The sequence below is a fragment of the Rhodococcus sp. IEGM 1409 genome, from assembly GCF_030056735.1.
Classification (GTDB): Bacteria; Actinomycetota; Actinomycetes; order Mycobacteriales; family Mycobacteriaceae; genus Rhodococcus_F.
In genome coordinates this window covers 56662-102839 of the sequence record NZ_JASHKN010000016.1, presented here as the reverse complement: position 1 = coordinate 102839, position 46178 = coordinate 56662, and the positions used below count along the sequence as shown (strand labels likewise).

At 62.1% G+C, this 46178-nt stretch carries 46 protein-coding genes and 1 pseudogene (1 of these 47 running past the window's edge); 13 read left to right on the top strand and 34 right to left on the bottom strand.

Annotation, left to right across the window (positions count from 1 at the left end; translation table 11 throughout):
* Positions 1 to 84: 84 nt before the first annotated feature.
* Complete coding sequence (locus QM716_RS28640; RefSeq protein WP_283307628.1) at positions 85 to 936, bottom strand: SDR family oxidoreductase; 852 nt, start codon at positions 934 to 936, stop codon at positions 85 to 87.
* Positions 937 to 1054: 118 nt separating this feature from the next.
* Between QM716_RS28640 and QM716_RS28635 the strand changes: the two genes are divergently transcribed.
* The gene (locus QM716_RS28635) at positions 1055 to 1504 is read left to right on the top strand and encodes a winged helix-turn-helix transcriptional regulator (protein ID WP_283307627.1); all 450 of its coding nucleotides are present in this window, start codon (positions 1055 to 1057) and stop codon (positions 1502 to 1504) included.
* On the opposite strand, the gene QM716_RS28630 is transcribed toward QM716_RS28635, so the two are convergent.
* The 3 genes from QM716_RS28630 to QM716_RS28620 form a co-directional block, all read right to left on the bottom strand.
* Positions 1480 to 2472 carry an iron-siderophore ABC transporter substrate-binding protein gene (locus QM716_RS28630; protein WP_283307626.1) on the bottom strand — a complete coding sequence of 331 codons (993 nt, stop codon included), beginning with the start codon at positions 2470 to 2472 and terminating at the stop codon, positions 1480 to 1482. The two genes, QM716_RS28635 and QM716_RS28630, sit on opposite strands and share 25 nt — an antisense overlap.
* A gap of 182 nt (positions 2473 to 2654) precedes the next feature.
* Entirely contained in the window at positions 2655 to 4058 is a 1404-nt protein-coding gene (lpdA, locus tag QM716_RS28625) for a dihydrolipoyl dehydrogenase (protein ID WP_003941477.1), read from the bottom strand.
* A gap of 49 nt (positions 4059 to 4107) precedes the next feature.
* Positions 4108 to 4983, bottom strand: a complete 876-nt coding sequence (locus tag QM716_RS28620) for a dipeptidase (RefSeq protein WP_502942171.1) — start codon at positions 4981 to 4983, stop codon at positions 4108 to 4110.
* A 344-nt stretch (positions 4984 to 5327) separates the two neighbouring features.
* Here QM716_RS28620 and QM716_RS28615 point away from each other — a divergent pair, with 344 nt between their 5' ends.
* From QM716_RS28615 to QM716_RS28605, 3 genes are all read left to right on the top strand, one after another.
* A complete protein-coding gene (locus tag QM716_RS28615; RefSeq protein ID WP_283307624.1) occupies positions 5328 to 6377 on the top strand; it encodes an alpha/beta hydrolase in 1050 nt (349 codons plus the stop codon).
* A gap of 242 nt (positions 6378 to 6619) precedes the next feature.
* Positions 6620 to 7636, top strand: coding sequence for an alpha/beta hydrolase (locus QM716_RS28610; RefSeq protein ID WP_283307623.1), 1017 nt, complete (start codon positions 6620 to 6622; stop codon positions 7634 to 7636).
* Positions 7637 to 7720: 84 nt separating this feature from the next.
* Positions 7721 to 9772 carry a prolyl oligopeptidase family serine peptidase gene (locus QM716_RS28605; protein WP_283307622.1) on the top strand — a complete coding sequence of 684 codons (2052 nt, stop codon included), beginning with the start codon at positions 7721 to 7723 and terminating at the stop codon, positions 9770 to 9772.
* Between the two features lie 4 nt (positions 9773 to 9776).
* Here the strand turns inward: QM716_RS28605 and QM716_RS28600 are convergent, their stop codons facing one another.
* A complete protein-coding gene (locus QM716_RS28600; RefSeq protein ID WP_283307621.1) occupies positions 9777 to 10610 on the bottom strand; it encodes an alpha/beta hydrolase family protein in 834 nt (277 codons plus the stop codon).
* Between the two features lie 265 nt (positions 10611 to 10875).
* Here QM716_RS28600 and QM716_RS28595 point away from each other — a divergent pair, with 265 nt between their 5' ends.
* The gene (locus QM716_RS28595) at positions 10876 to 12357 is read left to right on the top strand and encodes an amino acid permease (RefSeq protein ID WP_283307620.1); all 1482 of its coding nucleotides are present in this window, start codon (positions 10876 to 10878) and stop codon (positions 12355 to 12357) included.
* 6 nt (positions 12358 to 12363) lie between these two features.
* Here QM716_RS28595 and QM716_RS28590 read toward each other — a convergent pair whose 3' ends face one another.
* On the bottom strand, positions 12364 to 13281 hold the full coding sequence (locus tag QM716_RS28590) for a serine/threonine-protein kinase (protein ID WP_283307619.1): 918 nt from the start codon (positions 13279 to 13281) through the stop codon (positions 12364 to 12366).
* Positions 13282 to 13336: 55 nt separating this feature from the next.
* Entirely contained in the window at positions 13337 to 14251 is a 915-nt protein-coding gene (gene ppk2 / locus QM716_RS28585) for a polyphosphate kinase 2 (protein ID WP_283307618.1), read from the bottom strand.
* Positions 14252 to 14395: 144 nt separating this feature from the next.
* On the opposite strand from ppk2, the gene QM716_RS28580 reads away from it, so the two are divergent.
* Positions 14396 to 14599: a PspC domain-containing protein gene (locus QM716_RS28580; protein ID WP_003941534.1), complete on the top strand. Its 204-nt coding sequence runs from the start codon at positions 14396 to 14398 to the stop codon at positions 14597 to 14599.
* Positions 14600 to 14940: 341 nt separating this feature from the next.
* On the opposite strand, the gene QM716_RS28575 is transcribed toward QM716_RS28580, so the two are convergent.
* Entirely contained in the window at positions 14941 to 16386 is a 1446-nt protein-coding gene (locus tag QM716_RS28575; RefSeq protein WP_283307617.1) for a wax ester/triacylglycerol synthase domain-containing protein, read from the bottom strand.
* 463 nt (positions 16387 to 16849) lie between these two features.
* On the opposite strand from QM716_RS28575, the gene QM716_RS28570 reads away from it, so the two are divergent.
* Entirely contained in the window at positions 16850 to 17032 is a 183-nt protein-coding gene (locus tag QM716_RS28570; RefSeq protein ID WP_283307616.1) for a putative endonuclease domain-containing protein, read from the top strand.
* A gap of 93 nt (positions 17033 to 17125) precedes the next feature.
* Here QM716_RS28570 and groL read toward each other — a convergent pair whose 3' ends face one another.
* The 3 genes from groL to QM716_RS28555 all read right to left on the bottom strand — a co-directional run bounded on the left by groL (position 17126) and on the right by QM716_RS28555 (position 20449).
* Entirely contained in the window at positions 17126 to 18751 is a 1626-nt protein-coding gene (gene groL, locus QM716_RS28565; RefSeq protein WP_283307615.1) for a chaperonin GroEL, read from the bottom strand.
* 273 nt (positions 18752 to 19024) lie between these two features.
* Positions 19025 to 19582: a DUF6764 family protein gene (locus QM716_RS28560; RefSeq protein ID WP_349307372.1), complete on the bottom strand. Its 558-nt coding sequence runs from the start codon at positions 19580 to 19582 to the stop codon at positions 19025 to 19027.
* 81 nt (positions 19583 to 19663) lie between these two features.
* Positions 19664 to 20449 carry an HAD-IIA family hydrolase gene (locus QM716_RS28555; RefSeq protein WP_283307613.1) on the bottom strand — a complete coding sequence of 262 codons (786 nt, stop codon included), beginning with the start codon at positions 20447 to 20449 and terminating at the stop codon, positions 19664 to 19666.
* 82 nt (positions 20450 to 20531) lie between these two features.
* Here QM716_RS28555 and QM716_RS28550 point away from each other — a divergent pair, with 82 nt between their 5' ends.
* Positions 20532 to 21677 carry a PucR family transcriptional regulator gene (locus QM716_RS28550; RefSeq protein WP_283307612.1) on the top strand — a complete coding sequence of 382 codons (1146 nt, stop codon included), beginning with the start codon at positions 20532 to 20534 and terminating at the stop codon, positions 21675 to 21677.
* A gap of 156 nt (positions 21678 to 21833) precedes the next feature.
* Positions 21834 to 23087, top strand: a complete 1254-nt coding sequence (locus QM716_RS28545) for an NAD(P)/FAD-dependent oxidoreductase (RefSeq protein WP_283307611.1) — start codon at positions 21834 to 21836, stop codon at positions 23085 to 23087.
* On the opposite strand, the pseudogene QM716_RS28540 reads toward QM716_RS28545, so the two are convergent.
* Positions 23059 to 24150, bottom strand: a pseudogene (locus tag QM716_RS28540) (amino acid permease); the annotation flags it as partial. The gene QM716_RS28545 and the pseudogene QM716_RS28540 overlap by 29 nt on opposite strands.
* A gap of 135 nt (positions 24151 to 24285) precedes the next feature.
* Here QM716_RS28540 and QM716_RS28535 point away from each other — a divergent pair.
* Genes QM716_RS28535 through QM716_RS28520 form a run of 4 tightly spaced genes read left to right on the top strand, consistent with a single transcriptional unit; the run spans position 24286 to position 26626 of the window.
* Positions 24286 to 25194, top strand: coding sequence for a helix-turn-helix domain-containing protein (locus QM716_RS28535; protein WP_283307610.1), 909 nt, complete (start codon positions 24286 to 24288; stop codon positions 25192 to 25194).
* Entirely contained in the window at positions 25191 to 25904 is a 714-nt protein-coding gene (locus QM716_RS28530; RefSeq protein ID WP_283307609.1) for a DUF2637 domain-containing protein, read from the top strand. Before QM716_RS28535 ends, QM716_RS28530 begins: the two co-directional genes overlap by 4 nt.
* A 48-nt stretch (positions 25905 to 25952) precedes the next feature.
* On the top strand, positions 25953 to 26390 hold the full coding sequence (locus QM716_RS28525; protein WP_283307608.1) for a hypothetical protein: 438 nt from the start codon (positions 25953 to 25955) through the stop codon (positions 26388 to 26390).
* Positions 26391 to 26404: 14 nt separating this feature from the next.
* The gene (locus QM716_RS28520; RefSeq protein WP_283307607.1) at positions 26405 to 26626 is read left to right on the top strand and encodes a hypothetical protein; all 222 of its coding nucleotides are present in this window, start codon (positions 26405 to 26407) and stop codon (positions 26624 to 26626) included.
* Positions 26627 to 26769: 143 nt separating this feature from the next.
* Here QM716_RS28520 and QM716_RS28515 read toward each other — a convergent pair whose 3' ends face one another.
* The 22 genes from QM716_RS28515 to QM716_RS28410 all read right to left on the bottom strand — a co-directional run.
* Complete coding sequence (locus QM716_RS28515) at positions 26770 to 29646, bottom strand: GDSL-type esterase/lipase family protein (protein ID WP_283307606.1); 2877 nt, start codon at positions 29644 to 29646, stop codon at positions 26770 to 26772.
* Positions 29647 to 29649: 3 nt separating this feature from the next.
* Entirely contained in the window at positions 29650 to 29994 is a 345-nt protein-coding gene (locus QM716_RS28510; protein WP_283307605.1) for a hypothetical protein, read from the bottom strand.
* Positions 29982 to 30386 carry a hypothetical protein gene (locus QM716_RS28505; RefSeq protein WP_283307604.1) on the bottom strand — a complete coding sequence of 135 codons (405 nt, stop codon included), beginning with the start codon at positions 30384 to 30386 and terminating at the stop codon, positions 29982 to 29984. Before QM716_RS28505 ends, QM716_RS28510 begins: the two co-directional genes overlap by 13 nt.
* Before the next feature lie 27 nt (positions 30387 to 30413).
* Positions 30414 to 31157 carry a holin gene (locus QM716_RS28500; RefSeq protein ID WP_283307603.1) on the bottom strand — a complete coding sequence of 248 codons (744 nt, stop codon included), beginning with the start codon at positions 31155 to 31157 and terminating at the stop codon, positions 30414 to 30416.
* 2 nt (positions 31158 to 31159) lie between these two features.
* A complete protein-coding gene (locus QM716_RS28495; RefSeq protein WP_283307602.1) occupies positions 31160 to 31504 on the bottom strand; it encodes a RyR domain-containing protein in 345 nt (114 codons plus the stop codon).
* Between the two features lie 127 nt (positions 31505 to 31631).
* Entirely contained in the window at positions 31632 to 32405 is a 774-nt protein-coding gene (locus tag QM716_RS28490; RefSeq protein WP_283307601.1) for a peptidoglycan-binding protein, read from the bottom strand.
* A gap of 25 nt (positions 32406 to 32430) precedes the next feature.
* Positions 32431 to 33288 carry a hypothetical protein gene (locus QM716_RS28485; RefSeq protein ID WP_283307600.1) on the bottom strand — a complete coding sequence of 286 codons (858 nt, stop codon included), beginning with the start codon at positions 33286 to 33288 and terminating at the stop codon, positions 32431 to 32433.
* On the bottom strand, positions 33288 to 33731 hold the full coding sequence (locus QM716_RS28480) for a phage gene 29 protein family protein (RefSeq protein WP_283307599.1): 444 nt from the start codon (positions 33729 to 33731) through the stop codon (positions 33288 to 33290). Before QM716_RS28480 ends, QM716_RS28485 begins: the two co-directional genes overlap by 1 nt.
* Position 33732: 1 nt before the next feature.
* Positions 33733 to 35415, bottom strand: coding sequence for a Gp37-like protein (locus tag QM716_RS28475; RefSeq protein ID WP_283307598.1), 1683 nt, complete (start codon positions 35413 to 35415; stop codon positions 33733 to 33735).
* Positions 35412 to 36293, bottom strand: a complete 882-nt coding sequence (locus QM716_RS28470) for a phage tail protein (protein WP_283307597.1) — start codon at positions 36291 to 36293, stop codon at positions 35412 to 35414. The genes QM716_RS28475 and QM716_RS28470 overlap by 4 nt, the downstream gene beginning before the upstream one ends.
* Complete coding sequence (locus QM716_RS28465; protein ID WP_283307596.1) at positions 36290 to 41194, bottom strand: tape measure protein; 4905 nt, start codon at positions 41192 to 41194, stop codon at positions 36290 to 36292. Before QM716_RS28465 ends, QM716_RS28470 begins: the two co-directional genes overlap by 4 nt.
* 76 nt (positions 41195 to 41270) lie before the next feature.
* Positions 41271 to 41771 (bottom strand): hypothetical protein, encoded by a 501-nt coding sequence (locus tag QM716_RS28460; RefSeq protein WP_283307595.1) that lies wholly within the window; start codon positions 41769 to 41771, stop codon positions 41271 to 41273.
* Positions 41699 to 42109 (bottom strand): hypothetical protein, encoded by a 411-nt coding sequence (locus tag QM716_RS28455; RefSeq protein ID WP_283307594.1) that lies wholly within the window; start codon positions 42107 to 42109, stop codon positions 41699 to 41701. Before QM716_RS28455 ends, QM716_RS28460 begins: the two co-directional genes overlap by 73 nt.
* Positions 42110 to 42224: 115 nt before the next feature.
* Positions 42225 to 43088 (bottom strand): Ig domain-containing protein, encoded by an 864-nt coding sequence (locus QM716_RS28450; RefSeq protein ID WP_283307593.1) that lies wholly within the window; start codon positions 43086 to 43088, stop codon positions 42225 to 42227.
* Between the two features lie 63 nt (positions 43089 to 43151).
* Positions 43152 to 43562 carry a hypothetical protein gene (locus QM716_RS28445; protein WP_283307592.1) on the bottom strand — a complete coding sequence of 137 codons (411 nt, stop codon included), beginning with the start codon at positions 43560 to 43562 and terminating at the stop codon, positions 43152 to 43154.
* Positions 43562 to 43816 carry a hypothetical protein gene (locus tag QM716_RS28440; RefSeq protein WP_283307591.1) on the bottom strand — a complete coding sequence of 85 codons (255 nt, stop codon included), beginning with the start codon at positions 43814 to 43816 and terminating at the stop codon, positions 43562 to 43564. The genes QM716_RS28445 and QM716_RS28440 overlap by 1 nt, the downstream gene beginning before the upstream one ends.
* The gene (locus QM716_RS28435; protein ID WP_283307590.1) at positions 43773 to 44006 is read right to left on the bottom strand and encodes a hypothetical protein; all 234 of its coding nucleotides are present in this window, start codon (positions 44004 to 44006) and stop codon (positions 43773 to 43775) included. The genes QM716_RS28440 and QM716_RS28435 overlap by 44 nt, the downstream gene beginning before the upstream one ends.
* Positions 44003 to 44347: a hypothetical protein gene (locus QM716_RS28430; protein WP_283307589.1), complete on the bottom strand. Its 345-nt coding sequence runs from the start codon at positions 44345 to 44347 to the stop codon at positions 44003 to 44005. Before QM716_RS28430 ends, QM716_RS28435 begins: the two co-directional genes overlap by 4 nt.
* A complete protein-coding gene (locus QM716_RS28425; protein WP_230817888.1) occupies positions 44347 to 44733 on the bottom strand; it encodes a hypothetical protein in 387 nt (128 codons plus the stop codon). The genes QM716_RS28430 and QM716_RS28425 overlap by 1 nt, the downstream gene beginning before the upstream one ends.
* Positions 44734 to 44742: 9 nt before the next feature.
* Positions 44743 to 45051: a hypothetical protein gene (locus QM716_RS28420; RefSeq protein ID WP_283307588.1), complete on the bottom strand. Its 309-nt coding sequence runs from the start codon at positions 45049 to 45051 to the stop codon at positions 44743 to 44745.
* Entirely contained in the window at positions 45051 to 46004 is a 954-nt protein-coding gene (locus tag QM716_RS28415; protein ID WP_283307587.1) for an SU10 major capsid protein, read from the bottom strand. The genes QM716_RS28420 and QM716_RS28415 overlap by 1 nt, the downstream gene beginning before the upstream one ends.
* Positions 46005 to 46046: 42 nt before the next feature.
* A protein-coding gene (locus QM716_RS28410) for a hypothetical protein (protein WP_283307586.1) crosses the window boundary here: on the bottom strand, positions 46047 to 46178 show its 3' end. The gene runs 660 nt beyond the window's last position; the window shows 132 of its 792 coding nt (coding positions 661-792); its start codon lies beyond the right edge, outside the window — the gene reads right to left on this strand; the stop codon is at positions 46047 to 46049.

Below are 46178 nucleotides of genomic sequence, written 5' to 3'. Positions count from 1 at the left end.
GTCCACGATGTCCTGACACATATGTGTCCACTACGTCATGACACATCACAGGTAGTTCCCACTACTGGAAAGGCGCACGGGCGGTTACGCCTCCTTCAAGACCTCAGCCACCGGAGTGCTGCTGCGTCCGATCAACTTCTGCAGGTCACCCGACTCGGTGTCCAACGCACCCTTGGCAATTGCAGCATCGGAATCGGCGAAAATTTGTGCAACCGGTGCCGGCAGTCCGACACTCTCGAGAATGCCTTCGTATGCCCGCTCGTCCACGAACTGATACACGACGGGCTTACCTGCGAATTCGCTGATCTTCTCGGCCAATTCGGCGTAGGTGAGCCTCTCGTCACCGCCCAACTCGTACACTGCGCCCTCGTGACCATCGGTGGTCGCGACTACTGCGGCGGCGTCGGCGTAATCCGCACGCGCCGCAGCGGCGATCTTTCCGTCGGCTCCCGCGCCGACGAGTGCGCCGCGTTCGATCACACCGGCAAGGTCGTTGGTGAAGTTCTCCCAGTACCAACCGTTGCGCAACAGTGCGAACGGAACACCGCTCCGAGTGAGCACGTCCTCGGTCGCCTTGTGCTCGGCAGCAAGCTTCATCGGAGTGTCCTGAGCATTCAAGATGCTCGTGTAGGCAATGAATCCGACACCGGCAGCCTTCGCCGCGTCGATGATGTTGATGTGTTGCCCAAGTCGTGACCCCACTTCACTTCCCGAGACCAGCACCAGCTTGTCGACGCCCGCAAATGCGGTATCCAATGCCGAGGCATCGGCGTAGTCCGCTTGGCGTACGACTACTCCGCGGGCCGCGAGGCTTTCCGCCTTCTGCGGATTGCGGACCACTGCGACGATGTCGGACGCGGCGGTACCCCGCTCGATCAGCGACTCGACCACAAGTCGTCCGAGGTTTCCGGTTGCGCCGGTGACTGCAATGCTCATGCGAACTCCCGATCCAGGTTGAAATGTAAATACGTTCTGCAACCATCATGCACTTATTTTTCGTAAGTGCAACACTTCGAGTTAGCGCTATGGGATCGTGCAGTAGTAACCTGGGTACATGACCAGCACCGACTCACCTTCACGTGCTGCCCGGACTCCTGATCCGAAAGCCGACGTCGTGGACCCCACGCTCGAGGCTGACGTATTCGCTCGCGGATGCAACTCTCGGGCGGCGCTGCAGAATGCAACCGGACGCTGGGGTGCGCTGGCACTGGCAGCGTTGAACGAAGGTCCGTACCGGTTCAGTGCCCTGCGCCGACGCGTCGACGGAGTCAGCGAGCGCATGCTCTCGCAGACCCTGCAAACACTCGAGCGGGATGGCCTCGTGCACCGTGAGGTACTCGAAACCATCCCGCCCAAAGTGGAATACAGCCTGACCGAACTCGGCGCCGACGTCGCCGCCAAGATCACGGCCCTGATCGAATTACTCGAATCGCAGGTGCCGAAAATCGTTGCGTCACAAGCGTCGTACGACGCCCGGAATCAGCTCAGCTTGTCCGAGAGCTGAGCGATGAACTCGTCGAATGCGTAGGGAACGCTCAGCACCGTCGGAGCGGAAGTAGCCATCGCGTAGTCCATCCCGACCAGTCGAACCAGACGGCCCTTCGACACCGAGGTCATGTTCGCGAACGGACCGAAGGACATGAGCTTGTCCAGGTTGGTGCCGTCGGCGTCGACGAGAATGAAGACGTCGGCGTCGAGTGTGTCTATGGATTCCATGCCCACGGAGACCGAACTGTCGCCGGAAGTGCACACTGCGTCGACACCGGGCGAGGTCTTCAGTCCGAGCTGGCCGAGAAGACGGATCCGCGGGTCGGTGCCGCAGAAGGCGATCAAGCCCTCATCGGTGCGCATCGCATACGTCGAGGTTTTGCCCGCGAACTGCGGGTGATCCGCGGCCTGCTTCTCGAAGTACGCCCCGGTCTCGTCGATCAGAGTCTGCGCCTGCGCCGGCTGTCCGAGCGCAGCGCCGATCATGCTCATCTGCTTGTCCCACGCCGTATCCCACGGCTGGTCGGGGAACGCGACGGTCGGCGCGATGTCGCTGAGGCGCTTGTACTCACCCTCGTCGATGCCGGAGTAGACGGCGAGGATCACGTCGGGATCGAGCCCGAGGATCTGCTCGAACGGGATGTCGGGATTTGTCGTCAGGAGAACAGGCTTGGCGCCGTTCAAACGCGGAGCGTCCCAGGGCAGGATGTTGTTCTCGATGCCGTCACCGGAGAAGCTCTCCATTGCGACCGGGACCTTGTTCAGTGCGATCACCGAATCCTGACCACTCCATCCGATGGTCACGATGCGCATCGGCTCCGCGTCGATCGTCGTCGAGCCGTAAGCGTGGTCGACGGTCACGGGGAACGCCCCCGCCTCGGCGGCGCCCGAAGCTTCGGTGTCCGATCCGGAATCACCGGAGGATCCACAGGCGGAGAGCGTCAGCGCGACGCAAGCCGCGAGCAGTACGGAACGAGTTTTCATGAGTGGTCCTTCGAAAGCCGGATTGTCGACTCGGGACGCTAATGCGTTACGCGCCTACACCCCGACTCGAAGGCCTCAGATGGCGGTTTCGCAACACAACTCGACACAAAAGACGAAAAACCCCGTGTGCCTTCCGGTAGTGCGAACTACCAAAAAGGCGCACGGGGCCGAAGGCCCTGCCGTCAGAAGTTGATCATGTGGCCGGCGAGGCCGTGGATCGCTTCCTGGAGTGCCTCACTGAGTGTGGGGTGAGTGTGGACGTTGCGTGCCAACTCGTTGACCGTGAGGTCCCACTTCTGGGCCAAGGTCAGCTCGGGCAGCAGTTCCGAAACGTCCGGTCCGATGAGGTGTCCACCAAGCAGTTCGCCGTACTTCTTGTCGGCGATCAGCTTGACGAAACCGGTCGGGTCACCGAGACCGTGTGCCTTGCCGTTGGCGGCGAACGGGAAGTTTGCGACCTTGACGTCGTAGCCCTCGGCCTTGGCCTGCTCCTCGGTCAAACCGAACGAGGCGACCTGCGGCTGGCAGAACGTCGCACGCGGCATCATCCGGTAGTCACCGAGCGTCTGCGTCTCCGCGCCGCCGATGGTCTCGGCAGCGACGACAGCCTGCGCTTCCGCGACGTGCGCGAGCTGCAGCTTGGCGGTGACGTCACCGATGGCGAAGATGTGCGGGACGTTGGTGCGCATGTAATCGTCGATCGCGATGGCGCCGCGATCGGTCAACGCGACACCGGTGTTCTCGAGACCGAAGCCCTCCACCCGCGGCGCGAAGCCGACGGACTGCAGAACCTTGTCGACGACCACGGTCTCGATCTCGCCGGACTTGTTGTCCTTGATCGAGACGGTGACCTTGCTGCCGTCGTCGCTGATCGACTGCACAGCGGCACCGGTCTTGATGGTGACGCCGAGCTTCTTGTACTGCTTGGCGATTTCCTTCGAGACGTCGGCGTCCTCGTTGGGCAGTGCCCGATCGAGGAACTCGACGATCGTGACGTCGACGCCGTAGTTCTTGAGGACGTAACCGAACTCCATGCCGATCGCGCCGGCACCGACGATGAGGATCGAACCCGGGAGGTCACGGGTGAGGATCTGCTCTTCGTAGGTCACGACGTTCTCGCTCAGCGAGGTGCCGGGCAGCAGCTTGGTGTACGAACCCGTCGCGATGATCGCGTTGTCGAACGTGATCGTCTCGGTGCCACCCTTGCTCAGCTCCACGCTGATGGTGTTGGCGTCGACGAACGTGCCCTTGCCGTCGTACTCCGGGATCTTGTTCTTCTTCATCAAGAAGTGAATGCCCTTGACTCGCCCGTCCGCGACCTTGCGGCTGCGATCGAAAGCGGAGCCGAAATCGAAGGACACGTCTCCGGACATGCCGAACGTCTTCGCTTCTTTCGTGAAGATGTGCGCGAGTTCGGCGTTACGGAGAAGCGCCTTGGACGGAATGCAGCCGACATTCAGGCATACACCGCCCCAGTACTTCTGCTCGATGATGGCGGTGCTCAGGCCCAGTTGTGCCGCGCGGATAGCAGCGACGTACCCACCGGGGCCGGCTCCGAGGACAACGACGTCATAGTGTGAGGTCACGATTCACCAGGGTAGTCCTGCATCGTTTCGCTGTCCCCAGATGGTCGCATTACCCGTCGGTAGCCCACACTTCTCGGGCAACTCGGGCAAAATTTCCGCCGTACACAGCCGCGACCGACGGCTCGTCGAACCCCCGGTCACGCAATACCCGATCAAGAGTCAGCACGTCCTCCGGAGGAGTCCACTGCAATGGCCCCCACGCGGTGTACGCCTCGGAGAACGACGACGGGTTTTGTTCGATCTCTTCGCGGAAGTCCTCCGCGTCGAACGAGAAGTCGGAGCCGATCCCGACATGATCGATGCCGACGAGTCCGACAGCCTCTTCGATGTGGTCGGCCATCGCGGACAGCCGAGCCCGGTCGTCATCCGGTCCGTTGACCCCGAGGAAAATGCCAACGCCGTTGATCCCGATTACGCCCCCGGTCTCCGCGCACGCTCGCGCCTGATCGTCGGTGATGTTGCGCGGATGCTCCCACAACCTCCGGAGGTTCGAGTGGCTGTAGATCATTGCTCGCTGGGTGATAGCTGAGATGTCCAAACCTGTCTGCACCGAACAATGTGAGCCGTCGACCGTCATTCCGACGCGATTCATCTCGGCAACCAGGTCACGGCCGTAGCCGCTCAACCCCGTGTCAGCCAGGTCCAGGCAGCCACAACCAGCGGCGTTCATGTAGTTGTAGGTCGGCAGCAGCGAGCGAACCCCGAGGTCGTAGAAGTACGAGACGTTGCCCGGATCCCCCTCGAGCGGATTCGAGTCCTCCAGGTCGAAGGCCAGGGCAATTCCACCGGACTCCTGCACCTCGACGACGTCGTCGACGGTAAAGACCGGGGTTATCTCCGGAAACTCGACCCGCGCCTGCCACCCGAAACTCTTGGCCATTGTCGTCGAGTCCGCGCGAGTCTGCGGTGAGTATCCGACGTTCACCGAAACGTAGCTCCCCGCTGGGCGCTGATATCGAAGAAGATCATCGATGGACGCGTTCGACTGCAGAGGTAGGCAACAGTGCTGTTCCCATAGTGGATATGTCCGGTTCACTCACTAATCCCGTCGATGATCAGGGAAGTTCACCTGAAACTGGTCGTACGTTCAGCAAATCTCTGGTTCACTGGCGGATAACGCACCGATGAGGTAGAACTTACAAGACTCACAGGCCTTGTATCTATCGGCACGGCATGTAAACAGCATCACGTCCCGCACGGGAACAGCAACAAAGGACCGTTCACTCCTGGGCGGATTCGAAGGAATTTTAGGTGGAGGTTTCTGAACGTATGCGTGCTCGCACATTCAAGCGCGGCCGTCTGGTCGCCGCTGTAGCAGCAGTATCCGTGCTGCCGATGCTGATCAGCCCGGCAGTAGCTTCGGCCGGTGGCGACACCTCCGCTGCCCGCACGGCTCCCGCTTCGGACGCCTCCGGCGCCCATCTCGTCAGCAAGGCCAACACCACCGATCGCAAGGTCACCATCTCGGTCTTCTCCCCGTCGATGGATCGCAACATCCCGCTCGAGGTCATCCTCCCCGCGGACAACAGCGAACCCCGCCCCACGCTCTACCTCCTCAACGGTGCAGGCGGCGGCGAAGACAGGGCGACCTGGCAGCGTCAGACCGACGTCAACGAGTTCTTCAATGACAAGAACGTCAACGTCGTCACCCCGCTCGAAGGCGCATTCAGCTACTACACCGACTGGGTGAACGACGACCCGTCTCTTGGCCGTCAGAAGTGGCAGACGTTCCTGACCAAGGAACTCCCGCCCGTCATCGACGCCGAGTTCAACACCAACAAGGTGCAGTCGATCTCCGCGATCTCCATGACCGCGACCTCGGTTCTCAACCTCGCCATCGCAGCACCGGGCCTCTACAAGGGCGTCGGCGCGTACAGCGGATGCGCCGAGACCAGCACCCCCGTCGGCCAGTCCTCCATCGAACTGGTTGTGGGCATGCGCGGCGACGCTGACGTGACCAACATGTGGGGCCCCCTCGACGGCCAGGGCTGGATCGACAACGACCCCGTCGTCAACGCCGAGAAGCTCCGCGGCACCGAACTCTTCATCTCCACCGGCTCCGGACTCCCCGGCCCGCACGACACCCTCAACAACGAGGCGATCAACGGTGAAGTTGGCACCCTCGCCAACCAGGTCATCGTCGGCGGCATCATCGAGGCAGCAGTCAACTACTGCACCCACAACCTCGCCTACCGCCTGAACGACCTGAAGATCCCGGCCACCTTCGACTTCAAGCCGACCGGCACCCACTCGTGGGGCTACTGGCAGGACGATCTCCACAACTCCTGGCCGATGCTCGCTCGATCGATGGGCGTCTGACCCGATTCGTTCCAGCTCGACCCCGCTCCCAGCACTTCCGGGAGCGGGGCCGAGTCCTTTTCAGGGCTAGTTCGAGGGTTAATTCGAGGGCCAATTCAATTGTCAGGCAATCGAATCGCGTCACTTTCTGCTGCTGCTCTGCTTTACTGACAGACAACAAAAGTGAACCTGTTCCAGTAAGGGCTCACAGGCACTTCGATCCGTTCCGGATCCGAAGACATTCAGGTGGAGGATCCGAACGTATGCGTGCTCGAATTTTCAAGCGTGGCAGTGTGATCGCAGCTCTCGCAGTGGCCACGGTGCTGCCGATGTCGATCAGTCCGGCGACGGCTTCCGCAGGCGGTGACACGTCGGGGTCGCGCATCGTCAGCAACACCAAGACCGCCGATCGCAAGGTCACCATCTCGGTCTTCTCCGCAGCGATGGATCGCAACATCCCGCTCGAGGTGATCCTCCCCGCGGACAACAGTGAACCTCGCCCGACGCTCTACCTGCTCAACGGTGCAGGCGGCGGCGAAGACTCGGCGACCTGGCAACGCAAGACCGACGTCATGAACTTCTTCCAGGACAAGAACGTCAACGTCGTCACTCCGCTCGAAGGCGCATTCAGCTACTACACCGACTGGGTGAACGACGATCCGGTTCTCGGTCGCCAGAAGTGGCAAACGTTCCTGACCAAGGAACTCCCGCCCGTCATCGACGCCGAGTTCAACACCAACAAGGTCCAGTCCATCTCCGCGATCTCCATGACCGCCACCTCGGTCCTCAACCTCGCCATCGCGGCTCCCGGCCTCTACAAGGGCGTCGGCGCGTACAGCGGATGCGCCGAGACCAGTACCCCCGTCGGTCAGAGTGCGATCGAACTTGTCACAGGTACTCGCGGTGGAGCTGACATCACCAACATGTGGGGCCCCCTCGACGGCCAGGGTTGGAAGGACAACGACCCCGTCCTCAATGCCGAGAAGCTCCGCGGCACCGAACTCTTCATCTCCACCGGCTCCGGACTCCCCGGCCCACACGACACGCTCGCCAACCCCGCGATCAACGGTCAGGTCGGTGCGCTCGCCAACCAGGCGATCGTCGGCGGCATCATCGAGGCAGCAGTCAACTACTGCACCCACAATCTCGCCTACCGCCTGGGCGACCTGAAGATCCCGGCCACCTTCGACTTCAAGCCGACCGGCACCCACTCGTGGGGCTACTGGCAGGACGATCTCCACAACTCCTGGCCGATGCTCGCTCGCTCCCTGGGCGTCTGACCCGATTCGTCCCCACTCGACCCCGCTCCAGTGTTTCGGGAGCGGGGTCGAGTGGTGTCGGGAGCGAGCAGTCAGAATGGACGTATGACTTCCGATCAGCAGCCCACCACCGGCGACGACCCCTACCTCTGGCTCGAAGACGTGACTGGTGAGTCTGCACTCGATTGGGTCCGTCAACACAATGCCGACACCGAGGAGCAGCTCACCGACAACGAGCGCTTCGATCGACTGCAAAGCGACGTGCGCGAGATCCTCGATACCGACGCACGAATCCCCTACGTTCGCCGCCGCGGTGAGTTCCTCTACAACTTTTGGCGAGACAGCACCCACATTCGCGGATTGTGGCGACGCACGACGTTCGATCAGTACGCCACCGACGACCCGGAATGGGATGTCCTCGTCGACCTCGATGCCCTGGCCGAGGCCGAGGGCGAGAACTGGGTCTGGAAGGGCACACAACTTCTACGCCCACACCGCAACCGTGCATTGATCAGCCTCTCCCGCGGCGGGGCAGACGCTGCGGTGGTCCGCGAGTTCGACATCGAGAAGCGCGAATTCATCGCTCCCGAGGGGGAGAATCCCGGCTTCTACCTTCCCGAAGCCAAGACCGACATCGACTGGATCGACATCGATACCGTCTACGTCGGAACGGATATCGGCCCGGGGTCGCTCACCGATTCCGGATATCCCCGCCTGGCTCAGCGCTGGAAGCGCGGCACTCCCCTCTCCAGCGCAGAGACGGTGTACGAAGGCAATGCCACAGACGTGGCCATCTCGGCTTCGCACGATCCGACGCCCGGGTTCGAACGGGACTTCGTCACTTGCTCAGTCGATTTCTACAACTCTCAGCACTTCGAAGTACGCCCCGACGGTGAACTGGTGCTTGTGGACGTGCCCGCGGACGCCGGTATCTCGATTCACCGCGAGTGGTTGTTGATCCGCACCAAATCCGTGTGGACCGTCGACAACACCGAATATCCCACCGGCGCACTGCTTGCCATCCGCTACGACGATTTTCTTGCCGGCTCGCGAGCGCTGACATCGATCTTCGAACCCGACGCCCATTCCTCGCTCGAGCACTACACCTGGACACGCGATCACCTGATTCTCGTGGTACTGACCGACGTCCGCACCACGCTGCGCATCCTGACGCCCGGCGAAAAAGACTGGGAAGATCGACCTTTCGAGGGTCTTCCTGAACTGACCAGTATCGAAATTCTCGACACCGATCCTGATGTCAGCAACGAGTATTTCGTCAACTCGAGTGGATACACCTCCTCTGCAACTCTTCTGCACGGTGTGATCGGCGAAACCGAACCCACTGCGCTCAAGCAAGCTCCCGCGTTCTTCGACGCCGAGGGCATCAGCACGGAGCAGTTCTTCGCCACCTCTGCCGACGGCACCCAGGTTCCGTACTTCGTGGTGCGCAATCCGCGTAGCGGGCCCGGCCCCACCCTGCTCTACGGGTACGGCGGATTCGAGATCTCGCTGACGCCGTCGTACAGCGGTTCACTCGGACGTGCTTGGCTGACGCAGGGCGGCACCTACGTGGTCGCGAACATTCGTGGTGGCGGCGAGTACGGGCCCGGTTGGCACACACAGGTTCTCAAGGCCGGACGCCACAAGGTGCACGAAGACTTCGCGGCCGTCGCGAGGGATCTCGTCGATCGCGGAATCACGACCCCAGATCTTCTGGCAGCTCAGGGCGGAAGCAACGGCGGCCTGCTGATGGGCATCATGCTGACCAAGTACCCCGAACTCTTCGGCGCCATCGTCTGCCAGGTTCCGCTGCTGGATATGCGCCGATTCCACCTGCTCCTGGCCGGCGCTTCATGGATGGCCGAATACGGTGACCCCGATGTTCCCGAGGAGTGGGCATTCATCTCGGAATACTCGCCGTATCAGAACATCGACGCCGCCGCGTCGTACCCACCGATCCTGATCGCGACGTCCACCCGCGACGACCGCGTCCACCCGGCGCACGCCCGCAAGATGGCCGCACGACTGGAAGAGCTGGGCAAGCCGGTGCTGTATTTCGAGAACATCGAGGGTGGCCACGGCGGCGCAGCCGACAATGCGCAGCTGGCCTTCAAGACCGCACTGACGTACGAGTTCCTCTGGCAGAAACTCGGCTGATCTTTCAGCGGTCGCGTAACCACGCGACGACGCGCTCGCTCACAGCGGTGGGAGTGCGTATCCAACCGTTGTGACCGAGCGGTTCGTCGACGTGCGTCATCGTCACCTGGGCCCCAGAGAGCTTGTCCACCAAGTTCTTTGCCGACCGACGTGGAGCGAGATCGTCCCCTTCGATCGTGATCGACAGAACCGGCAAGGTCAGACGCGCGATCCGCTCCTCGTAGTCGATATCCGCCCCGACAGGTTCCATGCGACCGGTCCTGGCGAACCGGGCCCAATCGGTGATCAGTACTTTCGACTGTCGACCGAAGCCGCCCACATTGACCCGATCTCCCGGCCAGAAACCGGCGATGTTGGCCGTCACCGACATCGCGGACGACCCCAGATAGAGTCCAGGCGCGCGGATTCCGGGGAATCCACGGTGATACGGCGATCCGGATGCAACCAGGATCAGGCCGCCGAGCCGGCCCCGAATCCTCGACGCGTACATCACCCCGATCTGGCCGCCCATGCTGTGCCCCATCAGAAATGGTGTGCTGGCCGGGAACCGCTCGCGCACCACCTCGAACGTCGCCGGACAATCGATCGAAACCAGTTCCTGATACCCGAAAGCGCTCGACGCGCTCGGGCGCGGTTTGCTGTCACCTTGGCCACGCAATTCACCGATGGCCGCGTTGAAGCCGGCATCGACCAGGGCTTCCGCCACCGGATCGTAGAACCCAGCTGGGACTCCGAGCCCGGGCAACATCACCACCACGGGCGCGTCGTCGTTCGGCCCGGGAAACAGACGGATCGGGGTCACGGTGCCGTCGGGGAGTTGGATCGGTACGGTCTCCATTCAACTCACACTAACCATCCCGGCCGAAAATGGGCAGGGTATCCCGGACCGCCATACATTTCTCGCCAAGCAGTCCCCTTCATCCCAAATGTCGACTATGGGTTCGCCGTCATCAAGAGTTAACACATTTTCCCGCTCCTCGGCGCGACGCACTCCCCTGTTCGGGCCAAACTTGAGAAAGTCCCGCGGTCACTGGGCCCGAACAACTTTCGACGACGATCGAGTCGACCCTCGCCGTAATCGTTTCCGACAGTAAGGACGACGCATGAGTCAGACTGCCGAAACCCCGTACGACAATTCAGCTCTCGCCCACGAGGAAGAGGGCTACAGCAAGGGGCTCAAACCGCGCCAACTGCAAATGATCGCCATCGGCGGCGCGATCGGTACCGGGTTGTTCCTGGGTGCAGGCGGAAGGCTCGCCAGCGCCGGTCCCGGCCTGTTCATCGTCTACGGTGTGTGCGGATTCTTCGTATTCCTGATTCTGCGCGCTCTCGGTGAGCTGGTTCTTCATCGGCCGTCCTCGGGCTCGTTCGTCTCGTATGCGCGTGAATTCTTCGGCGAGAAAGCAGCTTTCGTCGCCGGTTGGATGTACTTCCTCAACTGGGCGATGACGGCCATCGTCGATACCACCGCTGTCGCCACCTACATGCACTACTGGGGCGCGTTCAAGGGGATCCCGCAGTGGACCATCGCATTGATCGCTCTAGCCATCGTCATGACTGTGAACCTCATTTCAGTGAAACTGTTCGGAGAGATGGAATTCTGGGCAGCGATGATCAAGGTTGTCGCCCTGGTCACCTTCCTGATCGTAGGTACCGTCTTCCTTGCCGGACGCTTCGACGTGGACGGCGAAAGCACCGGACTGAGCGTAATCACCGACAGCGGCGGGCTTTTCCCCACGGGAGTGTTCCCTCTCGTGATCGTCACCTCGGGTGTTGTGTTCGCCTACGCTGCAGTTGAATTGGTCGGAACAGCGGCCGGCGAAACCGAGAACCCTGCCAAGATCATGCCCCGTGCGATCAACTCCGTCATCGTCAGAATCGCACTCTTCTACGTGGGATCACTTGCGCTCCTTGCGCTTCTGCTGCCCTACACGTCGTACAAGTCGGGCGAGAGTCCGTTCGTGACGTTCTTCTCGAAGATCGGTCTCGAGGGCGCCGGAACGATCATGAACATCGTCGTGGTCACAGCCGCTTTGTCCAGTCTCAACGCGGGCCTGTACTCTACCGGCCGAATCCTGCGATCGATGGCGATGAACGGTAGCGCACCCAAGTTCACGGCCAAGATGTCCCGCAACGGTGTGCCTTTCGGCGGAATTCTGCTGACCGGTGTGATCACGCTGTTCGGTGTTGCACTCAACGCCTTCAAACCAGGCGAGGCGTTCGAGATCGTGCTCAACATGTCCGCACTCGGAATCATCGCGTCGTGGGCCACGATCGTCCTGTGTCAAATTCAGCTCTATCGCTGGTCGAAGAAGGGCATCGTCTCGCGCCCCAGTTTCCAACTCATCGGATCGCCGTACACCGGATACGCCACCCTCGCATTCCTCGTCCTCGTACTGGTGCTCATGGCATTCGATCATCCGATCGGTACCTGGACCATCGGCACGCTTGTGGTCATCATCCCAGCGCTGATCGGCGGCTGGTATCTGGTGCGAGCCAAGGTCATGGCCGTCGCCGAGGAACGTCTCGGCTATACCGGTCAGTATCCGGTGATCGCCAACCTGCCGGTACCCGACGACAAGTAGTTTCGCCTACCGTCTCTTCAGCCAGCGAAATCTCGGTCCGCTCGTATCGGAGACTCGAGCAGCAAACGGTGATGTCCGCGTCGGCCATTCGGCCAGCGCGGACATCACCGCGTCGGCGAGTGCTACACATCGCGAGTACCGGTCGGCGGGGTCCTTGGCCAGCGCTGTCGCGACAACAGCATCGAGTGCGGCAGGAAGTTCACGGCGACGCTCGGATACGGACGGCGGCGGCGTGTGGAGTTGAGCGTCGGCGATCGCCAAGGGGTTCGACAGCGGGAACGGTGTTGCACCCGTAAGTAATTCCACCACAGTGCAACCCAGGCCGTACACGTCCACACGGGTGGTCAGCGGCTCCGCACGAAGCAATTCCGGCGGTGCATATTGGATGGAAGCCAACACCGAACCACTGCGCGCCACCGGAGCAGAATCGTCAACGAGTCGAGCAATCCCCCAGTCGGACAACATAACCTGCTCATGACCGTCCACGGTCGCCTGCGTCGAGATCAAGATGTTGGCCGGCTTGACGTCGCGGTGCACGATCCCGCGACTGTGCGCGTAGTCCAAGCCCCTGGCGACCGAATCCACGATCCGAGCAGCGCGGAACGGATCCAGCGGAATCTGACCGCGCGCCACCAATCGGGCCGCACTGTACCCCTCGACGTATTGCATCGCCATCCACAGCTGACCACCCTCGTCACCAAATGCCTTGACTGAGACGATATTGGGATGATCCAGGCCACTTGCCAATTCAGCTTCGGCGACAAAGCGCGCACGCAACCGAGGGTCGGCGGAGCACTCCTCGTTCAACAATTTCAGCGTCGAACGCTGCCCCTCGCGAATCGCGAGGTAGGCCTCGCTCATGCCACCCCGGCCTAGCAGCCGCTCGATCCGGTACCCGGCGAAGACCGATCCACACTGCAACATCACGGAACTCCCTCCGCAGCGGCGACTCGGTGAACCTTGAGGGTAGCCGAAATGACTACTCGAGGCTGCCCACGATCAGCGGATCCGGAGTACCCACGATCTCGTAATCCTTGTTGTCGTAATCGAACTGACTGAGCACGTGACGCATCGCGTTTATCCGGGCTCGCTTCTTGTCGTTGCTCTTGATCACGGTCCACGGAGCGGTGTCGGTATCGGTGAACCGGATCATCTCTTCCTTCGCCGCCGTGTACGCATCCCATTTGTCCAGAGAAGCGATGTCCATCGGGGAAAGCTTCCACTGCCGCACCGGATCGACCTGCCTGATCGCGAACCGCGTGCGCTGCTCCAGCGGTGAAACCGAGAACCAGAACTTGATCAAGCTGATGCCGTCGTCGACGAGCATCTGCTCGAACAACGGCACTTGACGCAGAAAACGCTCGTGCTCTTCGTCGGTGCAGAAGCCCATGACTCGCTCGACCCCGGCCCGGTTGTACCAAGACCGATCGAACATCACCAGTTCCCCGGCAGCGGGGAGGTGCTGCACATAGCGCTGGAAGTACCACTGTGTCGACTCGCGGGCCGACGGCTTCTCCAACGCAACGACCCGTGCGCCACGAGGATTGAGGTGCTCCATGAATCGTTTGATCGTTCCGCCCTTGCCTGCAGCGTCGCGTCCTTCGAACACGATGGCGTGCCGTGCGCCGGTTTCTTTCGACCAGTTCTGCAGCTTGAGGAGTTCGATCTGCAGCAGACGCTTGGACATTTCGTACTCGGCCCGGGGCATCCGTGCGTCGTACGGGTACCCCTCACGCCAGGTGTCGACTTCGAAACCGTCCGGCGCGGTCAGCAGCACCGGATCGTCGTCGTCATTGTCGTCGACGGTGAAGGCTGCGGTGTCGGTCAGGTCGACGGCGGTCGACAGGTCCGCAAAAGCGCTGAGGAACGGGCGGCGTTCTGCTAAATCGGTCACCGCCGACAAGGTAGTCCCCCGCAGCAACCGTTCGGTGAAGCTGCGATGAACTACCGGGGTATGACGCAGCGGGGAAAAAGATCAGGGTGCAGATGGGGGTCGTCCCCGATGGTGCCTGACGAAATCTCGCTTCAGAATTGAAACATGACATTCGAAAGCAACACACCTCGCCCCTTCACCCGTTCCAATGACAAGAAAATGTTCGCCGGAGTGTGCGGCGGAATTGCAGATTACTTCGGCGCCGACGTCAATCTTGTCCGTCTACTCGCCGTTATCGCCGCTATTTGCACGGGCGGAACCGCGGCATTGGTATATCTCGCCGCCTGGATGCTCATGCCGTTAGGTTGAGAATTTCGGCAATTGACATGGCGAGAATCACGCGCCGACAAAAGGTATTTCGGGGCCTACGCGCCAATACGAGAAGGCCCCGAAATCGACAATCTACTTGGCGGCCTTCAACTCTCCACCGCTGAGCGCAGCGAGGGCCTCGAGGCCCTTGACGGCCAGGCCACTGACGCTGCCCAACCCCTGACCGATGATCGCACCGACAGAACCGGCAGCGTCCTGACAGATCCTTCAAGCATGACGTTCTCCTTGAGATGTTCAGTGGTTCACTTGGGACGAACAAATGACGCCGATCAGAAAACCAAGGGAACGACAGGCGGCGTAAAGCTGAGGGTGTCCAGAGATTATCGTTCGACCAACTCACGATTTTGGTCGGAAACTGCCTGCAGAAGCCCCGTGAACCCCACCCGCAATAGTTCGACGTAGTGCTCGATATCCGGCATCGTCTCTCGCGAGACGATGACATTGAGCGTCAGCGAACCTCCGCGCGCGGCAATCAAGAAGTGGCGCAGAATGTCTCCGTCGACCGGGGCCTGCCCGCCGAGAACTGCCACCGCCGGCGCACCTACGAAGACATTGCCCTCGACCGACACGGGGACATTGCTGATAGTCGTGTTCTGGATGACCTTGTGCGAAGGGTCCAGCTTGTTGAGCCGACGCGAGAGACCGGTGAGTCTGAGCAGAACCGCGGGCGACGTTTCGATGCGAGTGCCGTATCGACGGACGGCCGGGTGCGAACTGCGCCCCTTCGCCTTCGACGCGGAATCCCTGATTCGTGTCAGCCGCTCGACCGGATCTTCGACGTCCGTGTGCAGATCGACCGTCAACAGCGCCAGTTGATTGGCCGATTCCCATTCGGCGATCTGCCGCATCGATCGGGGAACCATCGCCGCCAACCCACTGGCCGACTTCTCGTCCTTCTCCGACAGGTATACGTCGAGAGCACCGGCGACGACGGTCAGGAAGATGTCGTTGACCGTCACGCCCGGAACGGCCGCTCGAATCGCTTTGATGTCTGCGCCGTCCAGCGTCAGGAAATCGATCGTGATGTCTCCCCCCAGCACGCCGTTGAATCGGGTCGGAAGGCGGTCGGCCGAATACGTAGGTAGCTCTCCGGCCTCTTCCGCCTCCCGAACCGTCTCGGCCGCAACCTTTGTGACGGACAGACCCCGGCCGAAGCGGATCGCCTGGCCGGGCAAACCCACTACAGTGCGCCCGATCAAATCCAGCGACGAAAGCCCCGAACCGGCACGCTTCGTCTCCGGCTTCGGCGGACCCGAGAACAGAAGGTTGGTCAGATCGCGGATCGCCAGACCGTCACCGGCCCCGTGGTGGGTCTTGAGCATGATCAGCGTCAGATTGCCCGGCAGCTCGTCGATGCCGTGCACGCCGGTCATGACGTGCAACTCCCATGGCGGCCGGGACAGGTCCATCGGCTCCCCGAGCGAGCGCCCGAGCAACTCACGAACCGGCGCCCACCCGGCAACAGGGGCACGATGGACGTGCACGTGATCATCGACGTCGAAATCGGCCGGCACCCAATAGGGATAGTCCAGATCCAGCGGAACTCGCTGGAGTCGACTCGTGAACAGTGGCCAGTACCCGAATCGTTCGGTGATCCACCGAACGGCGTCGTCGTGCGTCATCTCTGCGAGCGGATGGTCCGTCGTGTCGAAGAAGTAGGCGCAGACCATGTGGCTCAGATGTCCGCCGGACTCGTTGTAGACGAACTCCGCGTCTCGCGGCCCCATCTGAGATACCGCGGCTGGCAACGAGTTCCGAAAGATCATGCATGCCCCTATGACTGATTTGGGAAGTTAGCGGTGAGTCTAACTTTCAGGACCCACACCCACTGAATTTCCGTCCAATCGAGTCAGCGCGGGTTGTCCACACCCGCGCGGCCATCCACAGAGTTGTTTCTGCGTCCGCGTCCCCATACGGTTGCCACGCGGTCACGGCGACTCCATCGAATCCTGCCGTCGGTGTACTCCACCGATAAACCTGGATACTTCGAGCGTTGCGTCCGAGCAGGCAGTCCGCAGTGGGTACGGCTTCACCGTCGAACAGGAATCTCGTCGGATGAGTGCATGGGTTTACCGATCGTGCCGATCGAGCAGTGCTTCATCGACGTCGCGACCACGTTGCCACGGCCGGAACTCGAGGCCTTCTTCGACGCGGTGGTATCAACGCCGGTGCGTGGAAGTCGATCGCCCGACCGTGCGATGCGAGCCGCGGCAGGCACGGGCCCCCGCCGTGCGCGAATTCCATACCGACCCCGCAACATTCAACATCGATCGACGGCGTCAGAACGCACTCGTTCTCGATGAATGGATGGTGTTGCGATACCCCGCCGCCACCGCGATGGCTCATCTCGACGCTGTGGCGTTAGCGCACACAGCATCGAGCGTGCGACGGGAAACCGCGATCGCGTCGTAGTAGTGGACGAAAATGCCCGCAATACCTCCGCGCAAGCAAAAGCCCGGCCCACCGAATGGTGGGCCGGGCTCTAGGAGCTAGGTGGAGATGGACTCAGAAGTCCATGCCGCCCATGCCGCCGGTCGGATCGCCTGCAGGCGATCCGGCCTTCTCCGGCTTGTCAGCGACAACGGCTTCGGTCGTCAGGAACAGAGCCGCGATGGACGCTGCGTTCTGCAGTGCCGAGCGGGTGACCTTGACCGGGTCGTTGATGCCTGCAGCGAGCAGGTCGCCGTACTCGTTGGTCGCAGCGTTGAGGCCGTGACCTGCGGGCAGGTTGGAGACCTTGTCCGCAACAACACCGGGCTCGAGGCCTGCGTTGAATGCGATCTGCTTGAGCGGAGCGGACAGTGCAACGCGAACGATGTTCGCGCCGGTTGCCTCGTCACCTTCGAGCTTGAGGTCGTCCAGTGCGGGAGCAGCCTGGAGAAGTGCAACGCCACCACCGGCGACGATGCCCTCTTCGACGGCTGCCTTTGCGTTACGCACTGCATCTTCGATGCGGTGCTTGCGCTCCTTGAGCTCGACCTCGGTAGCAGCGCCGGCCTTGATGACTGCAACGCCGCCGGCCAGCTTGGCCAGACGTTCCTGCAGCTTCTCACGGTCGTAATCCGAGTCGCTGTTCTCGATCTCGGCGCGGATCTGGCTGACACGACCGGCGATTGCGTCGGCGTCGCCGGCACCCTCGACGATGGTGGTCTCGTCCTTGGTGATGACGACCTTGCGTGCCTGGCCGAGGAGCTCGAGGCCTGCGGTCTCCAAGGAGAGTCCGACCTCTTCGCTGATGACCTCGCCACCGGTGAGGATGGCGATGTCGGCGAGCTGAGCCTTACGACGGTCACCGAAGCCGGGAGCCTTGACGGCAACAGACTTGAAGGTGCCACGGATCTTGTTGACCACGAGGGTGGAGAGAGCTTCGCCCTCGACGTCCTCGGCGATGATCAGGAGCGGCTTGCCGGACTGGATGACCTTCTCCAGCAGGGGCAGCAGGTCCTTGACCGTGGAGATCTTCGAGCTGACGAGCAGGATGTACGCGTCTTCGAGGACGGCTTCCTGACGCTCTGCATCGGTGGCGAAGTACGCCGAGATGTAGCCCTTGTCGAAGCGCATGCCCTCGGTGAGCTCGAGCTGCAGGCCGAAGGTGTTGGACTCCTCGACCGTGATGACGCCTTCCTTGCCGACCTTGTCCATAGCCTCGGCGATGAGCTCACCGATGGACGGGTCGCCGGCGGAAATACCGGCGGTAGCAGCGATCTGCTCCTTGGTGTCGATCTCCTTGGCGGTCTCGAGCAGGCGAGCTGTAACAGCCTCGACAGCCTTCTCGATGCCGCGCTTGAGGCCGAGCGGGTTCGCGCCGGCTGCGACGTTGCGCAGGCCTTCACGGACCAGTGCCTGTGCGAGAACGGTAGCGGTGGTGGTGCCGTCGCCAGCGACGTCGTCAGTCTTCTTGGCGACCTCCTTGACGAGCTCGGCGCCGATCTTCTCGTACGGGTCGTCGAGTTCGATCTCCTTGGCGATGGAAACACCATCGTTGGTGATCGTGGGGGCGCCCCACTTCTTTTCGAGAACAACGTTGCGACCCTTGGGGCCCAACGTCACCTTGACAGCGTCGGCGAGGGCGTTGAGGCCTCGCTCGAGGCCACGACGTGCCTCTTCGTCGAACGCGATGATCTTTGCCATTGCGAAGTGATCCTCCGGATAGGGGGTGACACACAAGGTGACCGCTCGTCGGGTCACCTCATCGGCACAAGGTGACCGTTTGACGAGTCACCTCATTACACGGGCGACCGATTTGCCTGGTCACCCATCTACGCCTGTGGTCTAGTCAGTGCCCGCGACGGACGACCGGGGGTGTCTATGGTTCCCGGTCTCACTGCCTCGACCTGGCACTCACGGTTCGCGAGTGCCAACTGCATTTTTAGCACTCGAGCGTGCCGAGTGCAAGGTTGAGCCTCAGCCCGCGATGCAGAACTGTCCGTTACTCAAATTGACCGCAAACGAGAGCACTCCGACGCAGTCGACGCCGTTGGCATCAGCCGTCGCACCCGCTCCGTAACCGGCGATGGCGAAGGTGACGTTTCCGTCAGCCGCTCCGGCCCGTGCGATACCGCCGCCGAGCGCGAATGCCTGTGCCTGACCGTTACCGCGCGAAGCCCCCAGTGCGGTTCCGAAGCCGTTTGCATATGAATTGGAGTAGCCGTTGTCGGCGGCGACGCTCACGGCGGTACCGCTCTCGGCAGCACCGGCCTGCGAGCGGCCGGCACCGACGGACTGCGCGCCGCAGCTCGCGGTCTCGGAGACCTGGATGTCATTTGCCGACGGCGGCGAGGCACACGCGACGGGGGCTGCCGAAGCAGTTCCCGCACCGGTCAGCGCCAGCCCGGCGGCGAGCCCCATACCCACAGTCATCACAGCCCCTGTTCTCGCCAGGCGGCCCCCCAACCGACTACTGGAAATTCCGCTGACTCGAGAGGATGAGCGACGGAACCAGACTGACGAGATCAAGGGCATAGAAAACTCCTTCGTGGAACAGGTTCATTGGATTCGGGCGCGAGAGTACCCGCTCGAGTGAAGTCCGTCACCCCCGGCTGGTCAAGCCTCGAGGAGGACACCGAGGAGAGCCGGCAGATCCGCTACCGAATCGATGACGTGGTCGGGCTTCTGGACCGAGAGGTCGAGCACTGTTTGCCGAAACTTGCCTGTGCGCACCAGAACTCCGGTCAAGCCGACCCGCTGTGAGGAGAGGACGTCCCCGATCAGGTCGTCGCCGACCATCACCGTCGCCTCAGGTTCGACGTGCATCAGCTCCGTGGCTGTCAGGAACCCCGTGAGAGACGGTTTACCCACTGCGGCGATATTTACACCTGCCACTTCCTCGAAGCCCGGCAAGTACGTTCCGGTGTCGATTCGAAGGCCGCCTGACGTCTCCCACATCATCCCGCGGTGCATCGCGACGACGGGCACTCCGGCGAGCAGAAGTTCGAGCACTCGGCTCAGCGCCTCGTGGGTGAACTCCGGGCCGGCGCCGCCGAGAATCACGACCTCCGGATCGGCGTCGTCGAATTCGATTCCCTCGAGATCGGCGGACACGTCACCGTGATTGAGGATCCATGCCCGCGCGTCCGGGTACGTCGCCCGCACGTACTCCCCTGTGAGTCTCGCGGCAGTAACTATCTGGCTCGCCTCGACCTCGATACCGGCGTCGCACAATCCCTGCGCGATGAGCGTCGAACTGCGCGAGGTGGTGTTGGTGAGAAACCCACAGGCCAATCCCCGCCGCCGAACTTCGCGTACTGCTTCCCCTGCTCCCTCGATCGGCTGCCAGGACGTGAGCAGGACTCCGTCGATATCGAACAGAACACCTTCGATGTCGGCCATTGCACCAGCCTATATTCGCTATCGCGGTCCTGCCGAGGCGTCGAAACCCGAAATCCGTCGATCGCTCAGTAGGCTCCCACCCATGGACCTGCGCGACGACGACCTCTTCTCCGTTGCCGGTTCTCTGGCCGAATTACTCGGCGCTCCCGTCACCATCGAGGACGAGAATTCGACTGTTCTCGCGTACTCCGGCGGCGAACAGGCAGTGGACGAAGCTCGCATCGGCACGATCCTCGGCCGACAGGTACCCAGTCGATTCCGCCAATTACTCTCCGATGCAGGAGTATTCGATCGGCTTCACCGGGAGAGCGATCCCATCTACGTCGACCTCGAAGACCCCGCGATCACTCCGCGACTGGTCATCGCAGTTCGCGAGAACGATCACCCCGTCGGCTCGATCTGGGTCGCACTCGCCGGATCACCGACGCCCACACAGGAATCGATACTTCGCTCCGCGGTATCTGTCGTGGCCGAGAGAATCGCCTCGGAGCGTGACCGGGTCGACAGCACACGCCGTCGCCAATCCCAGCGCGTCCAAGCTCTGATCGGCGGTGGCGAACCCGCTTTCCGCGCCGCCGACGACTTGCGGTTGGCAGGCCCGCTCACCGTCGTCGCCGTCGGAACCGTCGCGGGACCGCTGCCGGCGGGGTTGGTCGCATCCTTGAGCCTGTACCTCGACACTCTGGCCGTCGACGCCGTTGCCGCTCAACTGTCCGAGACTATTTATCTTGTCATCGCGGCCGACGAGACCAACGCTCGCCGATTGTCCGCCGACTTCCTCGCCCGCGCCCGTGGCCGCGAATTCCTAGCAGTGGCTGTCGGCCGGACAGTGAAGTCTGCGAGCGAATCACATCTTTCACGTTCGGACGCCGACCATGTTCTCGGAGCGCTTCGTCACGGCCGGTCCGGCGGAACCGTCGCGGGAATGAGGGACACCTTGGCTTCCGTACTCGCCCTGCACGTCGCCGACATCATCGACGGACTCGGCGACGCCACGCCGCTCGGAAGCCTCGAACGTCACGACTCTCAGCACGGCAGCGATCTGGTCGCGACGGCAAAGGCCTTTCTCCAGCACGGCGGTGACGTGGCGAATTCTTCTGCCGCACTGCATGTTCACCCCAACACGCTCCGTAACCGCTTGCGTCGAGGCAAGGAGATGTGCGGCGTCGATCTGACCGATGCCGACACCCGCCTCATTCTCATGTTGCAGTTCAAACTCGCTCGCTGAGCAGGCGCGGCGGCACGTTGTGCGAATCCACAACGCGGTAGCTCCGACGATGGCCGAACGGCCAGTCCTTTTGCCGCCCCCGCGATTCATGCTTGAGAGAAGAGCCGGATGTGACCGGCGTCTCGGTTCGAGCAGAGTCTGTAGAAGGAGTACGTCATGGGAACTCGTCAAAGCCCCGATCGTGTGGTCGTGGTCGGTGCGGGTGTTGTCGGATTGTCGACGGCCTGGTTCTTGCAGGAACGTGGAGTCGAGGTCACCGTCGTCGATCGCGACGGCGTCGCTGCTGACGCGAGCTGGGGAAACGCCGGTTGGCTGGCCCCCGCATTGACGCTTCCGCTACCCGAACCCGCAGTGCTCCAATACGGCTTGCGCGCGATGCTCAGCCCGTCATCCCCGGTGTACGTGCCACTTACCACCGATCTGAAGCTCATCCGGTTCCTGGTCGGATTCGCGCGCCACTGCACACCGTCGAAGTGGCAGGAAGCAATGTCGGTCTACACCGAGGTCAACCGAACAGCCTTGGGCGCGTACGACGAACTCGCCGACGGTGGCGTCCGAGAGCTGACCCGTCTGGCCGATCCTTTCCTTGCCGCGTTTGCGTCCGAGAAGGACCGACAGACCTTGGTGGACGAGTTCCATCACGTCGAAGCTGCCGGCGGCGAGGTCGACTTCGACCTCCTCGACCACGACGCGATTCATTCGCTCGAACCTTCACTCGGTCAGGGTGTGAAAGCCGGTTTGCGCCTGCGTAATCAGCGTTTCATCGATCCCCCGTTGTTCGTGAACTCGTTGGCGGACGCGGTTCGTGAACGCGGTGGAGAAATCGTCAGCGGTTTCGACGTCACGCAGATCGACGATCGGGTCGGCGGAGTCAGTGTTCGCAGTGCACACGGTGATTCACGCGACGGCGACGCCGTGGTGATTTCGAGCGGTGCTCGATTGAACAAGCTCGCCGCACCGTTCGGTGTGCGCAAACTGGTGCAGGCCGGACGCGGATACAGCTTCAGCGTCAAGCCCGAGCATCTCCCCAAGAACCCTGTGTATTTCCCCACCCAGCGCGTTGCGTGCACGCCGTTGCACGATCGCTTCCGAGTGGCCGGAATGATGGAATTCCGGAGCCCAGACGCGCCGCTGGATCCGCGCCGGGTGCAGGCGATCATCGATGCGGCCAAGCCGATGCTCAGCGGCATCGACTGGACTGCACGGGAAGAGGAATGGGTGGGCTCACGCCCGTGCACTACCGACGGTTTGCCGTTGATCGGCGCGACGAAATCACCGCGCGTGCACGTCGCCGGTGGTCACGGGATGTGGGGAATCGCCCTGGGTCCGTTGACCGGAAAGATGGTGGCCGACTCGATGACCGGTGCTCAGACGCCGACGGTCATGCGTCACTTCGATCCGCTGCGCTGACGGCCGGTTTCACCCACTTGTAGTACGCGCCCGTCAGCAGAACCAGCCATCCGGCACCGACGAGCAGCGCAACTCGGGTGTCGGCGATGACGCCGAGCAACACGATGACAAAAGCCAGGAACACGATCGCGAAGATCTGACCGTACGGCCACAGCGGCACTGGAAACTTCAGTGCCGCTGTTTCGTCTGCACTCATCTGAGCGCGGGAACGGAACTGCGAGAGCAGGATCATGATCCAGACGAAGATGGTGGCGAAGGTGGCGAGCGAGGCGATGACGAGGAACACCTGGTCCGGGATCAGGTAGTTGAGCAGAACTCCCACCAACAGGGCACCGGTCATGATGACAACGGTCATCCACGGAACACCGTTCGCGGAGACTCTCTTCATCACCTGCGGAGCCTGGCCGGCGTGCGACATCCCGAACATCATGCGACCGGCACCGAAAACGTCGCTGTTGATGGCCGACAGGGCCGCGGTGATGACGACGATGTTGAGGATCGAAGCGGCCGTTCCCAATCCGAGATTCTCGAAGATCTGGACGAACGGGCTGTTGTCGGAGTTGATGGTCTGCCACGGGATAATCGCCATGATGACGGCGAGGGTGCAGATGTAGAAGAGAATGATGCGCACCGGGACAGTGTTGACGGCTTTCCTGATGGTCTGCGCCGGATCCTCGGCTTCGCCCGCGGTGATACCGATGATCTCGGTGCCGCCGAACGCGAACATCACGATCGCAAAGCACGCGATGAATCCGCCGAAGCCTGTCGCGAAGAAACCGCCGTCCGACCAGAGGTGGCTGATTCCGGCATCGGTGTCGTGAACGCCGAATCCGAAAACGATGATGGCGATGCCGCCCGCGATCATCGCGATGATAGCGGTGATCTTCACGAGCGTGAACCAGAATTCCAGTTCACCGAACACCTTGACGCTCAACAGGTTTATCGCGCCGATGAAGAAAACGACAGCCAGAACCCAGATCCATCTCGGTACGTCCGGGAACCAGAACTGCATGTAGAGACCGAAGGCCGTGACGTCGGCGAGGCACACGATCACCATCTCGAAGGTGTTCGAGATGCGTAGGAGGTATTGTTTCGTTGTGGACAGGCCTCAGTGCCTGTGCCACGATGACCACAAGAAAGCCCGCCGAGAGTTCGCACCTCCCGACGGGCCGGAGTCCGACTGTCTAAGGAGTCGAACGTGCCTCAGCATACCCCTACGCGCTCGGAGGGCGGCATACGTCGCGGACCACGACGAGCCGATCAATTCACCATCCTCAGCAACGACGTTCTCAACGACAATCGGCTTTCGTTCCGCGCTCGCGGTGTCCTGATCTGGCTGCTCTCCAAGCCTGCCGATTGGCGCACCCGTTCGGAATCCATCGCCGCACAGTCCGACAAGGACGGCCGCGACTCGATCCGTTCCGCGATGCGCGAACTCGCCGAACTCGGCTACCTGGTCCGCGAGAAGACACAGGATGAGACAACCGGTCGTTGGTCCACAACGTCGACGGTCTACGAAGAGCCCATCACCGAGGGCAACGGCGACGTTCAGCCGATGCCTGACAATCCGATCCCCGGACGTGCGTCCGTCGGAAAGCGCGGCGCTAAACCAAGTACTGATCTCCAAAGAACTAAAACCAACCAACCCTCGCGAAAAGCAGCAACGTCACCTGCCGACACGGATTCGGAATCGGTGGTGGTGGATCCTCCATCGAAGACCAACAAGCCGAGCACCGAGCAGCTCGCACTCGTCGACAAGTTGGCAGCAGCGAGTCAGAAGGCCGATCTCACCGCGACCTTCCGCTATCTGAAGCCGCACAACGTCACCACGATCGCTGCGCTCGTCGAGACTCACGGAGTGCCGAAACTGATCGCACACGTCAAAGCGCTTCACAACCCGGTCAATCCGACCCGCTACGCGTCCGGATGGATTCCGATGTGGAAGGAAATGCCGTTGCCGAAGGCTTCCCTCGCTCCGAAGTGCGATGACTGCGACGAGTACGGATGGCTTCCGGACAACGAACTCGGCGAAGCAGTGAAATGCGTTTGCCGTACGCGGTCGACAGGAACACGGCGGACCACAACCACCACGAGGAGCGCCCGATGAAGGTCACCCGATTCGACGCTGCACTCACCTACGTCCTCGCCGCGCTTGGCCTCTGGATCAGCTACACCGCTCTCGCCGATCTCGCGTTGCGCGCTGGCCTTGGCGTCAACCAGGCGTACGCGTGGCCGCTCGTCGTCGACGGACTGATCCTCGCCGCAACGCGCGCAGTCGTGACGTTCGGCGGGCACGATGCGCGTCGCTATGCGTGGGTACTGCTCGGGTGCGCCGCCGCCGCCAGCATCGCCGGGAACATGGCGCACGCGCTACTTCCCGAGGGGCCAGTGCATCCTGCGATCGCCGCGATCGTCGCAGTCGTGCCACCCATCGCCGCACTCGCGATGACGCACCTCGCCGTCGTACGCGCAAGGGTGCGTCAGGACGTCGAGCAGACCGAGGAACTCGATGCGTCACCGCAGGTAGACGCTGCGCCACTCCCCGACGCATGCGATCCCGGCGACGCAATTCATAACTCCAGTTTGTTAGTTGCGCCAGCTGACGACGCGTCGGATTCCCCGATGCTGGCGCAGTTGGTCGCGGTGACCGCGCCGACTGACGCAGCCAAGGCGCGGCGGGACGTCGATGCGCGTCAGCGCGTGCTCGACCTGCTCGCCGAGGGCAAGCTCAGCGGACGGGCCATCGCACAAGAGGTCGGCGTCAGTGAATCCACCGTGCGACGTTGGAAGCCCATCAAAGATTCGGCGGCCGCATAATCCGACCGATCTTCCTGTTACATCCGGTCCATCTGGTTTGATACCCCCATGAAAACACTTTTGGGGCTCATCGCTGTCGCAGCGACAGTGATCACAGTCGGTGGATGCTCCAGTGGTGATGACGAGTTCAAGTCACGATCAGGAACCCAGCAGTACGACTCGGCACAGAGCATCGCTGATGACCTCAAGGTTGCCGGGTTTGACTGCCAGGGCTTTAAGAAGGACGCGGTGACGACCTACTCTGCCGACGCTGGGAGATGTTTCCTTGGCGATCGAGAGATCGTCCTCTCAGTCTTCACCTCAGATTCGACCCTTGATCAGAACATTGCGAGTCACCTCGGCGTTTACGAGCCGGTTCGGGCTCAGTACGGTTTTTTGGTCGGGTCAAAGTGGATGATCAATTGCGGTGATACCACGACGAAACACACCTGCAGGGACATCAAAGAGCAACTCGGTGGCCGCATCGTCAAGCCGATCAACTACTAGCCGGGAGGCGCCCCATGAACATGAGGACTTTCGGATCGATCCTTCTTTTCGGCGGGATCGCGTGGGCTTATCTCGGGTCGGGTTTCCTGCCGTACCTGTCGATCGCCGTAGGGCTGATTGTCCTCGTCCGGGCGAATACTGCCGAGGGTCGCCCGGCGCGCAAACAGGCACGCTCGGATCGTCGGCGAGCCAAGGCGGGTCAAGGTTCGCCGTTCTTGGACTGGTTGTCGGATTAGTTTGTCGGCACATCCACCTACACTGCATCGCGCGGGGTCGGGAGGGTAAGGGAAGACCAGCTCGGCCCCGCACAAACGACAGAAAGCCCCCAACCTCGACCGCTGGATGCGGTGAGGTTGGGGGCTTTCGCATGGTCCAACTGTCAGAGCTGCACTCGCGAACCGACCAGACCAGCCAAGTGCGCGTTGCCGGTCATGTTCGGATGGACACCGTCCATGGTCAGATGAGCCATCATGGTCGGCGTGAACCCCGGAGTGGTCATCGAACCGGCCGCGTCGATCACTCCCTTGACTCCGAGTGGACACGTCGCCAGCCAGTCGTTGTACGACACGCGCAGCGTCTCGGGGGTGCCACTGAAGTTCCGCCCGATGACGTTCACCAGGTAGATCGGTGCACCCGGTTCGATGAGCGCTCGCACCTTGCCGACGATCAGCGCCATGTTCGCCTGGTAAGTCGCCAATGGCACACTCGCCGAGGCATCATTCGACCCGAGCGCGATGACTGCGCCGGCGAATTTGCCGTTGGTCAGATCGGCTCGACTCCACCTGTCAGTCACTGTGGGAAGCCACTGCGAGGTTGTCGTGCCCCATTGAGCGAGGTTGACAGCGACTGCGCCGCACGAATTCGCCCACTGATGCAGGTAGCTCTGATACCACGGCACTGACAACGAGGACGCGAAACTTGTTCCGGTGTACCCCGTCAACCCCTCCATGATCGAGTCCCCGACGCCGAGTAGTGCGGGCCGGGCTGTGGTGCACTCGTATTCGATCACGATGTCGAGGGGGCAACCGTGGGTGCTGTTGCCTGTTCCCATCGTCCCGTTGGTCTTCGTGGCATCTGTTGCGTCCGCGCCGGATCCGGTGAATAGCCAGGCTTCTCCGATTCCGCCAGCGATTTGTTGAGCTGTCGAGGTCGCCGACCATCCAAGGAGGTACGGCTCGTTCGCTGTCATCTGATCAGCCGGGGCTGTGATCCATGGACTTGTCCACCACGAGGTGGTGTTCGGGATTGTGAATGCCGTGTTGTGCACGGTGCGGACGGTGGGAGCAGTGAATACGCCGCTGGAGTTCCCGAGGGCGTTCAGTGCATGTTTTCCGACCGCAATTCGTGAACCTGTCAGTGGCTGCGAACCATTTGCGGCGTTGTAGCCGTTGTAGTTTCGCATCCTCACCCGCCAGCGCGTGGTGTCTACAGGCAGCATGATCGGCACTCGGGCACCGAACGATGTCGCGGTGCCTGACGAGGGGACACTGTTGACGTAAGGTCCGCCGCCGCAGTAGGCCAGCATCTTCACCTGCGGTTTGGTTCCCCCCGCAGTGTCTAGGGCAACTTGTAGACCATCGACGTCAGCGATGGTATGCGTGTGGGCTGCGGCAGCAGCACCGATTGCAGCTCGGCCCGCTGCCTGGTCGGCCGCCCTCATCGACGCCCGGCCAACTGGCGTCGCGTCCGTGATGTCGGCCGAGGATGTGTCGACCGCTCCTTGACGCCCGTTCACCGATGACACAGGAGAAGCGGGGTACGTCTTCTCGCGCCAGTTCGCCAGGATTGACGAAGGTTCGGCGATGAGCTGCCAGTCGGTCCCGCGATCAGTGCGGGTGCACCAGTCGCCGCGTTGCCCCGCGAGAGCGAGCATTGCGGCCTGCGTTGCGACTGCGCCGAGGAAATCAGTCAGTGCGACTGCAGGAAGCTGCGCGGCGAGGACCTTGCCGGCGCCGTCGAGATCGGCCTTCGTTGCGAGTTTCGCTGTCAGACCGGTGACCTGAGCCTCGGTGTGCGAGTGGGATGTCGCAGCCTTGCCGTCGAGCGCGCCCTGCAGGCCGGTGACGTCCGCGACGGCGTGGGAGTGAGCGGTCGGCGGGCGGGCGTTGGTCAGGCGCGAATCACCCTCCTGCACCGACGTGTCTGCTTTGTCGAGCGATGTTTGCACGCCGGGTGATGTTTTCGCCTTCGTGACCGCTGCGTCGGCGAGCTTCGGCGTCGTGACCGAACCATCAATGACAGCGCCTGCGATGATGCCCTCGGCGGCGTCCTCTGCCCGCTGCGCCTGCGCGGTCGCATCCGTGACGGCCTGCTGCGAAGCCTCACGCTCGGTGACGAACTGCGCGCCGTACTGCGCGAGAGTCTGGTCGACGAGGGTGGCAGTGTTCTCGATGCTGCTCTTCACCTGGTGGACGTCGATCTTGACCTGTTCGACGTCGTCCTTCGCTGTGACCACTACACCGCGCGCGTCGGTGACTGTTTGTCGGTCGGCCGCGACTGTGGAGGCTGCCGACTCCACTGCTTGTCGGTCTGCTGCGACCTGCGCGGCGTCAGCGGCAACATCTTGGATGCCCGCGGCGGTCTGGACTGCTAGATCAGCGGCAGTCTCGGCATTGACCTCGTGTTGCGCGGCAGCTGATTCGGATTGATCGGCTGCCGTAGCGCTGCTCAACGCGTTGCTCGCGTGGCCGGCGGCGGCGGTTTCATGCTGACCGGCCAGCGTTGACGAATCACCCGCCGACACTGCCGCAACTGCCGCGAGGCCACGTGATTCGCTTGCATCTTCGGCTGAGTCCCGCGCTTCGTTTCGTGCCAGCTCGGCTGCGGCGCGGTCTTCGGCAATCTGCGCGACGTCGTCAGCGATATGTCCGACACTCTCGGCGGCCGCAACGGCGGTATCGCGTGCAGCTTTGGCGCCGTCGAGGTACTGCTTGACGAGGGAGACCACAGGAGGGTCGTACACGTACGCCGATTCGAGAAGGTCCTGCAGCGTCACCTCCTCGACGCCGCCCGGGACAGTGACACGTTTGGGCGTCGAATCAGCTAAGCCGCTTCGGATTTCGACGACGAGCTCGCCCGGCTCGACCGTGACCGTTGCGAGGCCGTTGACGACATTGACGGGGTATGGCGTTGTCGTCACAACCCGCCCGTCCACGGTGGTGGACGGGCGATGCGCTGGCGCCGACAGGAACACCGCGCGCGTGTGCGAGACTGGCCGCCCGCCGATGTCGGCGAGATTGATCTTGAGTGCGACCATCGGTCACACCTCCTCTTTCAGTGAGTCGGGAACGGAGGGCGGCTGTTGACCTGGCACGTGATGCTCGATCCAGCGCAACAAGTCTCGGATGAACATGATGGCCAGACGGAAACGTTTCTGTTCGTCACGGAGCATTGATTCGAGACGGTTAATTCGCTCGTCCTGCTGAGTTATTCGCGTGTCCATTCGTGCGAGCTGCGCCTCGTTGGCTTTGAACATCTCCGACCAGTTGTCGGTGGTGTTCGATTCCCGTGACGACGCTCGCGCAAGGCGAGCGCCGAGATAGCCGAAGATTCCCGCGAGGATGACCCCCACGATGCCGCCGAGCGTCATGGTCATCGGCGACATGTCACCCCCTGCGGAAAGTCGGGTGGGTGCTGCCGCTCGGCCATTGCCGCGACACACAACGCGAGGGTGGCGATCACGAAGTAACTCGCTGCCGAAACATAGGCGCGGGGCACATGGAGCCATATCCAAGCCGCGGAATAGCTAAGCGCCCACAGGAAATTGAAGCCGATTGCGAATCCGAAACCGATGGGTTGAAGTCGTCGCCACACTAGTGCGATGAGCGCGACTGAGCCGGTGGCCATCCAGCCGATTGCGTACCAGGACAGCGGGATTACTTGATCGAGAAACGCGAGCTGCGCGGGCGTGAACTCGGGCGAGCGGGGGCCGACATACGACGACCCCCGCACGATCGAGGAGATGCCCAGCGCGGCCAGTGCAATTCGACGGACCATGACTGGCCCCCTTACTGGGTCAGTGGGTCAGCTTTCGAATCTGCCGAGTGCGCGTACGAGTGCCCCGTGATTGACACGGCCTTCGGCGACAAGATTGCGGACCTGTGACTTGCCGACACCGAGTTCGTCGGCAAGTAGTCGCAGGATCGGTACACCGACCATATTGAGTTCATTGAGGTCGTCCGCGAATACCTTGCCTGCGTTGAACACCTTCGCAGTCACGATGTCGATCTCGCGCCGGGTGTCGTCGCGAAGTGCCTGCCGCGACTCGTCAACCACGATCGCATCATTGAGGGCGATCAATTCAGGCTGCACGGGCGCCAGCGAGGGAAGTCCCTTGCTTGGTCCGAAGTTGCTGGAGGCCAACGATGTCAGTACCGACACCAGTGCGGCCGTCGCGGCGAGGGTAAGTGCGTCACGCCAGTTGATGTCGGACAGAGTGCCTGTTGCCGGGATTGCACCAACGAGCGCGCTGACGAAGGTGCGGCCGACTCGGTCGGCAAGGTCGATCGCGAAGTTACCGGACGTGATCGCCGTCGACGTCGCCAGCGCGATCAGGAACGAGACCAGCGCTGCGAGTGCGGCCGAGGACAATGCGGTTGTCCACGAGACGGATGCGATGGTCGCCCCGCCTGCAACGAAGATGAGCAACGTCTGGACGAACGTCTTGCCGGTCCGGTCGAGGAGGTCGAGCCAAAAAGCCTTGCTGTCAATGGAGTTCGTCCCGACGAGTTCGACGCCGACAGTGACGGTTCCGTTTGATTCGGCCATGGTCAGACCCCTTCCGTGAGTGCGCCGACGATGGCGCTGAATACTGCGTCCTTGGACTTCTGTTCATCCGGCAATGCGTCGTAAGACACGAGACAGGGATGAGTCTTGGTCGTCTCGTCCTTCTCCGGTCCGAACACCCAACCGTCCGCGAGCTTGAACTCGCACCACGATTCGTGGAGTTCCTCATGCGTGGCGCCGTCGATGGCCTTCTGGACACCTTCGATCGCTGACTCCCGCTGCCACTGCGGCGCGGCATCCCACTGCGGAGATACCTTGGGGTCCCCGGTGGCGATTTGGATTGCACGGTTCGCTTCGTGGCAGACGTGTGCGATGTGTTCGATTTGCATGATCAGTAGTTCCTTCGTTCGTAGCGGTCAGATTGAGTGATGGAGTCGTAGCCGCGCGCCCATCGACAGGCAGCCCAGAGGATTACCCCTGCGCCGCCGACGATGACTGCAGTGATCGAGAGGGCAATCATTTGACGCCCAGCGCGCGCCAGGTGTCCTGGCCAACGACGCCGTCGACCGCGAGTTGGGAGCGGCTCTGCACCTGCCGCACAACCGATTCGGTGGCAGGGCCGAAGTCTCCGTCGACGTGGAGTTTGGAGTAGCTCGCGAACATGCGATTGAGCAGGCCTTGGAGGTAGGTCACGTCGCCGCCGGTGTTGCCGCGGCGCAACGTCGGGCGTGCCACGGGCTTCGGGATCACTGGCGGGACCGTAGTGTCTGCCAGCAGTCCGAGGTACCCGGCTTCGAGACGCTGCGCGAAGGCAATGAGTTTCGCCGATGCGCCGTCGCCCGAGGCGGTGCCGCCATTGAGTTGGTAGTGCATCTCGTCTGCGCGCGACCAGTCGGCGCCCCAGAAGATGTTGTCCTCGAACAGGCGTAGGCCCTCGCGGATCTTCTGCTTACGGGCGGTCGGCATCGTGCGCGAGCCCCAGGGGTACTGCACGGCATTGAAATCAAGTGCGGTGCCGGAGAGATGGTTCGAGTTCGCGACGTCGTTGACGGCGGACCATCCCCAGTCGTCGCCGACGCCGGATTTGAACAGGTCGAGCCGTTCGACGTTGCGGTGGTACCAGATCGCCCATGCGCGGAGGACGATTTCGGATGGTCCGGAGCGGACGATCATCGCGGCGAGGAATTGATTGTCGGCGCCGGGAATGAGGATGCGTTCGCAGGCGTCGCGGTTGCACATGCGCCAACCGTTCTCGGAGCGGGTGTTGCCGTATGCGGATCGAAAGGTCATGACTACTCCTATTTTTGGGTCGTCGCTAGCCTGCGACTGGTGGGGTGCCTGGGTCGACCGTCCCCGGGTTTTGCACCTCTGACGAGTGTTTGAGAATGCTCAGTCCGGACCACTGTGAGCCGCCGTAGAACCAGCGCCACTGTCCTGAGAACAGGTCCACCCGGACGGTGTAACCAGGCCCCGGCACGGTGAAAAACACGTTGTTCGTCATCGTGATCTCGCCGTCGCCGCCCTCACTGGAGATCGCGGACTGATCCATCGATCTCCGGTAGTGCTCGTTCCCGCTGGGGTCCTTGACGACGATGTCCATGTACACCTTCGCCGTCCCGGAGTAGATCGTTCTCCGTGAACGGGTCTGCGCCAACACTTGCCACAGACCTTGTGAGTCGAGACGTTGAACTTTCTTGCCTGCCAAAGCCGAATCGGGTACCAGGGTGACGCCGACGCTCGGTCCGACTTGACGATCGAACGACATCGTCCGCGCGCCGGCGTTGTTTTGGTCGATCGACAAAAACAGATTCTGCGATGCCACCCATGAGCCGTAACCGATGATGCCCTCCAGCACCTGGGTTCGGTTCTGCATGTCGACGATCTTCGCGGCGTCGGCCATCGACTTGTCGCTGATCCGGCCCAGCGCCGACGACGGATCGAATGGACCGCTTCCGAAGAACGCAGTTGCGAGGTTTTCAAGAAGTGAACCGAATCCACTGAAACCAGAGAATAATCCACCGAACAACTTGCCATGTGCGGTGTTGTTCGCGTCGTCGATCGGCTTGCGCATGCGGCGCTTGGCTTCAGCTTCGTCGATGTCCTGAAACCCACGCATCGTGCCGCGCCTGCCGTACGCATTGTCGGGATACGGCTTGTCGGGTGCGACGCCCATCAGTAATCCACCTCGATCGTGCGCACCTGCGCGACATCCTCAGTCGGTGCACTCTCTTCCGGCGGCCGGATGACGCCGCGCTCCTGCAGTCGTTCCGCCAAGCGGATGAGGTCGGACCCGGACATGGCGTCGAGGTCGATGGCGTCGCTGGCGGGCGCCGGCGCCACCTCGGGATCCGGGGTGTCCATATCGACCCACTCGACCGCTCCGACGCCCATCCAGTGCACCGACTCCATTCCGCCGGGGATGATCTGCTTGATCTCCTGCAACTCGGGGTGGTGCCGATACCCGGCGCGGGTGATGATTGACGACGCCTTGCGCAGGCACTCTTCGGTGGTGATCAGAGCGTCGCCGTCCGGGGTGGTGATTGAGCCCATGAGTACCCACAGTGCATGCTCTTCGGGGTCGTCCATGTCGGCGGTTGCCTGGGTGGGGATTGCCATGTCAGATCACTCCTAGGTCATGTGCTGCGCCAGCGAGGTTGGCGATTTGACGCAAGCCGCGCGCGGTTGGCGATTCGAGGTCTTCGGGTTCGCCGGTCGTGGCGTTCCACTTGTTCTGGCCGCGATCGCAGACGAGTTCGATCTCGGCCACCTGCTCGACGTAGATCTGCCCACGCTTGCCGACATCTTTGAGGGTGGAGCCGATGCGATCGCCGAGGAAGAAGTGACCTTGACCGTTGTCGCCGATGAGATAGGGCCGGCCGTCGGCGAGTTCCATGCGGTGCGTGATGCGAGGGCGAGACTTCCAGAATCCCTCGCGGATCTTCATGATCGAGCTGAGGGTGTAGGCCCGGTCGCCGCCCTCGACGATGTCCTCTTGGTAATGCGACCACCCGTATTTGAGTGCTCGCACAGGACTTTTCACCGACACCCACGCCGCCACGGTTCCGCTGTAAATCGGTTTGAGGAACGTGTCGGCAATAGTGCCGAGCGTCGGCTGAAAGATCAGCTGCCCAAGGTTGTTCAGTCCGAGCTGGATTGCTGCTGACATTCCCTCGTCGACGCCCGGGAACGAGTGACCACCCACAACCATCTGGACGGAGCCACCGTGCTTGTGGCACCAGTCGGAGACTTCCATGCCGGAGATCCGGCCGTCGCGGTAGACGACATACGGTGCACGCGGGTAAGTCCAGATCGAGCTACCTGTGACGTCCTTGTACGGGTCGATGGGATCGATAACTTCGGCGAGTGTCTCGTCGACCATGTTGCTCGCGAGGTTGACGACCGTGCGCTTGAGTCCATCCCAAATCGTGCCGCCCTGCGAGGTTTCGTCCCAGTAGTCCGACTTGTTGACGACGTCGAAGACGATCGTGCCGTGACGCAAGTTCGCGCCTGGCCACGGAGGAGGGTCGCCCTGCAGGTATCGCCGGGTGGTGACCATGAGCTGTGCATCGCCTAGGGTCGGCTCTGCCATGTCGTGCCAGTACTTGAACCGGCTCGACAGCACTGTCCACGGCGACGAATCAGCCAGCAATGAGCCAGGTTTGACGACCATGTTCCAGTTCGACATGTTGAGGCCCTGGCCCCATTGCGCCAGGTCCATCGGGTCGTCAGGAAGAGCCCACCAGTTGCCTTCCATCCGCATGATGTTGAGGAAGAGCGCCAGCTTGAGCATGTAGATCGATGGACCTGCGAGAACGAAGGACCGTGGAAACTGGATGATGGCCGGCAGGAACGGATTCGACCAGACGAGAAGATGCTTGAGTTCCTCGTAGTCGTCGAGGAACTGCAGTTCGACGAAGTTCTTTCCGTCGCGTGGTGCAGCTCGGCGCGCCTGCTGTAGCCGCCCACCCCATCGTGCGCCGTCCTTGTCGACGGTCATGTGGACGTTCTGCTTCGCTCGCCCGTACGGATCGACCGCCCACTTGGCGAGATAATGATTGGCGGGCAGAACGATCCGGCCGGGACCTGAGTTGTTCTTGATCCACTTGACCGCCGACTCCCACTCGACCGAGACGCGACCGCGATAGTTCATATCGCCGTCCCACAGGCGAATGAGTCCGGGCTTGCGACGACGTCGAGCGCGGTTCTCCTTCTTGCGCTCGGAGTCGTCGAGGATCGCCTGCATGCGATCCATCAGCTCCTGATCGTGCAGGAGCGGATTGTCGAGAATCGGTGCGGTCATTCTTCACCACCCATCACCATCGTCCAGTGACGTGGCTGATACACCGCCACAGTCATATTCGGGTTGGTGCACTTGATCGGCACATCGACAGGGAGGGTGTGTGCGGGAACTGCGAACTCGAACTCGACTGAATTCGCACGTGCCCAGAACAGCGGGTTGATATTCGAGTCGTACGTTTCCTCGTCGGGATACGTTCGGATCGTGAGCTTCTCACCCGCCGAGAGCGTGGGCACGTCGATCACGCGCCCGCGCCACTCGTAGTCCTCATGCTCAGGATCGGTGATCCACGAGAAGTCGGGCAGCGTTACCTGGCCGCCTTGCGGCGCGTCGATGACCCACTTGACGTGCATCGGCCGGTTCGTCGGGTTCAACAGCGTGACATGCCCGTTGAGTTCACCGACCTTTGACTGAAAGAGGTCGAGTTCGTCCTTCTCGACCCAGAACGGCCAGCCCGCACGAAGCGTCATGACCATGTGCCCGTACCGATTGCGTCCAGGATCATTCCGTGGATTGAACTTCGGCGTCTCGACCTTGCGGAGAGCGAGACGCCGAATGCCCGACGACGATGTGGCGACGAGGTGGGTCTCTCGTTCGAACTCCCACATCGCCGACCAACGGGACTTTACTTGCTGCCACGACATGTCATCGGTCGGTGAAATGTGCACCGGCAGAATGACGTCCTGCATGTTGTGGCGGAACCCGTTGTAGGTTCCACCTTCCTGCCGGGCGCCTTCGGTCCAGATCGTCGTCGTCGGCGTCTCCCATAAACCTTCAGGACTCTCGTCGAGTTCAATCCCTTGAGCGCCGGAGCCCGGGCCGTGAATGATGGCCCGGTCCCCGTTGGGGGCTTCGATCTCGAACAGGAGTAGATCGCTCATCGAATCCCCCAACCGTGCGTTGCAGCTTCCTGCAGTTCCTTGACTCTCAATTGCCGAAGTCCTTCCTCGACATTCGCGACGCCGTTGAAGATGTACGTCGAACCGGATTGGCCACCCTGGCCGAGCGAGAGCCGTGCACCGCTGTTCATGGCTTGCAAGATCGCCGGGTTCTGACCGGCGTTCGCATCGAGCGCATTGACGACGAACTCGCGCGGAGTGAGCCACGCGGGCACGTTGTCGGTACCGCCTGGCCCGCTTACCGGGCCACCGTTGGCGAAGCGGTTGCCGCTACGCATCCGCTCGATTTCCGCGAGCAGTGCAGCGATGCCGTCCTGCCCCTTGGCGACCGAGTCGCCCCACCGTGCAACACCTTCGGCAGGGTTGTAGATCGCCGGACTGTCTTCGGCGATCATCGACGGTGACGTAGTGACCTGAGCGCCCATTGCCCGCTGGTCGGCGGACGGTTCGATCAGATAGGGCGCCTGGGTCTGCTGCGCTTTCTCGAACATCTGCAGCGCCTGGAGGGCGGGCGGCATCTCGTCCGGAATTCCGAACACGCCCAGAGCATCGGAAACGAAGCCGGAGACCGCATTCTTGGCAAAGTCGCCAGCAATGCCGGACCATGTCGTCGGCCCGTCACCAGCCTTCGGTGTGCCGAGCTCACGCAACGCCTTCTCTGCCTGATACAGCTCAGCGTCGGCCTTGTCGATGTCGTAGTCACTCGACTCGGGATTGTCGTAGACCTCGTTGCGGCGCTGGTTCGCGGACTGCACTGCTAGCTGGGCATCGATCCGATCAACCTCAGCGTCGGTGAACATTCGGGACAACTCTGGTGCTTGCGGTGCCGGAGCGTTGCTTTCGCCGCTGAGAACGCCGTCCTTCTTGCGTTGCAGTTCAGTGAGCTTGCTCTGCGCCTTGTCGACCTTGTTGTTCGCGTCGGCGAGATCGGTCTGAGTCTTCTTGCCCTCGGCGACCTGCTCCTCAACCTCGGTGCGCTTCTCCTCCGCTTTGCGGAGCGCAATTTCAGCAGCTTGCAGTTCGATCTGCTGCTTCTCGGTCCATTCCTCGCGGACCCGCTCCCGCTGAGAACCGCTCGCGGCAACGCGCTTGAAGGCATGGTCGGTAAAGCTCGAGTGATTCGACCCCACCGCGCCGCCAACCATTCCGCCGCCGTAACTGCCACCCATCTCGACATTGGTCCCATCGGGCAGGGTTCCGGCGGTATGGCCGCCGCCGGGTCCGCCGTTGTACCAGCCGAAGCGGAGGTCGCCCGCGCCGCCTCGACCGGACTGGAAGCCCATACCGGCAAGAGCGGCACCCATGCTGGCGGTTGCGAACCGCGCTGCGAACGGTGCGAGTCCGACTGCGAATCGGGCGATCGCCGACATGGCTGCCGAGCAGTCGCCCCAGTTGATTCCACCGAAGACGTACGGATCGCCGGTCAGCGGCTTCACGCCAGCTACGCGGCCGGTGACGAAGTTGGTCAGGTCGCGACTACCGACGACGCCGCCCGCCTCATACCCAGGAAGCTTCGGAAATACGCCTGCGTTGATCGCAGCCAACTCGCGGTCATACTTCTCCGAAGAGTGGTCATTGATGACCCACTCACCCCGATTGACGCGAGCGGTCGGAATTCCCCTCGAATCGACTCCGAGAATTCCATCGACCCTGTGCGTGCCTGGCCCTGTGGTGGGTAGCTTCCCGCCACCTTCGTAACCAGGAACGCGCATGCCGGTGTATCCACCACCGATGCCCGGATACATTCCCTCCAAACTCGTCGGCATTGCAGGCCCCGCCGGTTGGGAGTAGATGTTCTGCATGATGTCGACGGACTTGCCGGTGTTGTTCTTGATGAAATTGTCAATCGCCGCCTGAGCTTCATCGGCACCAGTCAATTGGATATGCGTTGGAAGCACTTCCGGCCACAGCTTGTACTGATTTGCCAACGCCGTTGCCTTCTCCAGCGTGTCGCCAGCGTCCATCCTTTGACGAATGAACTCGTCGCGCACCTTCTGTCCAGCCGCCTGAACAGCTGCGGCAGTGTCTGCAGCACTGAGTTTCTGGTCTACTGCAGATTGTGCAGCGGCAGATCCTGCCGCGTCGAAAGCTGTTGCAACAGCTTGCATCTCTCGGTGGAGGCCAGCGCCAGCTGCGTTCGTCATGTCGAGTTCGCCTGATGCGGTCCTCGCCGACGCTCCTGCGTTGGCAGCTGCCGTATTGAATCCAGACAACGCCAACGTGACCTTGGCCTGAGCCTCCTCCGCAGTCATCAGGTCGCCACGCCAGGTGGCCATCGAGCTTGTCAATCCATCGACGCCAGCAGCGGCACCAACAGCGCCGACCTGCATTGCCGTGAATGCATCACTGACGGCGCTTGCAGAGGTTCGGGAAGAAACGAACTCGGCACGCATTTGGCCGTATTTCTGGGTGAGTTCGGAACCTGCTCCGCCAGCCGCATTCATGCGGAACTGGAGCTGTTGCCAATCTCCGTCAGAACCGGAAATGCCTTTGGCGATATCACTTGACGTGATTCCAAAATCCTTGAAGGCGGCCCCGGTAGCCTTGGCGGCCTCGCCCATCTTCTCCAGTTCGGAGACGTCCTTCGATGACGAGAACTTGAATCCAGCGAACGATGCAATGTCGGCGAGACCGGCAGTGATGCCGGTGGTCTGGAAGACGTCACTTCCGAATCCGACGACTTTTTCCCACTTCGACGGGATTCGGCCCGCAGCGTCCGACAAGTCCTTCTCGATCGAGGAGATTTGTTCTTTGACAACAGACTTCACGCCAGTGTCGATGTTGCCGCCCGATGAACTGAACGCCTCGTCCAGGCTCGTCCGATATTCCCGGAACGTCTGAGCGGATCGTCCGGCAGCACCTCGGGACTCTTCGAGACTTCGAACAATGCCGTTGTTCGTGGAGACGAATGCGGTGACAGCAGCCCCCGCGGCCATGAGGCCAATCGTGAACAGGCCGCCCGGACCCAGCATCGAACCAACGCGTTGGAGGCCTGACCGCATGCTCGAAAGTGCTGCGCCGCCGACGCCCTGGACCTTGGATCCGAGTGTTGCCACTCCAGCGGCCGTCTGCCGGAGCGTGCCAACCATCAGTCCGGATTGGGTTGCTGCTGCACGTTGCGCTGTTGCGTACGCAGCCAGTGAAGAGGTGGCTGCAATTGTCGCCGCAGTCTCCCGCTGCCGGGCGGCGGTAGCCAATATCCGTTGCCGCATGGACAGCTGCTGGACAGGAGCTTCTCCGCCGAGGGCGACGATGTGTGCACGCATCACAGCTGTTTGAGCAACAATCGCTGCAGTCATCGCCATCCGGGAAGCGATCTCCGCCGGCGTCATGATTACCTGGGCGACCCGCGCCATATGGAACGCCGTCTGAGCCGTCTGCGAGATTGCAAATGCCGCAGCCAGGCCACCGAGAGCCACAGTCGCAAGGCCTGTGTGATCCGCGAAGAACCCCATCACGCCACCGAGCGCCTTGATACCTGCAACTGCGACCGTCGCGGTGTCGCCGCCGAGACCAACGAGAGCCGTCGCGCCACCGGCAGCAGCAGCGCCAACCGACTTGAGCGCGCCGGTGAGGGTGCTTGCCCCGGACTCGACCTTGCCCATGGCGCCAGCAGCGTCGCCGCCGGTGCCCTTGACGGTGTCCAGAAATGCAGTGAACTTCTCACCCGACGGGGATCTGATGACGTCCCAGAGTGCCTGTGCGCCTTCGCGGATTCGGAACAGGACGTCGACCGCTTTGGAGTCCTCGAGCTGTCCCCAGATCGGGTTCGTGTAGTCGCCCTTGAAGAGGATGTCTTTGACGCCGATTGCGGTTTCGCGGATCTTGAAGAGGGTGTCGACAGCCTTCGAGTCTTCCGACAGGCCGAATGTTGTTGCACTGCCGGTGAATTTGCCGTCCGAGAGGATCGACCAGACGCCCTTCAGTCCGTCCGCAACCTGTCGGGCTTTGACGCCGAACTTCTCCATCTTGTTTGCCGGACCGTCGATGGACGCGCCCGAGGATTGGAACGCGCGACCCATATCCGTCAGTCCGGATGCGACTTTCGTTGCGCCAGCCTTCAAGATCGGTGCAACCTTGTCGGTGTACTCGGTGACCTTGGCCAGTCCGGCCTTCATCATGGGCAGGAACGGCGTGATTACCTCGGCGCCTGCGCGCCCCAGGGCGGCCTTCATATTGGCGAATGAGCCACGCAACGTCTTACCGGATTCGAGTGCGGCGCCGCCGATGTTGTCCTGAATGACCTTGTTGAAGGTCTCAGCGTCGACTTTGCCTTCCTTGACCATGTCCGACAGGGCGTCCTGGGTGACGCCGTATTCGTCGGCGAGCCACTGGAAGATCGGAATGCCGCGATCGGAAAGCTGGTTCAGGTTGTCGGTGTACGCCTTGCCGGAGGTCTGGACCTTGTTGAAGATCGAGCCCATTTCCTCGAGTGAGGATCCGGCGATTGTGGCGGCGTCGCCGGTGAGGCTGAGGTACTTCGTCAGCTCTTGCCCGGGCTTGATGCCGGCGGCGACTGCGGAGGCGGCGATCGTCGCCGCGTCACCCATTCCGAATGCTGTGCCCTTCACGGACGCCAGCGCGGAATCCATGATGGTGGTGACACCTTCGGCGGTGTGGCCGAGGCCAGCGAGTTTACCCTTGGCGTCATCGATAGCGACCACTCGTTGCATACCGAGAGTGAGTGCTGTGGCCGCGACGGCGCCGGCAGCGACGGCACCACCTTTCAGTGTCGAACCGATACCGCTCGCAATCTTCGAGCCCATCGACCTGCCGGTGTTCGTCGCTGACGCCTGTGCGCTACCGAGAGCCGAGTTGACCTGGCCTGGAATTTTGCTGGTGTCCGCGACAATGCTCAGATACCCAACACCTAACTCGGTCAATGGGATTCACCTCCTTCGGATATGCAAAACGACCGCCCGTGACAGATGCCTCGGGCGGTCGTTTCGTGTGTGGTGACTAGTTGTGTGCGGCGCGTGCGCGTGCGAGTCGGTCGCGGATGTTCGTTCGCGGGGGACTCTTCTTCGGTTGCGGCGCAGTTGATCTCTTGGCGTGGATGTCGACGACATCGGCCGATCGAACTGTCGTCGCTGCGGCGAGTTCGCGTGCAGCCATCACTCGATGTATTCGGTCGATGGTGGGTTCGTCTGCCCGCTTCTCTGCGCCAGGGCCGAGTTGGACTCGGAGCCCGCGGATCTCGTCGATCAATGCCAGCGTGAGGTCGGGACCGACATCAGTGAACACACCGATGGGGTCGACGAGTCGTCGATACGCACTGTCTCCCGGGAGGTGGGTGAGCCATGCATCGAAATCCAGCCAGGACAGGGTTCGCCCGAGTTCGTCGAGTGACCTGCCCCGATCGAGCAGGTCGGAGCGGATGGCCCCCTCTACTCCGTCGCGTCGGAGGAGTCGGAGGAGGCTTCGGATTTTTCCACCGGCAGTTTCGACTCTTCCTGCCACTTCGTCCAGAATTCGTTCCGTGCGCCGTAGGGCCACGTTGCGACATGCTTTGCGAGCTTCGGTTCGATCATCTCGAGCATCCACGACAGGACGTCGAGGTTGGACGGGTATGCCGTCGCGGGATCAGCCCCGACGATGGGTTGACGATTCTCGTTGCGCTCGTCGCGGATCTTCTGCACCTCGTTGGTTCGCTCGACGATCATCGAATCGGCGTAGTCGGTGACCTCGGGCGGGATGTAGCTGGTGAGCGGGATCTCGTACGAGACGGTCCTGCCATCCTCGACGATGTCGACCTTGAACTTCTTGAACTCTGCGGGGTTGTAGACGAAGCCAGCCATTGCGTCAGGCCTTTCGATTGGTCCAATGAGGGAAAGCGCGTCGGGCCATGAGGCCACCCGGCAAGGGCGGCCCGACGCAATTGGGGTGTGAATCAACCCCTGCCGGGTGGGTTCATCAGGCGGTGACGGTGACGACGATCGCCTTGGTCACTTCGACTGCGGGGGTAGCGGAGTCGGTGACCTTGAAGGTGATCGACGGCGTACCGGCCGCCGTGGGGGTGCCGGCGAGAACTCCGGCGGGCGAGAGGGTGAGACCGGCGGGGAGGGTGCCCGTCTTGGTCCAGGTCTTCGCGCCTGTTCCGCCCGTGGAGGTCAAGGTCTGCGAGTACGGCGTGCCGACGACACCGGCAGGCAGCGTGGTCGTGGCGATCGCCAATGGACCGACAACAGCCTTGGCGCCGTCGTTGATGATCTCGACGACGTTGACGCCTCGTCGACCGTTTGCCTCGGTCTCGTAGACCTGGATCGTGATCTGGTACTGGGTGAGCGCGTTGTGCACGTTCTGCACTTCGGCGATCTCGATGATCTGGCCCTTTTCGATGACGTGGCGCTTTTCCTGCTCGCCGTCGATCGAGTCGATGACCCAGGATTCGATCGGCAGGTCGTCGGCGGTCTGGTAGACCGTGATCTGCCGGCCGTGCTCGTCGGGGTCATTGACGATGACGTTCGACGCACCGTTGATCGCCCGAAGGACAACGGGGTCGTTGGCGTCGTTGAGGGTGATCTTGACGGTGTTGTCGGTCTCGGTGGTGACCGGGCGAGAGATACCGCCGCCGAACTTGCGGATCTTGGTGATGGACTTGGTGCGGCTGATGGAGAAGCCGGAGTCGCCGATCTCGCCGTAATCGTTGGCGAGGAATTCGGGTGCGAGCTCCTCGTACGTGGTCGTCGGGAGGGTGGTTCCGAGCTTGGCGGAGTGAAGTACGCCGCCGTCGAGCGGAGGGTTCGCGACGTAAGTCGTTGTGCTGGTGTCAACCATGATTCATTGCCCCTTTCAGGCATCGTTTGCGTCGGGCCAAAGGGGGTGCAGAGATGTTGAGCGTCAGCCGATCTTGAGGAGGAGTTCGCCAGTGAACTGGTAACGCTCCTGGTTGGATTCGTCCGGCCAGCGATACGGTCCGGAGTTCTCTTTCCACCAGCGAATGAAACAGCCGAGGACGGTTCGACTGCGGGAGGCCTTCATGATCGCGCGGACGACGGCGGCCAAGTCGTCCGCTTCGTCTTCGGTGTCCGCCCAGCATTCGAGCAGCGCGAAGACGTGATCGGTCTGGCCGTGCGATGCCATGCCGCCGCCCGGGGTTCGGGAGACACGGACCTTGAGTGTGTGTCCCGGGTTGGTGCGCGGGCTCGGGGTTTCGGTCCCCACCCATACGTCGAGGTGGGTGGGCATCTGCTCCCGAATCAGTGTTGCGAGAACAGTTTCCGCTGAGGCGGGGACGATCAGGGTGGACATCAGCCGCTGCCGAGGACTCGGACCAAGGTGTTTTCCTTGGCGTTTCGACGCCGCGCGGCATGGGTTGCGGGGTAAACGATGGCTCGTCCGCGACCCTGTGGGTTCTTCCGGCCTACCCGCGAGGACCATTCGAATCCGTCTCCAGCCGCCGCAGCCTTCGCGGCGGCCACGCGATCGATCCACGCAAATGCCGCAGGGGAAGTGCGGACCTCATAGAGTGCGCCCGGCTTCGGCACAAACCTGTGTTGCGTCATCGTCACTCACCTCCTTGTCGATGAATTCAGCAGAGAACCAACCACTGGCGTTGTAGACGGCGAGTAGATCCCGCTTGGTTGGGTCGCCGAAGATGAGTAACAATCCGGTCTTGTCCTCGGTGACGAAAGTGGTCGTGTCGTAGACAGTTTCGCCGCCGATGTGTCGCACGAGTACAACGGTGTCGCTCATCCGTCCACCCTTCGGAGTTTGACGTCCACGATTCCAGGGACGAAGTAGTCGTTGTTGTCGTAGTTTCCGACTTTGACGACCTTGAGCCATCCCTCTCCGGGCAGCTCGATTAGGTCGCCGGGCTTCACCCCGAGAGCCGTTGGCGGATAGCACGTTGCGTCGATCGCCTCTCGCTGTGCGTGGCCATCGCTCGGCGCTGCTTCGTCGCTCGTGTACCAGAGGTGAACGTGTCGAGGTTCGACGTCGGCGAACGCTTCGACCTTGTTGCCGCGCGGACTGGACTCGGTCGAGGTGATCTTGCGCCGGTAGTTGATCGGCAGGGTGCATTGGAATTCGGCCATCAGGCATCACTTCTCGGGGGAGTGGTGTCGATCGTGAAGGCGCGGCCCGTGCGGGCTGACCCGCAGAGGCGTTGCAGGTCGGTGATCTCGCTCGGCCAGAACATGCGTTTGCGTTCGGATCGGTTGTCGATCGTCTGCTGAAAAGGCCCGGCGCTCACCTGTGTGATGGCGCCGGAGCCGACGTCGTTCCAGCGCAGGATCGCACCGACGAGAATAACTTTGGCCTGATCCGGATATTTGAAGTCGTCCTCGACGATGCAGGGGGCGATCCATGGGGCCGACGCCATCGCAATGGTCGAGTTGATCATTGCTCGGGCTTTCTTCTCGTCGATGTTGTTGACGAACGGCCCGAGATCTTCCTCGATGTCGATGGCTACCGGCCCCATGGGTCTACCTCACTTCTCGTCGGACGTGCTGTCGGTGTTCTGCTCGGCCGTCCACTGTGCTTCGGCGGCCAGCCATTCTTCGAGCGCGGCCTTCTCCGCTTCCGCGTCTGCTTTCGCTTTCGCTTCGGCTTCCTTCTTGGCCTTGGCTTTTTCGGCGGCGGTCTGTGCTCGCGGAGGTTCGGGGACTTCGATTCCCTCGATCGCGGCGAGCGCGTCGAGGGTCTTCTTGTCGGTGACCTCGGCAACGCCGTCGACGAAGCGGACGCCGAGGTCGAAGACGATCAGTTGGGGGTAGCGCGTCGAACGCACGGCCACCATCAGAGCAGTCCGGTCAGCTTGGCGTGCTTGAGCTGGTTGCCGTACTTGAGTCCGATCTCGCCGTAGAGCTGAACCTTCTCGGACGCGCCGGTCTTGGCCAGGGATTCGGCGAAGAAGTGGCCCTTGCCGGGGATCTCGAGGAACCGCGGGGCGCACTCTTCGAGGGAGACGACGGCAAGCTGCGCGGCCGGCATGTAGCGGTTGAGCATGATGTTGCAGCGACCGAAATCGGTCTCGATGGTCTGCAGGTTCACACCGCCGACGTTGCGGGTGGATTCCTTGTAACCCTTGCCGTCGATGAAGATCTTCGTCAGTGCGCGCTTCTGCTTGGCACCGACGATGATCGTGCGGGTCTCGGATTCCTGGATCCCGCCGTTCTCCCAGGCGAGCTGCATGAGGTCGAGCAGCATCGTCTCGGTCAGCGCGGCCGGAGTGCCGTTGGTGACCACGTTCGAGGTGACGGCTTCCAGGATGCCGCGAGTGCGGCGCTTGGTCGTGTTGTCGGTCGGCAGGTTGTAGGTGCCGACGATGAACGACTTCTCGACGTCGCGAGCGATCGACTTGATCTCCGCCGAGGTCTGGAAGGTCAGCTCGTCAGTGACGGGCTGAACTCCGGCCTGCATCGGATTGGTGCCGGTGAGCTGACGCGTTGCGCCCTGCTTCGTGTACGAGACCGACACCTGCTCCTGGTGGATCTCGAGCACGTTGTTTCCGGGAATGCGATTGCGGCCGTTCGCAGCAGGTGCGTCATCTCCTTCGAGTCGCTGACGGGTTGCGTCGGCGTCACGCAGGTCGGTGGTCTGCCAGGTGAAGATCGTCGAGCCGGTGTCTTCACCACCGGTCAGGCCACCGATCGCGGAGAGGAACGGTGTGTCCTCGGTGGAGAGCTGGAAGAGCTCGCCCACGTAGTTCGGAAGGTTGTAGGTAGTCCCCATTCCGGTTATTCCGGGCATGAGAGTGTCCTTTCACTGATGCCCGAGCGGATCGGGCGGGGCTTATTTACTTGCAGCGTGGAGCTTTTGGGACTTCAGCCTCATCGCCGCCTGAATGTCTCCGGCCTTGGTTGCCGCGGCGATCTGCGCATCGATGTCCGGCAGGTTCTCGGGGCTATTGCCTTCGCCGGGGAC

Coding starts and splice junctions, on each gene's coding strand:
- QM716_RS28640 (WP_283307628.1), bottom strand. CDS start 936: ATGAGCATTGCAGTCACCGGCGCAACCGGAAACCTCGGACGACTTGTG.
- QM716_RS28635 (WP_283307627.1), top strand. CDS start 1,055: ATGACCAGCACCGACTCACCTTCACGTGCTGCCCGGACTCCTGATCCG.
- QM716_RS28630 (WP_283307626.1), bottom strand. CDS start 2,472: ATGAAAACTCGTTCCGTACTGCTCGCGGCTTGCGTCGCGCTGACGCTC.
- QM716_RS28615 (WP_283307624.1), top strand. CDS start 5,328: ATGCGTGCTCGCACATTCAAGCGCGGCCGTCTGGTCGCCGCTGTAGCA.
- QM716_RS28610 (WP_283307623.1), top strand. CDS start 6,620: ATGCGTGCTCGAATTTTCAAGCGTGGCAGTGTGATCGCAGCTCTCGCA.
- QM716_RS28605 (WP_283307622.1), top strand. CDS start 7,721: ATGACTTCCGATCAGCAGCCCACCACCGGCGACGACCCCTACCTCTGG.
- QM716_RS28600 (WP_283307621.1), bottom strand. CDS start 10,610: ATGGAGACCGTACCGATCCAACTCCCCGACGGCACCGTGACCCCGATC.
- QM716_RS28595 (WP_283307620.1), top strand. CDS start 10,876: ATGAGTCAGACTGCCGAAACCCCGTACGACAATTCAGCTCTCGCCCAC.
- QM716_RS28590 (WP_283307619.1), bottom strand. CDS start 13,281: ATGTTGCAGTGTGGATCGGTCTTCGCCGGGTACCGGATCGAGCGGCTG.
- QM716_RS28580 (WP_003941534.1), top strand. CDS start 14,396: ATGACATTCGAAAGCAACACACCTCGCCCCTTCACCCGTTCCAATGAC.
- QM716_RS28575 (WP_283307617.1), bottom strand. CDS start 16,386: ATGATCTTTCGGAACTCGTTGCCAGCCGCGGTATCTCAGATGGGGCCG.
- groL (WP_283307615.1), bottom strand. CDS start 18,751: ATGGCAAAGATCATCGCGTTCGACGAAGAGGCACGTCGTGGCCTCGAG.
- QM716_RS28560 (WP_349307372.1), bottom strand. CDS start 19,582: ATGCCCTTGATCTCGTCAGTCTGGTTCCGTCGCTCATCCTCTCGAGTC.
- QM716_RS28555 (WP_283307613.1), bottom strand. CDS start 20,449: ATGGCCGACATCGAAGGTGTTCTGTTCGATATCGACGGAGTCCTGCTC.
- QM716_RS28550 (WP_283307612.1), top strand. CDS start 20,532: ATGGACCTGCGCGACGACGACCTCTTCTCCGTTGCCGGTTCTCTGGCC.
- QM716_RS28545 (WP_283307611.1), top strand. CDS start 21,834: ATGGGAACTCGTCAAAGCCCCGATCGTGTGGTCGTGGTCGGTGCGGGT.
- QM716_RS28530 (WP_283307609.1), top strand. CDS start 25,191: ATGAAGGTCACCCGATTCGACGCTGCACTCACCTACGTCCTCGCCGCG.
- QM716_RS28525 (WP_283307608.1), top strand. CDS start 25,953: ATGAAAACACTTTTGGGGCTCATCGCTGTCGCAGCGACAGTGATCACA.
- QM716_RS28520 (WP_283307607.1), top strand. CDS start 26,405: ATGAACATGAGGACTTTCGGATCGATCCTTCTTTTCGGCGGGATCGCG.
- QM716_RS28515 (WP_283307606.1), bottom strand. CDS start 29,646: ATGGTCGCACTCAAGATCAATCTCGCCGACATCGGCGGGCGGCCAGTC.
- QM716_RS28510 (WP_283307605.1), bottom strand. CDS start 29,994: ATGTCGCCGATGACCATGACGCTCGGCGGCATCGTGGGGGTCATCCTC.
- QM716_RS28505 (WP_283307604.1), bottom strand. CDS start 30,386: ATGGTCCGTCGAATTGCACTGGCCGCGCTGGGCATCTCCTCGATCGTG.
- QM716_RS28500 (WP_283307603.1), bottom strand. CDS start 31,157: ATGGCCGAATCAAACGGAACCGTCACTGTCGGCGTCGAACTCGTCGGG.
- QM716_RS28495 (WP_283307602.1), bottom strand. CDS start 31,504: ATGCAAATCGAACACATCGCACACGTCTGCCACGAAGCGAACCGTGCA.
- QM716_RS28490 (WP_283307601.1), bottom strand. CDS start 32,405: ATGACCTTTCGATCCGCATACGGCAACACCCGCTCCGAGAACGGTTGG.
- QM716_RS28485 (WP_283307600.1), bottom strand. CDS start 33,288: ATGGGCGTCGCACCCGACAAGCCGTATCCCGACAATGCGTACGGCAGG.
- QM716_RS28480 (WP_283307599.1), bottom strand. CDS start 33,731: ATGGCAATCCCCACCCAGGCAACCGCCGACATGGACGACCCCGAAGAG.
- QM716_RS28475 (WP_283307598.1), bottom strand. CDS start 35,415: ATGACCGCACCGATTCTCGACAATCCGCTCCTGCACGATCAGGAGCTG.
- QM716_RS28470 (WP_283307597.1), bottom strand. CDS start 36,293: ATGAGCGATCTACTCCTGTTCGAGATCGAAGCCCCCAACGGGGACCGG.
- QM716_RS28455 (WP_283307594.1), bottom strand. CDS start 42,109: ATGGCTGGCTTCGTCTACAACCCCGCAGAGTTCAAGAAGTTCAAGGTC.
- QM716_RS28450 (WP_283307593.1), bottom strand. CDS start 43,088: ATGGTTGACACCAGCACAACGACTTACGTCGCGAACCCTCCGCTCGAC.
- QM716_RS28445 (WP_283307592.1), bottom strand. CDS start 43,562: ATGTCCACCCTGATCGTCCCCGCCTCAGCGGAAACTGTTCTCGCAACA.
- QM716_RS28440 (WP_283307591.1), bottom strand. CDS start 43,816: ATGACGCAACACAGGTTTGTGCCGAAGCCGGGCGCACTCTATGAGGTC.
- QM716_RS28435 (WP_283307590.1), bottom strand. CDS start 44,006: ATGAGCGACACCGTTGTACTCGTGCGACACATCGGCGGCGAAACTGTC.
- QM716_RS28430 (WP_283307589.1), bottom strand. CDS start 44,347: ATGGCCGAATTCCAATGCACCCTGCCGATCAACTACCGGCGCAAGATC.
- QM716_RS28425 (WP_230817888.1), bottom strand. CDS start 44,733: ATGGGGCCGGTAGCCATCGACATCGAGGAAGATCTCGGGCCGTTCGTC.
- QM716_RS28420 (WP_283307588.1), bottom strand. CDS start 45,051: ATGGTGGCCGTGCGTTCGACGCGCTACCCCCAACTGATCGTCTTCGAC.
- QM716_RS28415 (WP_283307587.1), bottom strand. CDS start 46,004: ATGCCCGGAATAACCGGAATGGGGACTACCTACAACCTTCCGAACTAC.